The 57,671-nt window shown below is 65.8% G+C and carries 50 protein-coding genes and 1 tRNA gene (1 of these 51 cut by a window edge); 32 read left to right on the top strand and 19 right to left on the bottom strand.

All coding sequences use genetic code 11. The features are described 5' to 3' along the window. The 5 genes from VG561_RS07870 to VG561_RS07850 form a co-directional block, all read left to right on the top strand. Positions 1-298 carry the 3' portion of a GNAT family N-acetyltransferase gene (locus VG561_RS07870; RefSeq protein ID WP_049440418.1) on the top strand. The gene continues 305 nt to the left of window position 1, outside the view, so the window shows 298 of its 603 coding nt (coding positions 306-603); the start codon falls outside the window, past its left edge; the stop codon is at positions 296-298. Between the two features lie 182 nt (positions 299-480). Next, complete coding sequence (locus tag VG561_RS07865) at positions 481-1,989, top strand: alanine/glycine:cation symporter family protein (RefSeq protein WP_262093310.1); 1,509 nt, start codon at positions 481-483, stop codon at positions 1,987-1,989. Next, complete coding sequence (locus tag VG561_RS07860) at positions 1,990-2,823, top strand: TrmH family RNA methyltransferase (protein WP_046432259.1); 834 nt, start codon at positions 1,990-1,992, stop codon at positions 2,821-2,823. It begins immediately after the preceding gene. A gap of 166 nt (positions 2,824-2,989) precedes the next feature. After that, complete coding sequence (locus VG561_RS07855; protein ID WP_262093309.1) at positions 2,990-3,976, top strand: hypothetical protein; 987 nt, start codon at positions 2,990-2,992, stop codon at positions 3,974-3,976. A gap of 10 nt (positions 3,977-3,986) precedes the next feature. Next, a complete protein-coding gene (locus VG561_RS07850) occupies positions 3,987-5,438 on the top strand; it encodes an alanine/glycine:cation symporter family protein (RefSeq protein ID WP_069116431.1) in 1,452 nt (483 codons plus the stop codon). A 60-nt stretch (positions 5,439-5,498) separates the two neighbouring features. Here VG561_RS07850 and VG561_RS07845 read toward each other — a convergent pair whose 3' ends face one another. From VG561_RS07845 to VG561_RS07830, 4 genes are all read right to left on the bottom strand, one after another. Then, positions 5,499-6,920, bottom strand: coding sequence for a M28 family peptidase (locus tag VG561_RS07845; RefSeq protein ID WP_032957185.1), 1,422 nt, complete (start codon positions 6,918-6,920; stop codon positions 5,499-5,501). A gap of 245 nt (positions 6,921-7,165) precedes the next feature. Beyond that, complete coding sequence (mscL, locus tag VG561_RS07840) at positions 7,166-7,570, bottom strand: large-conductance mechanosensitive channel protein MscL (RefSeq protein ID WP_005418809.1); 405 nt, start codon at positions 7,568-7,570, stop codon at positions 7,166-7,168. Between the two features lie 54 nt (positions 7,571-7,624). Then, complete coding sequence (locus VG561_RS07835; RefSeq protein ID WP_262093308.1) at positions 7,625-8,341, bottom strand: fumarylacetoacetate hydrolase family protein; 717 nt, start codon at positions 8,339-8,341, stop codon at positions 7,625-7,627. Positions 8,342-8,416: 75 nt separating this feature from the next. Next, the gene (locus tag VG561_RS07830; RefSeq protein ID WP_005410817.1) at positions 8,417-8,698 is read right to left on the bottom strand and encodes a hypothetical protein; all 282 of its coding nucleotides are present in this window, start codon (positions 8,696-8,698) and stop codon (positions 8,417-8,419) included. A 178-nt stretch (positions 8,699-8,876) separates the two neighbouring features. Between VG561_RS07830 and VG561_RS07825 the strand changes: the two genes are divergently transcribed. Further along, on the top strand, positions 8,877-9,212 hold the full coding sequence (locus VG561_RS07825) for a Rieske (2Fe-2S) protein (protein ID WP_049440406.1): 336 nt from the start codon (positions 8,877-8,879) through the stop codon (positions 9,210-9,212). 303 nt (positions 9,213-9,515) lie between these two features. Here the strand turns inward: VG561_RS07825 and VG561_RS07820 are convergent, their stop codons facing one another. From VG561_RS07820 to thiS, 4 genes are all read right to left on the bottom strand, one after another. Then, complete coding sequence (locus VG561_RS07820; RefSeq protein ID WP_032957191.1) at positions 9,516-11,363, bottom strand: SLC13 family permease; 1,848 nt, start codon at positions 11,361-11,363, stop codon at positions 9,516-9,518. A 27-nt stretch (positions 11,364-11,390) separates the two neighbouring features. After that, on the bottom strand, positions 11,391-12,125 hold the full coding sequence (gene trmB, locus VG561_RS07815; RefSeq protein ID WP_005410814.1) for a tRNA (guanosine(46)-N7)-methyltransferase TrmB: 735 nt from the start codon (positions 12,123-12,125) through the stop codon (positions 11,391-11,393). Continuing rightward, positions 12,125-12,919, bottom strand: a complete 795-nt coding sequence (locus VG561_RS07810) for a thiazole synthase (protein WP_005418798.1) — start codon at positions 12,917-12,919, stop codon at positions 12,125-12,127. Before VG561_RS07810 ends, trmB begins: the two co-directional genes overlap by 1 nt. A gap of 118 nt (positions 12,920-13,037) precedes the next feature. Beyond that, positions 13,038-13,238, bottom strand: a complete 201-nt coding sequence (thiS, locus tag VG561_RS07805) for a sulfur carrier protein ThiS (protein ID WP_005418796.1) — start codon at positions 13,236-13,238, stop codon at positions 13,038-13,040. A gap of 207 nt (positions 13,239-13,445) precedes the next feature. Here thiS and VG561_RS07800 point away from each other — a divergent pair, with 207 nt between their 5' ends. From VG561_RS07800 to VG561_RS07745, 12 genes are all read left to right on the top strand, one after another. Beyond that, positions 13,446-15,299 (top strand): autotransporter outer membrane beta-barrel domain-containing protein, encoded by a 1,854-nt coding sequence (locus VG561_RS07800; protein ID WP_423179520.1) that lies wholly within the window; start codon positions 13,446-13,448, stop codon positions 15,297-15,299. 160 nt (positions 15,300-15,459) lie between these two features. Beyond that, a tRNA-Gly gene (locus VG561_RS07795) sits at positions 15,460-15,533 on the top strand. Between the two features lie 123 nt (positions 15,534-15,656). Continuing rightward, the gene (locus VG561_RS07790; RefSeq protein ID WP_032957205.1) at positions 15,657-15,875 is read left to right on the top strand and encodes a hypothetical protein; all 219 of its coding nucleotides are present in this window, start codon (positions 15,657-15,659) and stop codon (positions 15,873-15,875) included. 177 nt (positions 15,876-16,052) lie between these two features. Next, complete coding sequence (rimK, locus tag VG561_RS07785) at positions 16,053-16,931, top strand: 30S ribosomal protein S6--L-glutamate ligase (RefSeq protein ID WP_005418651.1); 879 nt, start codon at positions 16,053-16,055, stop codon at positions 16,929-16,931. 258 nt (positions 16,932-17,189) lie between these two features. Beyond that, a complete protein-coding gene (locus tag VG561_RS07780) occupies positions 17,190-17,669 on the top strand; it encodes a hypothetical protein (RefSeq protein ID WP_032957208.1) in 480 nt (159 codons plus the stop codon). Positions 17,670-17,764: 95 nt separating this feature from the next. Beyond that, a complete protein-coding gene (locus VG561_RS07775; RefSeq protein ID WP_014648207.1) occupies positions 17,765-18,235 on the top strand; it encodes a hypothetical protein in 471 nt (156 codons plus the stop codon). Positions 18,236-18,350: 115 nt separating this feature from the next. Then, positions 18,351-18,812, top strand: coding sequence for a hypothetical protein (locus tag VG561_RS07770; protein ID WP_014648206.1), 462 nt, complete (start codon positions 18,351-18,353; stop codon positions 18,810-18,812). 162 nt (positions 18,813-18,974) lie between these two features. Further along, on the top strand, positions 18,975-19,652 hold the full coding sequence (locus tag VG561_RS07765; RefSeq protein ID WP_005410804.1) for a response regulator transcription factor: 678 nt from the start codon (positions 18,975-18,977) through the stop codon (positions 19,650-19,652). Continuing rightward, positions 19,615-20,985 (top strand): sensor histidine kinase, encoded by a 1,371-nt coding sequence (locus VG561_RS07760; protein WP_075676409.1) that lies wholly within the window; start codon positions 19,615-19,617, stop codon positions 20,983-20,985. Before VG561_RS07765 ends, VG561_RS07760 begins: the two co-directional genes overlap by 38 nt. 539 nt (positions 20,986-21,524) lie before the next feature. Continuing rightward, positions 21,525-21,911 carry a hypothetical protein gene (locus VG561_RS07755; protein WP_014648204.1) on the top strand — a complete coding sequence of 129 codons (387 nt, stop codon included), beginning with the start codon at positions 21,525-21,527 and terminating at the stop codon, positions 21,909-21,911. 735 nt (positions 21,912-22,646) lie between these two features. Continuing rightward, complete coding sequence (locus tag VG561_RS07750) at positions 22,647-23,015, top strand: hypothetical protein (protein WP_126411299.1); 369 nt, start codon at positions 22,647-22,649, stop codon at positions 23,013-23,015. A 1,020-nt stretch (positions 23,016-24,035) separates the two neighbouring features. Further along, positions 24,036-24,680, top strand: a complete 645-nt coding sequence (locus tag VG561_RS07745) for a hypothetical protein (RefSeq protein ID WP_262093305.1) — start codon at positions 24,036-24,038, stop codon at positions 24,678-24,680. 1,854 nt (positions 24,681-26,534) lie between these two features. On the opposite strand, the gene coaE is transcribed toward VG561_RS07745, so the two are convergent. From coaE to VG561_RS07730, 3 genes are read right to left on the bottom strand one after another with little or no spacing between them, the layout of a single operon-like run. Beyond that, a complete protein-coding gene (gene coaE, locus VG561_RS07740) occupies positions 26,535-27,146 on the bottom strand; it encodes a dephospho-CoA kinase (RefSeq protein ID WP_423179519.1) in 612 nt (203 codons plus the stop codon). Positions 27,147-27,157: 11 nt separating this feature from the next. After that, positions 27,158-28,021: a prepilin peptidase gene (locus tag VG561_RS07735; protein ID WP_005418626.1), complete on the bottom strand. Its 864-nt coding sequence runs from the start codon at positions 28,019-28,021 to the stop codon at positions 27,158-27,160. Between the two features lie 8 nt (positions 28,022-28,029). After that, positions 28,030-29,289, bottom strand: coding sequence for a type II secretion system F family protein (locus VG561_RS07730; RefSeq protein WP_053495121.1), 1,260 nt, complete (start codon positions 29,287-29,289; stop codon positions 28,030-28,032). A 353-nt stretch (positions 29,290-29,642) separates the two neighbouring features. Here VG561_RS07730 and VG561_RS07725 point away from each other — a divergent pair, with 353 nt between their 5' ends. From VG561_RS07725 to pilB, 3 genes are all read left to right on the top strand, one after another. Next, the gene (locus tag VG561_RS07725) at positions 29,643-30,071 is read left to right on the top strand and encodes a pilin (protein ID WP_053495122.1); all 429 of its coding nucleotides are present in this window, start codon (positions 29,643-29,645) and stop codon (positions 30,069-30,071) included. 92 nt (positions 30,072-30,163) lie between these two features. Beyond that, positions 30,164-30,571 (top strand): pilin, encoded by a 408-nt coding sequence (locus tag VG561_RS07720; RefSeq protein WP_053495123.1) that lies wholly within the window; start codon positions 30,164-30,166, stop codon positions 30,569-30,571. A gap of 224 nt (positions 30,572-30,795) precedes the next feature. Next, positions 30,796-32,526 (top strand): type IV-A pilus assembly ATPase PilB, encoded by a 1,731-nt coding sequence (pilB, locus tag VG561_RS07715; RefSeq protein ID WP_329890351.1) that lies wholly within the window; start codon positions 30,796-30,798, stop codon positions 32,524-32,526. 114 nt (positions 32,527-32,640) lie between these two features. On the opposite strand, the gene VG561_RS07710 is transcribed toward pilB, so the two are convergent. Both VG561_RS07710 and VG561_RS07705 read right to left on the bottom strand, forming a co-directional pair. Beyond that, positions 32,641-34,014, bottom strand: a complete 1,374-nt coding sequence (locus VG561_RS07710) for a sigma-54-dependent transcriptional regulator (protein ID WP_423179518.1) — start codon at positions 34,012-34,014, stop codon at positions 32,641-32,643. A 60-nt stretch (positions 34,015-34,074) separates the two neighbouring features. Continuing rightward, entirely contained in the window at positions 34,075-35,688 is a 1,614-nt protein-coding gene (locus VG561_RS07705; protein ID WP_014648198.1) for a sensor histidine kinase, read from the bottom strand. A 405-nt stretch (positions 35,689-36,093) separates the two neighbouring features. Here VG561_RS07705 and sucC point away from each other — a divergent pair, with 405 nt between their 5' ends. From sucC to VG561_RS07690, 3 genes are all read left to right on the top strand, one after another. Further along, a complete protein-coding gene (sucC, locus tag VG561_RS07700) occupies positions 36,094-37,263 on the top strand; it encodes an ADP-forming succinate--CoA ligase subunit beta (protein WP_004154430.1) in 1,170 nt (389 codons plus the stop codon). A gap of 20 nt (positions 37,264-37,283) precedes the next feature. Then, the gene (sucD, locus tag VG561_RS07695; protein ID WP_005410793.1) at positions 37,284-38,159 is read left to right on the top strand and encodes a succinate--CoA ligase subunit alpha; all 876 of its coding nucleotides are present in this window, start codon (positions 37,284-37,286) and stop codon (positions 38,157-38,159) included. Between the two features lie 181 nt (positions 38,160-38,340). Further along, positions 38,341-39,975 (top strand): NAD+ synthase, encoded by a 1,635-nt coding sequence (locus VG561_RS07690; protein ID WP_014648197.1) that lies wholly within the window; start codon positions 38,341-38,343, stop codon positions 39,973-39,975. A gap of 142 nt (positions 39,976-40,117) precedes the next feature. Here the strand turns inward: VG561_RS07690 and VG561_RS07685 are convergent, their stop codons facing one another. Both VG561_RS07685 and VG561_RS07680 read right to left on the bottom strand, forming a co-directional pair. Further along, positions 40,118-41,320 (bottom strand): lipase family protein, encoded by a 1,203-nt coding sequence (locus tag VG561_RS07685; protein WP_423179517.1) that lies wholly within the window; start codon positions 41,318-41,320, stop codon positions 40,118-40,120. A gap of 191 nt (positions 41,321-41,511) precedes the next feature. Continuing rightward, positions 41,512-42,399 (bottom strand): outer membrane protein assembly factor BamD, encoded by an 888-nt coding sequence (locus tag VG561_RS07680; protein WP_423179516.1) that lies wholly within the window; start codon positions 42,397-42,399, stop codon positions 41,512-41,514. A gap of 113 nt (positions 42,400-42,512) precedes the next feature. Here VG561_RS07680 and rluD point away from each other — a divergent pair, with 113 nt between their 5' ends. Genes rluD through VG561_RS07660 form a run of 4 tightly spaced genes read left to right on the top strand, consistent with a single transcriptional unit; the run spans position 42,513 to position 45,211 of the window. Continuing rightward, the gene (gene rluD, locus VG561_RS07675) at positions 42,513-43,502 is read left to right on the top strand and encodes a 23S rRNA pseudouridine(1911/1915/1917) synthase RluD (RefSeq protein WP_014038257.1); all 990 of its coding nucleotides are present in this window, start codon (positions 42,513-42,515) and stop codon (positions 43,500-43,502) included. Continuing rightward, positions 43,502-44,272 carry a peptidoglycan editing factor PgeF gene (gene pgeF, locus VG561_RS07670; RefSeq protein ID WP_164077439.1) on the top strand — a complete coding sequence of 257 codons (771 nt, stop codon included), beginning with the start codon at positions 43,502-43,504 and terminating at the stop codon, positions 44,270-44,272. The genes rluD and pgeF overlap by 1 nt, the downstream gene beginning before the upstream one ends. A 20-nt stretch (positions 44,273-44,292) precedes the next feature. Continuing rightward, complete coding sequence (locus VG561_RS07665) at positions 44,293-44,799, top strand: DUF4166 domain-containing protein (RefSeq protein WP_423179515.1); 507 nt, start codon at positions 44,293-44,295, stop codon at positions 44,797-44,799. Next, positions 44,774-45,211 (top strand): thiol-disulfide oxidoreductase DCC family protein, encoded by a 438-nt coding sequence (locus VG561_RS07660; RefSeq protein ID WP_423179514.1) that lies wholly within the window; start codon positions 44,774-44,776, stop codon positions 45,209-45,211. Before VG561_RS07665 ends, VG561_RS07660 begins: the two co-directional genes overlap by 26 nt. A 70-nt stretch (positions 45,212-45,281) precedes the next feature. On the opposite strand, the gene otsA is transcribed toward VG561_RS07660, so the two are convergent. The 4 genes from otsA to VG561_RS07640 all read right to left on the bottom strand — a co-directional run bounded on the left by otsA (position 45,282) and on the right by VG561_RS07640 (position 51,895). Further along, positions 45,282-46,646, bottom strand: a complete 1,365-nt coding sequence (otsA, locus tag VG561_RS07655; RefSeq protein WP_014648191.1) for an alpha,alpha-trehalose-phosphate synthase (UDP-forming) — start codon at positions 46,644-46,646, stop codon at positions 45,282-45,284. Continuing rightward, positions 46,643-48,424 (bottom strand): glycoside hydrolase family 15 protein, encoded by a 1,782-nt coding sequence (locus VG561_RS07650; protein WP_032960733.1) that lies wholly within the window; start codon positions 48,422-48,424, stop codon positions 46,643-46,645. Before VG561_RS07650 ends, otsA begins: the two co-directional genes overlap by 4 nt. A 41-nt stretch (positions 48,425-48,465) precedes the next feature. Continuing rightward, entirely contained in the window at positions 48,466-49,224 is a 759-nt protein-coding gene (otsB, locus tag VG561_RS07645; RefSeq protein WP_014648189.1) for a trehalose-phosphatase, read from the bottom strand. 235 nt (positions 49,225-49,459) lie between these two features. After that, complete coding sequence (locus tag VG561_RS07640; protein ID WP_423179513.1) at positions 49,460-51,895, bottom strand: TonB-dependent receptor plug domain-containing protein; 2,436 nt, start codon at positions 51,893-51,895, stop codon at positions 49,460-49,462. Positions 51,896-52,109: 214 nt separating this feature from the next. On the opposite strand from VG561_RS07640, the gene VG561_RS07635 reads away from it, so the two are divergent. The 4 genes from VG561_RS07635 (at position 52,110) to VG561_RS07620 (ending at position 57,558) form a co-directional block, all read left to right on the top strand. After that, on the top strand, positions 52,110-52,592 hold the full coding sequence (locus VG561_RS07635) for a DUF3574 domain-containing protein (RefSeq protein WP_423179512.1): 483 nt from the start codon (positions 52,110-52,112) through the stop codon (positions 52,590-52,592). A gap of 36 nt (positions 52,593-52,628) precedes the next feature. Continuing rightward, positions 52,629-53,486: an SH3 domain-containing protein gene (locus VG561_RS07630; RefSeq protein WP_164077435.1), complete on the top strand. Its 858-nt coding sequence runs from the start codon at positions 52,629-52,631 to the stop codon at positions 53,484-53,486. Between the two features lie 108 nt (positions 53,487-53,594). After that, positions 53,595-55,313 (top strand): thiamine pyrophosphate-dependent enzyme, encoded by a 1,719-nt coding sequence (locus VG561_RS07625; RefSeq protein ID WP_423179511.1) that lies wholly within the window; start codon positions 53,595-53,597, stop codon positions 55,311-55,313. A gap of 634 nt (positions 55,314-55,947) precedes the next feature. Next, positions 55,948-57,558, top strand: coding sequence for a hypothetical protein (locus tag VG561_RS07620; RefSeq protein ID WP_423179510.1), 1,611 nt, complete (start codon positions 55,948-55,950; stop codon positions 57,556-57,558). Positions 57,559-57,671: the final 113 nt, after the last annotated feature.

Raw genomic sequence — 57,671 nt, 5'->3', positions numbered from 1 at the left:
TGCCCAGCAGGGCATGGCCGAGCGTGGGCACACCGCCGAACTGGGCTACTGGCTGGGCCAGGCCTATTGGGGGCACGGCGTGATGACCCGTGTGGTCGGGCTGTTCGCACCGTGGGTGATGGACGAGCTGCGCCTGTTCAGGCTGCAGGCCACGGTCGTCGACTTCAACCTCGGCTCGGCGCGGGTGCTGGAGAAGAACGGCTTCCAGGAGGAGGGCGTGGAGCGCTGCGCGGTCTACAAGCGCGGCGTGCTGCACGACCTTCGCCGTTTCGCCCGGGTACGCACCCAGCTGCCGTGAACACGCGGGCTGGCTGTTGTAGAGCCGAGCCCATGCTCGGCTGCCTCCTCGGGGGGCCAAGCCGAGCATGGGCTCGGCTCTACAAAACAGCGCTACCGCAGCGGCCTGCGATCAGGGAGAATCGACCGGTCCCTTCCAGCCGACGGGACGTCCTTACAACCCGCCGACTGGAGAGAGCGCGCGTGGAAGCAACCGTACACTTCATCAACAGCATCATCTGGAGCAAGGCACTGATCTTCGTGTGCCTGGGCGCCGGCCTGTTCTTCAGCCTGCGCACGCGCTTCATGCAGATCCGTGGCTTCTTCGAGATGTGCCGCCTCACCGTCAAGGGTGAGAAATCCGACGCCGGCGTGTCCTCGTTCCAGGCCCTGGCCATGTCGATGGCCGGCCGCATGGGCATCGGCAACATCGCCGGCGTGGCTACGGCCATCGCCTTCGGCGGCCCCGGTGCGATCTTCTGGATGTGGGTGATGGGCTTCCTCGGCGCGTCCACGTCGTATGTGGAATGCACCCTGGCGCAGATCTACAAGACCAAGGACGCCGAAGGCCGCTACCGCGGTGGCCCGGCGTACTACATCGAAAAGGCCATGGGCCTGAAGTGGTACGCGCTGGCCTTCGCCATCGCCACGATCATCGCCGCCGGCTTCCTGATGCCGGGCGTACAGGCCAACGCCATTGCCGACAGCATCATCAACGCCTGCCGTGGCACCGTGCTGTGCGGTCCGCTCGATGGCCAGGCCTTCGGCATGGAATCGGTGCAGGCGCTGAAGCTGGGCATCGGCATCGTGGTGGCGCTGCTGCTGGGCGTGGTGATCTTCGGTGGCGTCAAGCGCATCGCCAACTTCGCCGAAGTGGTGGTGCCGTTCATGGCCGCCGGTTTCATCCTGATGGCCATCATCATCATGATCATCAACTACGACCGCGTGCCGGAAATGTTCGGCATCATCTTCAAGAGTGCCTTCGGCACGCATGCCGCATTCGGCGCGATGATGGGCCTGGCGGTGGAGTGGGGCATCAAGCGCGGCATCTATGCCAACGAAGCCGGCCAGGGCTCGGGCCCGCATGCAGCGGCCGCCTCGGAAGTCTCGCACCCGGCCAAGCAGGGCTACGTGCAGGCCTTCGCGATCTACTTCGACACCATGATGGTGTGCACCGCCACCGCGTTCCTGATCCTGGCCAGTGGTACCTACAACGTGTACTCGCCGGTGGAGGGCGCCGCGCCGATCTTCCAGGGCCTGGCCGGCATTCCCGAAGGTGCGGGCTACGCCCAGGCCGGCGTGGAAGCGGTGCTGCCGGGCTGGGGTTCGGCGTTCGTGTCGATCGCCATCTTCTTCTTCGCCTTCACCACCATCATGGCGTACTACTACATGGCCGAGACCAACCTCAGCTATGTGAACCACAACAGGAAGCGCCCGCTGACCGTGCTGGTGCTGCGCCTGGGCATCATCGGCATGGTGGTGTTCGGCGCGTTCCATAATGCGACCCTGGCCTGGGCGCTGGGTGACATCGGCGTCGGCCTGATGGCCTGGCTGAACATCATTGCCATCCTCATCATCCAGAAGCCGGCGATGCTGGCCCTGCGTGACTACGAACGACAGAAGAAGCTGGGCCTGGATCCGGTGTTCGACCCTGATGCCCTGGGCATCAAGAACGCCGATTTCTGGCGCCAGCGCAAGCAGGAGAGTGTGTAAGTGAACAACCCCTGGAACAACCGCCGCCCGTCCGCCCGTCCGCCGCGCGCAACGCCGTTGCCGCGCCCGGAGGTGCCGGCCACGGGCGGTGGTGGGCGCGGTGGCAGCGACGAGCTGCGCCTGTACGGCCTGAATGCCGTGCTGGCCGCGTTCGAAGCGCGGCCACAGGCGCTGCGCAAGCTGTACCTGCTGGAGGCGCGCATTCCGCGCCTCCAGCCGCTGCTGAAGTGGTGCGTGGCCAACCGCGTGGGGTATCGCGTGGTTGAAGACGGCGATCTGAACAAGCTTGCCGGCACCACCCACCACGAAGGCGTGGTGGCCGATGTGCTGCGCGCACCGGCGCTGCCGCTGGCGCAGTGGCTGGAGCAGGTCGGCGACGGCCCGGCGCTGGCGCTGTGGCTTGATGGCGTGGGCAACCCGCACAACCTCGGTGCGATCCTGCGCTCGGCCGCACACTTCGGCGCCAAGGCGCTGCTGCTGCCGGCCGGCAGCACGCTGGCGCTGTCCGGTGCCGCCGCGCGCGTGGCCGAGGGCGGTGCAGAAGCGGTGCCGCTGGTGCAGCTGCCGGAGACCGCCCAGGCGATGACGCAGCTGCGTGCGGCCGGCTTCGGCCTGGCGGCGACCCTGGTGGAGGGCGGTGACGACGTGTTCCGCACCTCGCTGCCGGCCCGCCTGGTGTATGTGATGGGCGCCGAAGGCGAGGGCATGGACCGCAGCCTGGCGGGAGCGTGCGACCAGCAGGTCTCGATTCCCGGCAGCGGCGCGGTGGAGAGCCTGAACGTGGCCTCGGCCACGGCGGTACTGCTGGCGCAGTGGGCGAGCCGCCGCGGCTGATCCGGTATCCCGGGTCGGATCCCTCGCCGCAGGCGAGGGCTCTGACCCCTTCCAGGGTCCGTAATTGCGTCAAGCGCGCATGATGTTTTGAAAGTTTCCTTATTGGTCAGCCGCTTCCGGCAACGCAGGGTGGAACTCCATCCCACGTTGTCCAGAAGAGGCTGCCATGCATCACCCACGCTGTATCCTCATCGCATTGCTGGTCCTGACCAGCGTCCTTGCCAACGGCCGTGCCGCAGCCAGCGAACGCAGCCTGGACGGCGTCAGCTTCACCGGGCCGCTGATCACCCCCAACCCGGCTGGCCTGCCGCAGGGCAACTGGTACATCGAACCCTATCTGGTGCGGATCGACAGCCGCGATCATTACGACGATGGCGGCCATCGCCGCCGCAGTGGGCAACGCAGCGGCGCATGGGCAACGGTGGTACCGATCATCTACGGCTTCAGCGACCGGGTGATGGGGCAGGTCAATCTCAGTGCATCGCGTGCCGAACAGGGCGGCGCGCGCAGCAGTGGTTTCCGTGCCGGTGACACCACCGCGCGCCTGCAGTACCTGTTGCAGGCGCCCAATGCCGATGGCACGCGTCCGGCCGTCTCGGTTGCGCTGGTGCAGCGCTTCAGCACCGGCAGCCATGACCGCATCACCGGCAATCCGCTCGATGCGCAGGGCGACGGTGTGCAGCGCACCACTGCCGCATTGGGCGTGCAGCAGGTGGTCTGGCTGGGTAACGACCGCCCGCTGCGCTGGCGTGCCCAGCTCAGCGCCGGGCCTGCGCCGTCGCGGACGGCGATCTCCGGGGCCAGCGTCTACGGCACCGACGACAGCTTCCAGGGGCACATCTCCCGGGGGTCGGTGCTGGGCCTGTCGGTCGGCGCCGAGTACAGCTTCAATCCGCGCTGGGTGGGCGTGATGGAAGTGGCCGCCAGCCGTGAGACCGGCCAGCGCCTGAGGGGTTTCGCGCGCAACCCCAGCGGTGGTTTCGAACGCATCGACGAGCATCGCCCGGCCAGCCGCAGCGTCACCCTGGCGCCGGCCGTGGAGTACCACTTCAGCCCGTCACTGGGCCTGATCGCCGGCGTCGAGTTCAGCGTGGCCGGCCGCAACACCGGCCGCATCATCAGCCCCCAGGTCGCCCTGGGCATGTTCTTCTGAGGGGCCGCCGATGAACATCGAATCCATCGTCAACGCGATCCTCGGCGTCGTCTGGAGCCCCTACCTGGTGGTGCTGTGCCTGCTCACCGGCCTGTACTTCAGCGTACGCACGCGCTTCATCCAGCTGCGTGCATTGCCGGACATGCTGCGCCTGATGTTCCGCCATGAGCGCTCCGATGCCGGCGTGTCGCCGTTCCAGGCGTTGTCCCTTTCGCTGTCCAGCCGCGTGGGCGTGGGCAACATCGCCGGCGTCGCCATGGCCATCGCCTTCGGCGGGCCCGGCGCGATCTTCTGGATGTGGATCGTCGCCTTCCTCGGCGCATCCAGTGCCTTCATCGAATCCACGCTCGCACAGATCTACAAGGAGCGCGACGGCAAGGGGCAGTACCGGGGTGGCCCGGCGTACTACATCGAAAAAGGCCTCGGCCAACGTTGGTATGCAGTGCTGTTCGCATTGGTGACGGTGCTGGCGGGCGCGATGCTGGCCGGCACGCAGTCCAATGCGATCACCAGTGCGGTGAACGAAGCCTGGGACGTGCCGGTGATGACCACCACGGCGGTTCTGCTGGTGGTGCTGGGTGCCATCCTCATCGGCGGTGTGCGGCGCATTGCGCGCGTGGCCGAATGGGTGGTGCCGCTGATGGCCGTGGCCTACCTGCTGGTCGCGGCGCTGGTGATGGTGCTCAACGCGGACAGGGTGCCGGAGGTGATCATGCTGGTGCTGCGCAGTGCATTCGGCGTGGATGCGGCGTTCGGCGCGATGATCGGCACCGCCATCCAGTGGGGCGTGCGCCGGGGCGTGCTGTCCAACGAGGCCGGCATGGGCAGTGGTGCGCATCCGGCCGCCGCCGCGGAAGTCTCGCATCCGGTCAAGCAGGGCCTGGTGCAGTCGTTCTCGGTCTACATCGACACAATGGTGGTGTGCAGTGCGACCGCCTTCCTGATCCTGTCCACCGGCCTGTACAACGTCTACGACCCGGCGGTGAACGGCATTCCGGATGAGGCGCGCCTGCTGCTGGGCAATCTGCCGGGTGTCGAAGCCGGCCCACGCTTCGTGCAGCACGCGGTGGAATCGACGCTGCCGGGCTTCGGCCGTTCGTTCGTGGCGCTGGCGATCCTGCCGTTTGCGTTCACCACCATCCTGGCGCTGTATTACATGGCCGAGACCAACGTCAGCTATCTGTGCCGCGATCGGCCGGCGGCGTGGCTGATGGGCGTCTTCCAGTTGCTGTTCCTGGCAGCGACCGGCTACTCGGCGGTGAACAGTGCCACAGTGGCCTGGTCGCTGGGCGACATCGGCGTCGGCCTGATGAGCTGGCTGAACATCATCGCCATCCTGCTGTTGCAAAGGCCTGCCCTGGCCGCACTGCGCGATTACGAGGCGCAGAAGCGCAAGCAGCGTGATCCGCTGTTCAAGCCGCAGACGATCGGGGTAAGCAACACCCGGGTCTGGGAGAGCTAATACGATCAGGGGTCAGATCCCTCGCCAAGGGCGAGGGCTCTGACCCCCTGTGTCACCGCATCACTCGTTCGGCGGCGTGGTCGCCTTGGCCTCGCTGCCGAAGCTGCCGTCGGCTTCCGCCGCCAGGTAGGCGAACACCGTATACGCGGCCACGTTCTGCGCCAGTGCCTTCGGGTCGATCTTGTCCAGCGTGTCGTCGGCGGTGTGGTGCAGGTGGAAGTAGTCCGAGCCGTCCTGCGCCAGCCACGCCCACGCACCGCCCTTGGCGGCCAGCGGGCCGACGTCCGGGCCCGGGCCACCCTTGTCGGCCTGGTACTCGATGCCCAGCGGCTTCATTACTTCGGCAATCTGCTTCGTCGCTTCACGCGAGCCTTCCGGATTCGGTGAACCGGTATTGAAGGCGTAGATGCGGCCTGCGCCGAAGTCGCTCTCGGCGGCCAGCTGGTGCAGGGCCACGTCCTTCGCGTGCGCTTCGGCATAGGCCTTGCCGCCGTAGAGGCCCTGTTCCTCGTTGGCGAAGGCGATCACGCGGATGGTGCGCTTCGGTGCCTGCTTGAGCTGGCCGATCAGGTGGCCGGCGGCCATCGTGATGCCCACGCCCGCGCCGTCATCCACGGCGCCTGTGCCCAGGTCCCACGAATCCAGGTGACCACCGATCACCACCACTTCCTTCGGCAGGCTGCGGCCGGTGATCTCGCCGATCACGTTGTACGAGGTGGCGGTGCCGTCCCAGCCGCAATCCAGTGCCACCTTCACCGTGGTGCTGCCACGCGCCAGCAGGCGGGCCAGCTGGTCGGCATCAGGCACCGACAGCGCGGCCGACGGCACCGGGGTCAGGCCGTCATCGAAACGGGTGATGCCGGTGTGCGGCACGCGGTGCGAGTCGGTACCGGCCGAGCGCATCAGGAAGCCGACCGCGCCCTTGCGGATGGCTTCGGATGGGCCCTTGCTGCGGATCGCACCGCCGCGGCCGTAATCGCGGCCATCGCGGAAGGGCAGCATCTGGTAATCGACGAAGGCGATCTTGCCCTTCAGCGAACCTGCCGGTGCGGCCTGCAGCGCGGCCAGATCGGCGAAGCGCACCACCTCGGCTTCCACGGTGCCACCCGGGCTGCCGCCCAGTGCGGTGATCTGCAGCGGCTGCGGGTTCCTGCCGGTCACGGCGGCGTGTTCGCTGCGGCGCTCCCATTTCGGGAACGTCACCGGCTCCTTCCAGACCTTGTCGAAGCCCAGGGCCTTGAACTTGGCTTCGGCCCAGGCAACGGCGCGGGCATCGGCTTCGCTGCCGGCGATGCGCGGACCAATCTCGGTGGTGAGCGACTCGACCACCTTCCAGCCGGTGTCATCGGCCAGCGCCTGGTCGCGCAGCTGCGCGGCGGTCGCCAGCGAGGCGGGGGGCAGGGTGGTGGTGCGCGGTGCCGCGAAGGCCGGGGCGGCCAACAGGGCGAGGGAGGATGCGATGGCAAGGACGCGGCGACGCATGGACAACTCCGGGAAGGGACCTAAGCCTTGGAGCTTAACAGTCGTTCAGCCCGGCGCATGGGCGGGAGGTCATGGCTGGCGCGGATGCTGTTTTCCGCCAGATGCAGCAAAGCGAAAGCCCCGCCGGAGCGGGGCTTTCGCCTGCTTCTGTAGAGCCGAGCCCATGCTCGGCTGCCTTTTGCAGATCAGCCGAGCGTGGGCTCGGCTCTACAGGTGGGAGGGGCGCCCATAGGCGCCCGGTACCCTTACTTCTTCAGGCTGTCGCGGATCTCGCGCAGCAGCACCACTTCTTCGGCCGGCGCCGCCGGTGCCGCTTCCTTCTTGCGCGACAGGCGGTTGATCGCCTTGACCACGATGAAGATCGCGAAAGCCACGATCACGAACTGGATGACGGTGTTGATGAAGTCGCCGTAGCCAACCACCACCGCCGGGATCTCCTTGCCATCCGGTCCGAGCCGGGCTGGCGACAACGTCCAGGCCAGGCTGGAGAAGTCCACGCGGCCGATCAGGTAGCCCAGCGGTGGCATGATGATCTTCTCGACCAGTGCGGTCACGATCTTGCCGAAGGCCGCGCCGATCACCACGCCGACGGCGAGGTCGATGACGTTGCCGCGCATCGCGAATTCCTTGAACTCGGTGAGCATTCCCATTGTTGTTTTTCTCCGGTGGGGAAGTGGACAGCGCGCAGGGTAGCGCAGGTGATGTCAGCCGGCGATCACGCCGTGGCGTTCGGCCACGTTTTCCAGGCGCGCGCTGAAGCGGTCGCCGGGCTTGAGCGCGGCCACGCCAGACGGCGTGCCCATGAACACCAGGTCGCCGGCACGCAGCTGCCACAGCTTGGACAGCTCATGCAGGATCTCCGGCACGTTCCAGATCATCTGGTCGAGCAGTGCCTGCTGGCGCACCTCGCCGTTGACCTCCAGCGACAGGTTCAGCGCGGCCAGGTCGCCGACTTCCTCGGCGTGGACGATTTCGCTGATCGGCGCGGAGGCGTCGAAGCCCTTGGCCGCGTCCCACGGGTGGCCCTTGTCCTTGGCCGCGGCCTGCAGGTCGCGGCGGGTCAGGTCCAGGCCGACGGCATAGCCGTAGACCAGTGCGTCGGCGTCGGCCACGGCCAGCTCGCCGGCGGGCGCATCGCGGCCGATCGCCACCACCAGCTCCACTTCGTGGTGCAGGTTGGTGGTCGCTGGCGGGTAGGGGATTGCATCGTCGTGGCCGACCACGATCGCATCGGCCGGCTTGCTGAAGAACATCGGGCGGCCACGGTCATCGGCCGCCGGCACCGCCGCACCCATTTCGCGGGCGTGGTCGGCGAAATTGCGGCCGACGCAGTAGATACGGTGCACGGGGAAACTGCCACCACCGGCTACCGGCACACGCGGCAGGGCTACGGCAGGGATCACATCGGAGACATCGGACATGCGGGCATCCAGGAAGAGCGTGCCCGCAGTCTAGAACGCATGGCGCCCGCCGTCAGCGGGCGCGCAGGAGGTGGATCAGCGCGAGGCCGGCAACACCGGCTTGCGTACCACGCGGTACTCGCCTTCGACCACGGTCGGGTCGACCGGGCGGGCAACACCCGGCTTGCGCGAGGCCAGCAGCTTCCACGCCAGGCCGACCAGGATCATCGCCGCACCGACGAACACACCGATGAACACCATCGCGGCCAGGATCGCCAGGCCAAGCAGGCCCACGGCAACGCGCACCAGCGGGTGGCGCGGCTTGCGCGGCGCGAACAGGGTGCGGAACTGGTTGAAGGCGGATGCGCGATTGAACATGGCGGCTCGATAGGCTGGGATCAGCGAAACCAGAGTATCGGGACGCGCCACTGTCATTGAGTGAAAAACTCGTTAAATATAGCCTGTGCTTATTACGGATCAATGACTTGTGTTCATGTCGCAGCCAGTCACCTGAGTGGGCATGCGACAATGCGGGTTTACCGTACGAGCCTTCGCCATGACTGCCGCTGCTGCCCTGATCGCCCTGGATGCCATTGCCGATGGCGCGTTTGCCGAGGTCGAAGCGGTGGTCGATGGAGATGCTGAATCGCTGGTGCTGTACCGCGACGGCGCGCAGGTGCGCGCATTCCTGAACATCTGCCCGCATGCCGGCCGCCGCCTGGACTGGGCGCCGGGGCAGTTCCTGAAGAGCCGCGAGGGCCACCTGGTGTGCGCCGCGCATGGCGCGTCGTTCGCGCTGGACAGTGGCGACTGCATCGCCGGCCCGTGCAAGGGCGACCGCCTGCGCGCGGTGCCGATGGACGTGCGCGACGGGCAGGTCTACCTGGCCTGAGGCCAGAAGCAGTCGAGCACGGCTCGACGCTACAAAAGCCGTGTCGACCAAGGTCGACAGCTACCAGAGCGAGATCCGTGCCGACCAACGGTCGGCACCCACCACCCGCCGCGTGAAACTGTCGAAGGCGGCGCACTGTGGGTTTGCGGGGTGTGAGCGGCATGGATGCCGCGGCCAAGCCCCCATGGATGGGTTTACGGCGTCCCCGCAAACCCACAGTGCCCCGCCATCCCACGGAATGCCCGCTGTTGCTGTTGCTTCGGCTTCTGCAGGTGCAGGGCGCAGCCCTGCCGATCAAGTCCCTCAGAACATCAGGTTGATCATCAGCACCACCACGCAGGTGTAGATCAGCGACAACGGGCCGCCGACCCGCCACATCTCGCGCGGGGTGTAGTTGGCCGGGCCGGTGATCATCGAGATCACCGGGTTGGAGGCCGTCATCAGGTTGTTGGACGCCGACAGCGCCACGATCAGCGCGAACGCGGTCGGGTTGCCACCCGCCGCCAGTGCCAGGTTCACCGCAATGGGGACCATCACGATGGTCGCGCCCACATGGCTGATCACCAGCGAGAACGCCGTGGTCAGCAGCGCCAGCGCCACCTCCAGCACCCACACCGGAATGCCGGTCGGCAGCTTGTCGATGGTATGGCCGGCCACCCACGCGGCCGCACCGCTGGAGTCCATCGCCCAGCCGAGCGGAATCAGCCCGGCCATCATGAACACCGTCTTCCAGTTGATCGAGGCATAGGCCTCGTCCATGCGCAGCACGCCGGTCAGCAGCATGCCGGCCACGCCGGTCATCAGCGTCAGCGCCACCGGCAGCTTGCTGGTCAGCGCGATCAGGATGGTCAACGCGAAGATCGCCATCGCGATCTTGAACTTGTGCGGGCGCTGCTCGCCGGTCGGGTAGTCGGTCACCACCACGAAGTCGCGGCTCTTGGCAGCCTGCGCCAGGTCGGTCCAGATGCTGTGGAACACCAGCATGTCACCGGCGCGCAGCTGCACGTCACGCACGTCCTCGCGGATCACCTGCTTGTCGCGGTTGATCGCCAGCAGGCTGATGCCGCGCTCCTTGCGCAGGCGCAGGTCGGCCGCACTCTTGCCGATCACGTTCGAGGTCGGCGGCACCACCGCCTCGGAAATGCCGGCGCGGCTGGGGTTGAACAGGTCGCCCAGGTGCTTCAGGCGCGAGGACATGCGCAGGAACTGGTTCTGCGCGAAGTCGCTGATCTGCTGGCGCGGGCCCATCGCACCGAGCACGCTGCCGACCCAGATGCGCATCTCCGCCGGCGGCGCCAGGCGGGTGTCATTGCCGGTCTTCAGGGCCAGCAGCAGTGGCGCATCGTGCAGGGTCTCGGCCTCGCCCAGGGTCATGCCGACCAGCGGGCTTTCGGCGCTGACCACCAGCTCGAACACATCGCCTTCGATGCCGTAGGTCTTGGCAAAGTAGCTCTCGGTTCGCGCCGGGGTGACCCCGTCGTTGACCAGGTTTTCTTCCTCGATCAGCTTGCGGTCGCCGTAGTAGCGGAAGTACAGCAGCGAGGCGACCAGCAGTGCCACGCCGATCGGCAGCGGCGCGAACATGCGCAGCGGCTCGATGGTGGCCAGGCCGGAGGGCAGGTTGTTGTTGGCCGAGGCCAGCAGATCGTTCAGCAGGATCAGCGGCGAATTGCCGACCATGGTCAGCGCGCCGCCCATCACGATCGCCGCCGAGATCGGCAGCAGCAGGCGCTGCATCGTCAGCCCGGTGCGCGCTGCCAGTCGCGAGGCGACCGGCAGGTACAACGCCATCACCGACGGGTTCTGCATGAAGGATGAGTTCAGGCCGGCGATGGCCGTGGTCATCATCAGCAGCCGCTGCTCGACACCGTGGCCGCGCCGCAGCAGCCAGGCGGCCAGCCGGTTCAGCGCCCCGGTGCGGTCCAGACCCGCACCGAGGATGGTGGTGGCGATGATGCTCATCACCGCGTTACCGGAGAAACCGCCGAAGATTTCCTCCGGCGCGATCAGTCCGGTGACACCGAGCACCACCAGCACCACCAGCGCGACCACGTCGGCGCGGATGCGCTCGAACAGGAACATCGCCATCGTGAAGCCGACCAGCCCGAGCACGAGCTTCATGTCGTTGGTCAGCGTCAGCGCGGTATCCATGTGGGGCGCGGCGTCCTCAGGCGATCGTCAGGTGCGGTCGTACAGCAGGTCCCAGACGCCATGGCCGAGCTTCTGGCCGCGGGTCTCGAAGTGGGTCTGCGGGCGCCAGTCCGGGCGCGGCACGCTGCCACGCGGGCCGGCACGGTTGACCAGGCCGGCGGTGGCATCGAGCACATCCCACATCTGCTCGGCGTAGTCCTCCCAGTCGGTGGCACAGTGCAGGCGGCCGCCCGGGCGCAGCTTGCGCACCAGCAGTTCGGCGAACGCCGGCTGCAGCAGGCGGCGCTTGTTGTGGCGCTTCTTGTGCCACGGGTCCGGGAAGTAGATGCGCACTTCATCGAGCGCGCCATCGGCGATCTCGTTCTGCAGCACTTCCACCGCGTCGTGGTGGTACAGGCGCACGTGGTCGGCGTTGTCGTCGGCCAGCGCGTTCAGCAGACGGCCCACGCCCGGGGCGTGCACCTCGATGCCGATGTAGTCGCGCGACGGGTCGTGCTGGGCGGCGAAGCGCAGCGCGGCACCGTTGCCGAAGCCGATTTCCAGCACCTTGTGTGCCGGGCGGCCGAAGGTGGCGTCCAGGTCACGCGGTTGGCCGGTGTAGTCGAGGCCGAAGCGCGGCCAGCGTTCGTCGAACGCGCGCTGCTGGGCAGGGGTGAAGCGGCCCTGGCGCAACACGAAGCTGCGCACCTCGCGGCGGCCCTCGCTCACGGTGAAGGGCTTGGGCGGGGCCTTGGAACCGGCGCTGTCAAAAGGATTGGTCATCAGCCGATCAGCCCATCCACCGGCGAGGAGGCGCTGGCGTAGCGCTTGCGCGGGATGCGCCCGGCAAGGAAGGCCTCGCGACCGGCCTCGACCGCCTTGCGCATCGCACTGGCCATCAGCACCGGGCTGCGCGCACCGGCAATGGCGGTGTTCATCAGCACGCCGTCGCAGCCCAGCTCCATCGCGATCGCCGCGTCCGACGCGGTACCGACGCCGGCGTCGACGATGATCGGCACCTTGGCGTCTTCGATGATCTGCAGCAGGTTGTACTTGTTCTGGATGCCCAGGCCCGAGCCGATCGGCGCGGCCAGCGGCATCACCGCAGCGCAGCCGATCTCTTCCAGGCGCTTGGCCAGGATCGGGTCGTCGGAGGTATAGACCATCACCTCGAAACCGTCCTTGACCAGCTGCTCGGCGGCCTTCAGGGTCTGCATCACGTCCGGGTAAAGGGTCTTCTGGTCGCCCAGCACTTCCAGCTTGGTCAGGTTGTGGCCGTCCAGCAGCTCACGGGCCAGCCGGCAGGTACGCACGGCGTCCTCGGCGGTGTAGCAGCCGGCGGTGTTGGGCAGGATGGTGAAGCGCTCCGGCGGCAGCACGTCCAGCAGGTTCGGCTCGCCCGGGTTCTGCCCGATGTTGGTGCGGCGGATGGCCACGGTGACGATCTGGGCGCCAGCGGCCTCGGTGGCCAGGCGGGTTTCTTCCAGGTCCTTGAACTTGCCGGTGCCGGTCAGCAGCCGCGAGCCATAGGTCTTGCCGGCGATCACCAGCGAATCGGGGGAGACATGAACGTTCATGGCGCGATTATCGCTTATCCGCCTGAAGATGGGGTCACGCAGAGGGCGGGGTCGAGCGTGGGGTCAGATCCCTTTGCCATCGGCAAAGGGATCTGACCCCTGAACACCCGCGCAGGCCTCAGCCCCCGCCCAGCGCGTGCACGATCTCCACCACGTCGCCTTCGGCCAGGACGTGCTCGCCATGGCGGCTGCGGCTGACGATCTCGCCGTTGACCTCCACCGCCACCCGGCGCTGCAGCAGCTGCTCGGCCTGCAGCAGGTCGTGGAGGGTCGCCGAAGCGGGCAGGGTACGGGGTTCGCCGTTGAGCTGGATGTTCATCGCCGCATTGTCGCCGATGGCCTGCGCGGATCGGAACCCTTGCAAATTTCGTTGATCGCCAGCCCCGGCACAGCGTGGTCCAGCGCCCTCAGGCGACAATCCATGCGGCGGCGCAGCGTGAGCAAAACGCGGCGCAGTGGAACCATTCACCGTGCGCCGGCGTACGTCCGCCGGGTCCTCAACGATATCCCCACAGGAGTTTTTTACATGCTGCTCAGCAAACGCCCGATCCGCTCCCTGATGGCGGCCGCGATCGCGCTGGCCGCGCTTCCGGCCATGGCAGGCGAATCCCCCTATTCCAAGGCCGTGTTCTTCGGTGACAGCCTGACCGACGCTGGCTATTTCCGCCCGCTGCTGCCGGCCGATGTGCGTCCGGTGACCGGCCAGTTCACCACCAACCCGGGTTGGGTGTGGGCGCAGCAGGTCGCCAACTACTACGGCCTCAACGGCACGCCCAACGGCAATGGCCAGAACGGTGACAACTACGCCGTCGGCGGCGCCCGTGTATCGGCCGACGAAGCGGGTGGCCTCGGAGCCATTCCGTCGCTGAAGTCGCAGGCGACCCGTTACCTTGCTGCGAATGGTGGCAAGGCTGACGCCAATGCCCTGTACACCGTATGGGGCGGTGCCAATGATCTGTTCGCGGCCACGCGCGCAGCGGCCGGTGGTGCCTCGCAGGCCCAGGTGCAGGGCATCATCGGCGCCGCGGTCACCGACCAGATCGCGCTGGTGGGCGCCCTGAAGCAGGCCGGTGCCCAGTACGTGCTCGTGCCGAATCTGCCGGACGTGGGCATCACTCCGCAGTTCCGTGGCCCCAACGCCGCCGCCGCCACTGCACTGTCGGCCGGTTACAACAAGGCCCTGTACGGTGGTCTGAAGCAGGCGGGCATCGAGTTCATTCCGCTCGACACCTTCAGCATCCTGCGTGAAGTGACCGCCAACCCGGGCATGTACGGCTTCACCAACGTCACCAGCACCGCCTGCAAGATCGATCCGGCCAACTCGACGCAGAGCATCCTGACCTGCAACCCGACCAGCTACGTCAGCCCGGATGCGGCCAACACCTACCTGTTCGCCGATGGCGTGCACCCGACCACTGCCGGTCATCAGCTGCTGGGCCAGTACGCGGTCTCGGTGCTGGAAGGCCCGCGCCTGCAGCAGGTGCTGAGCCACTCGGCACAGACCATCGGCCGCTCGCGTGCCGACCAGGTCAGCATGCACCTGGGTGGTCGGCCGGCTGACGGCCTGTCCTGGTGGGGGGGCGTGCGTGGCGACCTGCAGCGCTACGACCACGCCGACCTGTACGACGGCCTGGCCCCGGCCGGCCTGTTCGGTATCGACTGGGCCCGCGACGGCATGGTGTTCGGCGGTTTCGCCGGCTTCGGCCGCCTCAGCGCCGACTTCGGCAACAGCCGTGGCGACTTCACCCAGAAGGACACCACCGCAGGTCTGTTCGCCGGCTGGTACGGCGATCGCATCTGGGTGAACGGCCAGGTCAGCTACACCTGGCTGTCCTATGACGTTAACCGCAAGGTCCAGCTGGGCCCGGCCACCCGTGAGCATGGTGGTGCGCCGGACGGCAGCAACCTGACCGCCGCCCTGAACGCCGGTTACGAGTTCGGCACCGAAGGCGGCTTCCGCCACGGCCCGATCGCCTCGGTGATCTGGCAGAAGGTGAAGATCGACGGCTACACCGAAAGCGCCGCGGCCGGCACCCTGGCCACCGCACTGGGCTACGACCGCCAGAACGTCGATTCGACCGTCGGCCGCCTCGGCTGGCAGGCCCGCTTCGATGGCGGCGCCGTCAAGCCGTACGCGCAGGTGACCTACGATCACGAGTTCGAGGACACCAAGCAGGCCAGCGCCTGGTTGCAGACCCTGCCGGAACTGGGCAGCTACCGCGTGCCGGGCCTGAAGTTCGACAAGAACTACGCCACCGTCGTGCTGGGCGCCCGCACCGAGCTGTTTGGCCTGCAGAGCAACTTCGGCCTGAGCGCTTCGACCGGCCAGAAGCGCGCGCAGGACGCTACCCTGTTCGCCAACTTCAGCGGCACGTTCTAAGCAGCACCCGCCGGGGTCGGATCCCTTTCCGAAAGGAAAGGGCTCTGACCTGTTGCGCCGGGGGTCGGATCCGTTTCCGCCAGGAAACGGCTCTGACCCCATTGCGGCATGCTGCCATTGCGCAACACTGGCCCAACCGCATAGACTTTCACCGCGCACTGCGGGCGTAGCTCAATGGTAGAGCTGTAGCTTCCCAAGCTACTGACGTGGGTTCGATTCCCATCGCCCGCTCCAATCGCGCCACGCGCGTAGACAGAAGGCCGCTCATCAGCGGCCTTCTTCATTTCTGATTAGTTTCATATCCACGCCCATACGCGCCCGGTTAGCGTTGCCGCATTTCCTACACGGAAGCAGCGCATGGAAACGAAGGACGACGTCGTCGGCAGCCTTCATGAGATCTACAGGAACTCCGGTGCCGGCACCTCCCGCCAGCTGGCCGCAGTGCGCGCACTGGGTCGCGCCGGTGGGCCGAAGGCCGCGCAGCTTCTGTGGCAGATCTATGAGGGGACCTCGGCCGGATCGGTCACGCAGATGGCCTGCATCGCAGCGCTGGGTGAATCCGCGCGCGGGTTCTGAAGCGGAACCAGCCCGCATGGTGATGCGGGCCTGTGGTGTATCCGGCGACGGTTACTCTTTCGCCGGAATCGTCGCCGCAGGAGCCGGCCACTACCGGCGCAGGCGGCACGGGCCAGGCATCATCCACCCGCCACACGCCCGCGCTATGCTTCGCGCCTGCCGACCGATCCCACCGCGATGAAGCTCGCCATCCTGTCCCGCAACAGCTCCCTGTATTCCACCCGTCGGCTGGTCGAGGCGGCGCGCGCGCGCGGCCACACCGTGCGCATCCTGGACCCGTTGCGCTGCTACATGCGCATCGCCGCCGATGGCTTTTCCATGCACTACAAGGGCCGGCCAATGACCGGCGTGGACATGGTCATTCCGCGCATCGGTGCCTCGATCACCCGCTACGGCACCGCAGTGCTGCGCCAGTTCGAGCTGATGGGCGCGCGCACGCCCAATCCGTCCGACGCCATCCTGCGTTCGCGCGACAAGCTGCGCGCGCACCAGCTGCTGGCGGCCAAGGGCATCGACATGCCGGTCACCGTGTTCGGCGACAACCCCGACGACACCGTCGACCTGCTGTCCATGCTGGGCCCGCCGCCGCACGTGGTGAAGCTCAATGAAGGCACCCAGGGGCGCGGCGTGATCCTGACCGAGAAGGCCAGTGCCTCGCGCGGCATCGTCGAAGCGCTGCGCGGCCTGTACGCCAACTTCCTGATGCAGGAATTCATCGGCGAGGCCAAGGGGGCCGACCTGCGCTGCTTCGTGGTGGGCGACCAGGTGGTGGCGTCGATGCAGCGGCAGGCACCGGAGGGCGACTTCCGCTCCAACCTGCACGCCGGGGGTACCGCCGTGGCGGCCAAGGCCAGCCGTGCCGAGCAGCAGGTGGCGGTGCGTTCGGCCAAGGCGCTGGGCCTGTCGGTCTGCGGCGTGGACCTGATCCGTTCCGCGCGCGGCCCGCTGGTGCTGGAGGTCAACTCCACGCCCGGGCTGGAAGGCATCGAAGCGGCCTGCGGGGTCGACGTGGCGACACGCATCATCGAGCACGTAGAGAAGATCAAAAAACCCTGATTATCCATGGGGTTATGATTCTCACCGGCAAATGATCCGGGCCTTTAACGAGGCTTTAATCGGATCGGGCGTAGGCTTCAGCGAACCGCAGCTCTGCCTCTCAGCAGGATCGGTATCGGGATACGACTTCAGGCCCAGGCGGGTGCACCGTCTGGGCCTTTTTTATGCCTGTCGGCCCCATGCCCAAAGTCTCTTGTGGAGGCCGCGTGACGGTCGTAGAGTTGGCCCTTCGTTCCGGGATGGATCGGGAGGTTGGCGATGTACCGCATCATGATGATCGCGTTGCTGCTGGGCCTGTCTGGCGCTGTTGCCGCCAAGCCGGAGAAAGTGGCTGTACAGATGGACCGGCAGGGCTCGGTCGCCGAGCAGATGCGCCAGGTGGAAACCGCCCTGGCCGCCCCCGACTATGCCGAACTGTCCGCCGAGGATCGCGGCCAGGTGCAGCAGTCGCTGTCGCGTATCCGCCAGCACATGGGCGAACGCCAGACCGTGCAGGAGCTGCCGCCGCAGCTGCAGGCCGAGGTCTTCAACGAGCAGGAACGCATCAACACCCTGTTGGCGCGTGGCCATGAAGACAGCCGGCAGATCTGCAGGTACGAACGCACCACCGGCAGCAACATGCCCAAGAGCCGCTGCCTGACCGTGGCCGAACGGCGCCGGATCGAAGAGAAAGGCAAGGCGCTGATCAACGACCAGCGCAGCTACAACACGCTCAGCCCACCGCCCGCCGGGCGTTGACCGCACCGCCCTTCGGCCCATCGAGCGTGCTGTGACGGCGCATCGGTGGCACCGCAGGATCGATGTTCCACTCATGGAAGAACCTGGAGGTAACGATGCAGCGCATGACCCCCTTCGCCCTGATGCTGGGCCTGGCCCTGGCCACCACCGCCCACGCCAAGCCCGAGAAAGGGCAGGTGAAGTTCGACGCCAACGCACCGGTGGCCGAACAGATCCGCAACGTTGAGACGGCGATCAACAGCGAGGACTACAGCGAGATCGGGCTGGAAGACAAAAGCCGCGTGCAGCAGGCGCTGGGCCGCATCAAGATCAAGATGGGCGACCACGAACGCGTGGAGCAGGTCAGTCCGCAGGACCGCACCGAGATCTTCAACGACCAGGAAGTGATCAACACGATCATGACCCGCGCCCACGCCGACAGCCGCATGGTCTGCCGTCGTGAACGCACCACCGGCAGCAACATGCCGCAGAGTGTCTGCCTGACCGTGGCCCAGCGCCGCAAGGCGCAGGAAGACAGCCGCAAGGCGCTCAACGACAACCAGCGCTTCAACAACTACAAGCCCTGATCGCTGCCGGACCGATCGCATGCCGCCATCGGTCACCCTGCCGTGCGTCCCTTGTGGGCGCATCGGCGGAATCGTAAAGTCGAGACCCTATTCATGGACGAACATGGAGCTCGTCATGTACCGCAACACGACACTTGCCCTGATGCTGTCGCTCGGCCTGGTAGCCACCGTGCAGGCCAAGGCGCAGAAGGACACCGTGCAGATGGATGCCTTCACCCCGGTGTCCGAGCAGATCCGCCGCGTTGAAACGGCCATGGGCAGCGAGGACTACAGCGAGATCGGGCTGGAGGACAAGAGTCGCGTGCAGCAGGCTCTGAACCGGATCCGGATCAAGATGAATGGCCGGGAGAAGGTGGATGAGCTGGCCCCGCAGGAGCGCAACGACCTGTTCAACGAGCAGGAGATCGTCAACACCATCATGACCCGCGCCCAGGCCGACAGCCGCATGATCTGCCGCCGCGAGCGCCTTACCGGCAGCAACATGCCGACCAGCGTCTGCCTGACCGTGGCCCAGCGTCGCAAGGCCCAGGAAGACAGCCGCCGGGCGCTGACCGACCAGCAGCGCATCAGCCGCTGACCGCTCGCCGAGGGGGCTTTTGTCGGTGTCGGCCCTTCGGTACGAAATGTTAAGAATGGAACCTGTATCGTTCAGCAGGTAGACGTCGCGTCCACCCACGCAGGGGCATCCTGAGCGGGTGGGCCTGGCCCCCCGACGACCCTTCAAGAACCAGAGGTCCCAGTGCGCATTCTCGTAATCGAAGACAACAGCGACATCGCCGCCAACCTTGGCGACTACCTTGAGGATCGTGGCCACACCGTGGACTTCGCCGCCGACGGCGTGACCGGCCTGCACCTGGCCGTGGTCCACGAGTTCGACGCCATCGTTCTGGACCTGAACCTGCCGGGCATGGATGGCATCGAAGTGTGCCGCAAGCTGCGCAACGAAGCGCGCAAGCAGACCCCGGTGCTGATGCTGACCGCCCGCGACTCGCTGGACAACAAGCTGGCCGGTTTCGATTCCGGCGCCGATGACTACCTGATCAAGCCGTTCGCGCTGCAGGAAGTGGAAGTGCGCTTGAACGCGCTGTCGCGCCGCGGCAAGGGCGTGCAGACCCGCGTGCTGGAAACCGGCGACCTGGAATACAACCTGGACACGCTGGAAGTGCGCCGCCAGGGCAAGCTGCTGCAACTCAACCCGACCGCGCTGAAGATCCTGCAGGCCCTGATGGAGGCCGCGCCGGCCGTGGTCACCCGCCAGGAGCTGGAAACCCGCGTGTGGGGCGAGGAGCTGCCCGACTCGGATTCGCTGCGTGTCCACATCCACGGCCTGCGTGCGGTGGTCGACAAGCCGTTTGAAGTGCCGCTGATCCAGACCCGCCATGGCATCGGATACCGCATCGCCACCCCGGAAGCCTGATTCCGTGGCAACCAAGGGGGAGCGCCGGCGTTCGCCGTATCGCCGGCGCCTGCGCAGCCGCATCATCGTCTCGTTCGTGTTGTTGGGCTTCTGCCTGACGACACTGTTCGCGTTTGCCACCAACTGGGCCCGCATGCGCGTGGAAAACCAGCTGGTGGAAGACGTGATGAACCGCAACATCAACGAGTACGTGCGGCGGTTCTACGAGAGCCCGGATCGCAACCCCGACCTGCCCGTGCAGCAGATGCGTGCGCGCCTCGTCAAGCCCGACAAGTTCGATGCGCTGCGTGAGGAAGAACCTGATTGGGCAGCGTTGCCCGACGGCAACCACAATATCTCGGGCACCGACGAACGTGGGCAGCCTTACGCCTACAAGCTGGCCGTGCGCAAGACGCCGGACGCCTGGGCGTTCCTGGCCTATGACATGACCGACAGCGTGCGCGGTGGGCAGCAGCTCAACCGCGCGCTGGTGCTGTCGGTGCTGGTGTTCAGCCTGTTGTCGCTGGTGCTGGGCTGGTGGTCGGCATCGAAGGTGATGAAGCCGGTCTCGGACCTGGCCGCGCGGCTGCGCGCCTATCGCGGCGGCACCAGTGATCCCGAGCCGCTGGCGCCGCGTTTCCCCGATGACGAAGTGGGGCAGCTGGCGCAGGCGCTGGATGATTATTCGTCGCGGCTGACCGAAGTGGTGCAGCGCGACCGTGAGTTCAATGCCGACGTCAGCCACGAGCTGCGCACGCCGCTGGCGGTGATCCGTGGTGCTACCGAGCTGCTGCTGACCCGGCCCGGCCTGGATGAGAAGGTGTTGCAGCGCCTGCAGCGCATCCAGCGTGCCGAACAGCAGTGCAGCGACCTGATCGGCGCGCTGCTGCTGCTGTCGCGCAACGAACGCGGGCAGGGCACCAGCAACGTCGCGCGCGTGGCCGAACAGCTGCTGGACGCCCACCGCGCCCAGCTGGGTGGCAAGCCGCTGGAGCTGGCGCTGGAAGGCGAGCGCAACCTGGTGATCGATGCGCCGGAGGCGGCCTTGTCGGTGGCGCTGGGCAACCTGATCGGCAACGCGGTGAAGTACTCGCAGGATGGCGAAGTGCGCGTCTTTGTCGGCAGCAATTCAGTGTCGGTGACTGACAGCGGCCCGGGCCTGAGCGAAGAAGACGCCGCCAAGCTGTTCCAGCGCGGCTATCGCGGCACCCATGCCGGCCATTCGCAGGGCGGTGGCATCGGCCTGTCGATCGTCAGCCGCCTGTGCGATCTGTACGGCTGGCAGGTCAGCGTGCGCCCCGGTGGCGAGCGCGGCGTGATCGCCACGCTGACGTTCTCGCCGAAGCCGTTGTAAGGGCCCCTGCTTGGGTGGGTGCTCCACTTGTAGAGCCGAGCCTGCGCTCGGCTGCCGTGGCTTCCCGAAGCCGAGCATAGGCTCGGCTCCACAGCGGGTTCGTGTCGCGCCCTCTGTCGCTTGTGCCACCGAATTCCCCTCGCAGGAAGGATGGGCCAGAAGCCCAACACGACATCACCGTGACCGTTGCCACGTAGCGCGCGTGTCCGCATGCACGCATTCGTACACCCAACAGCGGCTTGAGAATTTCCTTACAGATCACAGTGCTGCGTGATGGCCAGATGGGGCGGCCGGGGCAGGTGCCCTGGCCGGGATTGGCGTCCTGAAAAAAACCTTCAACTCAAGCGCTCCGGGTGGGCTGCGGCTCATCATGGAAAATGCATCGCCTGCCTCGTTTCGGCGGATGGTGCGTGGGGATTCATCAGAATCCGCTGGAGTCTTTTTCCTCGCGCTTGAGTTGTTGGGTCTCCGGTACGCCAACCCGCACCGTCCGCCACCTCGCATCCGCAGGTGGCTCGTCGTCTGCGAGGAGATTCACCATGTCCGCACGCCCCGTGTTCCCCCAACTGTACGCACTGATCGGCGAAGCCGCTGACCTGCTGCCGGCCGACGTGGCCGAGCGTGTCGAAACCCTGCTCGATGATCCCAAGGATCTGCTGCCCGCGCTGCTGGCCCGCATGGACGGTCGCGATGCCGCCGACGGCCGGCGACTGGAAGCGCAGGGCCTCAGCCCTGCCCAGGCGGCCACCATGGCCGGTCTCAGCCGCACCCTGGCCGGCTTGAATGCACTCATGCAGGTGCTGCACGCCGCCGAAGCCGCCCGCGAACAGGGCGGTGCCCACCAGCAGCTGAGCCCGGATGTCGTCGACGGCCTGCTGCTCGGCGCACGAGAACTGGCCCGTTATGCCCGCCTGCAGCTGGAGTAGGTCCACGCAATGCGTGGATGCGCGAGCTGCTGCCGCAACTGCCTTGGGTCGCGCGTACGCTTTCTGTGGTCCGCTTGTGGCGCGCTTCGCGCGCTGCTTGGGGGGGGGGCACAAACTGCTGTTATGTCGTGCTACCCCCAACGATGGGCAGATGCGATGAACTCGCTTGCCACGATGAGGCGGGAGGGGATTGCAGGTCAATTGCCACAATCCGATACTCCGTGCCTGGACGCGCCACGAAGGTTTCACAGGAAGCTTCTCCTGTGTAGAGTCAGAAGGAAGCTGTGTACAGGCCTTCGGAAGGCTAATGCTTGGACTTGCGCGCGCTCTTACAGCGTTGCTTTCTTTCGCTTTTTTCCACAGGGAGGTGGTTGTGGCTGTTCTGTGTTTAGATACGGCCGGATGCGCGCTAGCCGCAACGACGCGAGACCACCGCGGGCGCCTCATTGAAAGATCGGGTTGCGCATCTGTGCCGGACTGCAACGGCTTTCGGATTTCCTGACTTGATCCGGATGCTAGGTGGGATCTTCTCACTCAATGCAAACGCTCAGGAGCGGGTAACGAAAGACTGCTACGAAAGGCATTTCTCAAGACTTTATGAGGCGGATGCCGAGCTTCGGCGGGGGCTCTCCCATTCAGCTATGAAAATTGGTGCGGTCTCGTCAGTGGGAATCGTTGGCCAAAGGCGGTGGAATGCCACGGCGAGTTACGTCATTGCGCAAAGCAGTCTCTTGGGTGCTGGTGTCAGATGGAGTAGCTGCGAATGCCCTTAGAATCCATATTCGAATTGCTTTGTGTATTGGCAGCCGTGATGCTAATGATCGCGATCGCTTCAAGGCTTATTCTTGTTTGGGAGTTAAAAAGAAATTCCCCGGAGCTGTGGATCTCACTTGGGAGGCCTGCGATTCTGGAGCGGGATCACTTGATGCGGAAGTATCCATTTTGTGGCTGGCGGCAGGTGTTCTGGGTGGCTTCTGGTGCCCGAAGGATGCTTCTTGCGATATTCTGGTTGTCATTCTCTACCTATCTCGTCGTGTTGATTCCGTTGGTCTGGATTTGGGTCATTCGGTGAGGGGGCTTGTCTCTAGCTGGAGTTTGAATTGAATCTTGATTCAGGCCCGAGCTGTTGAACGCCGAGCTAAAGGCCAACATCGACCAAGGGTTCATGTGAATCGGCACCTTGCGCACGTTACGGCCGGTAACCGTGGCTTGCTGGGCGCCTGGGAAGACCCCGTTGGCTATGCTGACCCGTAGTGGGCGGTGAAGTGCGCAACCATATTGCGGCGAGTGAATGCTCCGTCGTTGAATCCTGGGCTGGAGATTGCCTGAAATGCTGGCAGGTGGATCCGAAAGCGCGGTAGGGCGCTCTCCAGGTGCGCGCCCGGTAGTTGGAGCTCTTTATGCCAATGGCGGAATCTTTGACGCGAATTAAGGAATGAAGATGCTCGCCTTGCGTATTTTCGGATGTCTCGTGGGTGTACTGATGGTCGTGTATGGCGTTGCAGTCATGGACGATGCATTGATTGGGACGGGTCCTTGCCGAGCGAACTGTGGTCTGTATAGCGCCTTGATTCGTTTATTCGGACAGTCGGCCTATAACAGATTGATGGGCTTTTCCTGGGTTGTTGCGGGAGTGATGTTCATTTTTGTTTCTGTTGTGGTTTGGCACGGAAAGGGCTCCGCGGAAAGGCGTAGGCAAAAAAAGGGACGCCGACGTCGATAGGGATGAGCGGATGAAATATCTCAGAAGATCCAAGTCATGCGTAAAAGCGCTTCCGCGCATTGCGAGCACCTCAGTCCCTAGCGAGCCTCGGATGGCGTCCATGTAGAGGTTCGAGCTGCGCCTGCAGGCCTTCCCATTGGACATCGTTGATCACCGCATCGTCGGCCGATGCCGAGCGCCGCACGCGACTGACCTGGGCGAAAGTGATCTAATAGGCGTAGAGCTGGGAGAGTGCATCTGAAGGCGCGAGAATTTCGTTGCTTGCAAGGAGGCCGTCGCTATATGAAGTTGAACTGGTAAAGGTGCGTTGATTGCAATGCGCGCATGCCCGATTGCATCATTCTGGTGTTCGTATAATCCGCTGCTCTATTCGTGGAAGTTGCCAATCATCGGTGGAAGTGATGCATCCTGAGATTGAAGTGAAATTGACGGCTTCGGTAGCTGGCTGTGCCAGCTGTGACTTGATGGCGCAGCTGTCGCTCGAAGTGAATGAGCTGGATGCTGCGGATGTTCTGATCAGGAAAGTCATTGATTGTCGCGGGGCGGCAAGCCTGTCCGAGTCGACCCATCAGACTCTTGAGGTCGATGTGCGAGTTCGGGCAGGCGAGGGAGATAGGGCGTGTCTGAATCTCTCTTCCGCAACCCTTGAAAAGATGGCATCTATATCTGCTTCATTGAATTTTGATCCCGAGTTGACTGGAGACGGAGGCGCAGATGGATTGGAATTGGGGGGGGACAGTGCTCCATCGACGCGCCCTGAGCTGGTTGTCGTTCTCGTTGGTGACTCTCCTGTGAGTGGTGAAGAAGTCATCCTTTCCAGAGTCGAGCGCCAGCAATACAGAACTGGCGACATCCAGGAGGGAGTTCATGAAGCGTTGCAGCGCGGCCTTGAGAAGGTGGGAGGAGAGGCGAAGGTGTGGGCGCTGGAGGTGGGAGTACGCCTATCGAGTCAGCGCGGGGTGTGGCCGGGTTTCAATCTTTCTTGTGACGTGATCAGACTGATGGCGTCTAGTGGAGTCTCATTGGATTTCGATCCGTATGTCTAGCTCGGTCCTGTTGGTGGCCAGCAGTTGGAAATCCGAATCGACCATCCCGTATGGCGCTATCCGAAGGCATGCTTGAGCTCGAAGCCCGCTCTGATCTCGTCGACATTCATGGACTTCCCTGAGTGCTTCCTATGAACTACCCGGATGGGGAAAAGGTACTGCTTGGCGACACCGTTGATCTAGGTGGCGGAAGGCGCGGGATCGTGGTTGCCGTGATCGATGATGAGTCCTATGCAGTTGGCTTTTCCGCGGAAGAGTGGCGGTACCTCGGACGAGGTGCGTTGTTGCGAGCGCCTGGATTCGGTCTACTGCATTGTCCAGATACAGGGCACGACTTCACTTTGATCGAGCGCGGTCGATCAGGAAGTCCTGCGTCGTAGAGCTGGGGGGCTTGATTCAATTGTATGGCTTGATAAGCAACGTCCTTTGCAGGTGGGAAGTACATGATCAAGTTGATCCCGTGCAAATGGTTGGTGCATGATCGTTTGCAGATGAGTGTCGATCATGTCCGGTGTCATGTGGGGGCTTATCGAGGGCGTTGGTCTGCCTTATTGGTGATGATTCATGGATAGAAGTGCGTATCTGGAAATGATGGAATTCCCGACCAAGTGGTGGGAGTACGACTTGTTGCCAGCGGAGTTGATCGATCAGCTCATGGCTACATATCAGCCTGGGATGGAGAACGCCTCAGAACATGATAGGAACAGTGTCTTCCATTGGTGGTTGAGAAAGTCGCCAAGTAAGGATCTGCTGATGAAGTTGGTTGAGCTTTCTTTCTTGGACCCTGATCATGCAATGGCGGGTGATGTCAGAACGTACATCGCCTAAAGCGTCTTCTTTGATCGAGACGTGGCTCTGTTTATTCGTGGCGGCCGCTGATTTCCTGATTGATTAGTGATGTGGGTCAGAGCTGCAATGACCCACTGGATCAGCTGAAATTTGTAGGTACATCCGAGCCACGGCCAATAGTGTTGAGCGCATTTCCCCGTGGCTTATTGGAGGCTGAGTTGGTGGTTCGAAATCCATTGGAGGCGACGGGACTTCATGACTCGTCTCTCGATTCAGTGCAGGTGTCGATCCTGGATAGATCCTGCCTGATACGGACTGTTGGCGTATGTGGTGACCTTGCGGAAGGAGCATTGGCTGACATTGGTTGCCATAACCTAGAATCGTTCTTCCTGCTGTCCGACAGTCAGGAGCTGTCGGACAACGCTTGGCCCGGGAACATTCAGGATGGCCATTTTGATGGGTTAGGCTGCACTGGCGTGCTTCGGCTTTATCTGGCCGGAGGCATGCTGGAGGCGGGGGGCAGTCTACTCAGGTCGGAGCTCCCTGCGCTGTCTGGACATTCTCCACGACCCAGCGTGTCCGCGGCCTCTGGAACACGACTCGATGGAGTTGCTGCCGGGCGGCTGAGTTTCGCTGTCTTGACGGGGTTGAGCCATTCCGTAGGCAGCAAGCAGTTCTCAGCTCAGCTGTTGGTGCTGAGGGATACAGATGTCATCTGCTTGCCAGACGTGCCTGAGCGCATTCCCGTGTCTGTCTGCTTCGAGGGCGTCAAGTCGTGCGCGGTGAGGTTTGATGAAACCGCAATGGAGTGGAGCGAACGTCTTGGAAATGTTGCGAGCTGCATCGTCGACGAAAAGCGAGGAGTCTGCTGGTTATACCTGCGAAACGGGATAGTCATGATCGAGGCCCGCGCCGCAGTGATGATGTCCGATTAGATTGAGTCGAAGAAAACGCAAGAAAGTTCGGCTGCGATCATCAAGCCGAGCATAGGCTCGGCTCTACAGTGGATCCACGCCATGGGGCGATGCGCTTCGGTAGTGCCGGCCGCTGGCCGGCAACCAAGCCTCAACCCCCAGCCAGCCCCAGATACCGCTCATGCAGCGCTTCCACCTGCGCCTGCAGCTCTTCCGGGTGACCATCGTTGACCACTACATCATCGGCCAGTGCCAACCGCTGCGCGCGGCTGGCCTGGGCGGCGATCATCTTGTCGGCCAGCGCGGCGTCGATGCCGTCGCGCTGCATCAGCCGGGCGTGCTGCACGGCTTCGGGCGCATCCACCAGCAATACCCGGTCCAACCACGGGTAGGCCTGCCGCCCACCGACCTCAGTCAGCAACGGAATGGCGGCAATCGCATAGGGGCTGGCGGCCTGCTCGCACTGCTGTTGCATCAGCAGACGGATGGCCGGGTGGGTGATCGCTTCCAGCGCCGCCCGTTCGGTCGGGTCGGCGAACACGTGGGCCCGCAGGCGTGCCCGATCCAGGCTGCCGTCCGCCTGCAGCATGCCGGCGCCGAAGCGCTCGGCGATACGGTCCAGGGCCGGGCTGCCGGCGGCAACCACCGCGCGGGCGGCCAGATCGGCGTCGGCCACCACGATGCCCAGCGCCTCGAAGCGCCGGGTCACCTCGCTCTTGCCGGCGGCAATGCCGCCGGTCAGGCCAACCACATAGCGGCTCATGGGGATTCCCCTCAGCGCAGTCCGCTCAACACCAGGTACTGCTCCACCACGGGCGCGCCCCACATGAAGTACAGCCAGCCCGCGATGGCCAGGTAGGGGCCGAACGGGATCGGCGTGGCGCGGTCACGGCCCCTGGTGTACAGCCAGATCGAGCCGATGATGGCGCCCAGCACCGACGACAGCAGGATGATCGGCAGGATGCCCTTCAGCCCGCACCAGGCGCCGAGCGCGGCCAACAGCTTGAAATCGCCGTGGCCCATGCCTTCCTTGCCGGTCAGCTGCTTGAACAGCCACCAGACCATCCACAGCGACAGATAGCCCACCGCCGCGCCGACCAAGGCAGGCTTGGCCGGCATGTACAGGTTGTCGATGTTGCCTATCAGGCCCAGCCACATCAGTGGCAGGGTCAACTGGTCAGGCAGCAGCTGGGTGCGCAGGTCGATGCCGGACAAGGCGATCAGGAAGCAGGTCAGCACGATGGCGCCGAAGCCCTGCCAGCCGAAGCCGAACTGCCAGACGCAGGCCAGCACCAATACCGAGGTCAGGGCCTCGACCAGCGGGTACTGCAGCGAGATCGGCGCCTTGCAGTGGCGGCACTTGCCGCCCTGGATGATCCAGCTGAACAGCGGGATGTTCTCGTACCAGCTCAGCTTGTGCTTGCAGTGCGGGCAGTGCGAAGGCTCGACCACGATCCCCGGTGGCGGGGGTTCGTAGAAGTCCGGTTCTTCCAGGACCTCGCGCGCATCGCGCTTCCACTGCCACTCCAGCCGCTTGGGCAGGCGCAGGATGACGACGTTGAGGAAACTGCCCAGCAGCAGCCCCAGGGCGGCCGCGGCGGGGTAGCCGAGGCCGGGATGCTGGTCGAGAAATGCCATTGATACCTTTAGCCGACGACGGCGCCAAGTTTGAAGATGGGCAGGTACATGCCGACAACAATACCGCCGACGATGGTGCCAATGAATACCATGATCATCGGTTCCAGCAGGCTGCTCAAGGCATCGACCGCATTGCTGACCTCCTGTTCATAATACTCCGCAACCTTGAACAGCATCGCGTCCAGGGCACCGGCCTCTTCACCGATACCGGTCATCTGGATGACCATGTGCGGGAACAGCGCGGTCTGTTTCATGGCCATGTTGACTGGATAGCCTACTGAGACATCGTCGCGCATACGGAGCACGGATTCCTCATAGACCTTGTTACCTGTGGCACCTGCAACGATTCCAAGCGCTTCGACCAAGGGCACACCAGCTTTGAATGTCACTGCGGTCGTCCGGGCGAAGCGCGCAATGGAGCTGTTATGCATGATCTGGCCGATCACTGGCACCTTGAGGATGAGCCTATCCATGGTGTGCCGCATGTTAGGCGAGCGTTTGTAGGCAGCGATGAAGCCAGCAACCGCGCCCGCCAGCACCAGTAACATCAACCACCACCAGGACACCATGAACCGCGACAGGTTCACGATCATCTGGGTGAACGCCGGTAGTTCTGCACCGAACCCTTTGAAAACGTCCTCGAACTGTGGGACCACCCAGACCAGCAGGATGCCACTGACGACGAGTGCCACCGCCATTACCATGACTGGGTAGAACAAGGCCTTCTTGATCTTGCCCTTAAGGGACTCGATGTTCTCTTTATAGGTTGCGACAGTGTCCAGCACTGTTTCCAGCACGCCAGCGCCTTCGCCAGCGCGGACCAAGTTCCGGTAGAGGTCATCGAACTGCACAGGATGTTTGCTGACCGCTTCATATAGAGAAGAGCCGCCCTCAATGTCCGTACGGACCGAATCCACCATCTTCTTCATGCGTGGGTTCTTGTGGCCGCTGGCGATGATGTCCAACGCACCCACGATAGGTACGCCCGACTTCATCATGGTGGCCATCTGCCGACTGAAGAAGGCAATATCCTTTGATGAAATCTTGCTGCCGGCATTGCCGAACAGAGGTTTGGGCTTGGGCTTCACTGTGCCAGGATTGATGCCCTGACGTCGCAGTTCGGCCCTCAGCAGATTGGCATTCTTTGCCGCCTGCTCCCCTTTCATCTTTACGCCCCGCTTGTCGGTCCCCTCCCAGACAAACGGCTGCAGCTCCGTAGTGCCACGCGCCACGGGCTGCTTCTTGATCGTACTGCGACTGACAGACATATCGGCTCCCCAAGACCCACCATCCCCAGGCGGGCGTCTAGCGGCTGATGGTAGCGGGTTCACGCCCGTCTGGGCAGTTGGTAAGGGGGGCGGAATGCAATTTCGTGCCCGGCGCCGGCCAAAGGTGACGCACTGCGTCACATTGCCGCGTCCATCGCAGATTCGCATCCGGGGGGTTCCCATCCGTGAAATAGCTGCCATCATGGGCGCGGGGAAATCCAGGGGGAGGCGTGCCGGGTTGGCACGCAACCTGCGTTGATCCACCCGCAGGGGGCAGGACCCGCTCAGCTGGCCGCCGGCCAGACCGATCCTGCGCTCTGAAATCAACCACCACTATCTTGGGGATGTACCAAATGAAGAACCAGAAGGGCTTCACCCTTATCGAACTGATGATCGTCGTTGCGATCATTGCAATCCTGGCTGCCATCGCCCTGCCGCAGTACCAGAACTACGTAGCCAAGTCGCAGTTCACGGCAGGCCTCGCCGAAGTTTCGGCCGGCAAGACTGCCTACGAAACCAAGGTGAATGACGGTGTCACTGACGGCACGCAGTACACCACTGTATCGAACCTGGGCCTGAAGGATAGCGATCGTTGCGCGCTCACCGCGACCGCTCCGGATAACACCGGCGCTGGTTCGATTGTGTGCACCTTGAAGGGTAACCCGAAGGTTGCCACCAAGAAGATCACCTTGGAGCGTGACGCCAACGGCAACTGGAGCTGCAAGTCCGATCTGGCTGCTGCCGACAAGCCGAAGTATGCTCCGGCTACCTGCCAGGGCTGATACTTAGCAGTGATCGAAGGAGGGCCCCGCGTTGTCGGGGCCTTCTTCGTTTGGAGGCTATCCAACTAATTCGAGCCTGATGGGGAGGCGCGATGTTAAGGCATGCCGGTTTTACTCTGATTGAGCTCATGATCGCGGTCGCGATCATCGCGATCCTATCGGCGATCGCGATTCCTGTGTACCAAACTTTTGTCGCGAGATCGCAATTGACCGCTGCGTTGGCGGATATCAGGCCCGGCAAGACTACGGTTGAGTCTGTAGCCCAAGACAGCCGCAACGCGAGTCTGGTGAATGCGGAGTTCGTCGGTCTTTATCCGACGTCTCGTTGCACTGCTGTATCCGCTGTCTTGGATGAAGCCGGGGTGGGCAGTATCAGCTGCGTAGTCGATGGGGCACCGTCGATAAAGGGTAAAATCCTGTACCTAAAGCGCGCAGCCGACGGCACCTGGACCTGCGACGGCAGCGCCTTCGAAGCGCGCTATCGCCCAACCGGCTGTTGATCACACTTCGGCCTGCCAATGGGATGTTGGCGGGCCGTTGACGGGGCTATCATCCCCGGGGGAGTCAGGATCGTGCCTGCCGGGCTGGGAGTGCCGGGCGAGGCAGTCATGCTGAAGGATTGGCGTCGTCGTCGGCCATCGGGTCGCGGCAGGTTCTGCTGCCCTGTGCGGTGCCTCTGGAAGGCGCGCCGCACTGCCTGACCCATGATGAGCCAAGGATCCATATGAACGCCGTAACCACCGCCAATCTCGTCGGCATCACCGGCCTGGCCCGTCGCCTGGTCCAGGATGGTGCGCTGGACGAGGCTTCCGCCCGCGACGCCATGGCCAAGGCCGCTGCGGCCCGGCAGCCGCTGCCGACCTGGTTCGCGCAGAACAAGGTGGTCGGGGCGGCCCAGTTGGCGGCGGCCAACGCGGTCGAGTTCGGCATGCCGCTGTTCGACGTGTCCACGTTCGACGCCAGCCAGAACGCGATGAGCCTGGTCAGCGAGGAGCTGCTGCGCAAGCACAACGTGCTGCCGCTGTTCAAGCGCGGCGGCAAGCTGTTCGTGGGTACCAGCAATCCGACCCATTCGCTGGACGAGATCAAGTTCCACACCAATCTGGTGGTGGAGCCGATCCTGGTCGATGAAGACCAGATCCGCCGCACGCTCGAGCAGTGGCATGCCAGCCATGACACGCTGGGCGACGCGCTGGGCGGTGACGACGATGGCATGGGCAACCTGGATGTTGCGGCCGGAGACGAGGATCTCGGCGCCGGTGGCGACTCCGGCATCGATGCCAAGGGTGATGACACCCCGGTGGTGAAGTTCGTCAACAAGGTGCTGGTGGACGCGATCCGCAAGGGCGCCTCGGACATCCACTTCGAGCCCTATGAAGACGACTATCGCGTGCGCCTGCGCATCGATGGCCTGCTGAAGATGGTCGCGCGCGCGCCGGTGAAGCTGAACCAGCGCATCGCCGCGCGCCTGAAGGTGATGGCGCAGCTGGACATCGCCGAGAAGCGCGTGCCGCAGGACGGACGCATCAAGCTCAACCTGTCCAAGACCAAGCAGATCGACTTCCGCGTCAGCACGCTGCCGACCCTGTTCGGCGAGAAGGTGGTGCTGCGTATCCTGGACGGCAGCGCGGCCAAGCTGGGCATCGACAAGCTGGGTTACGAGCCGGACCAGCAGAAGCTGTTCCTGGAGGCCATCCACAAGCCCTACGGCATGGTGCTGGTGACCGGCCCGACCGGTTCGGGCAAGACGGTGTCGCTGTATACCGCGCTGGGCATCCTCAACGACGAGACGCGCAACATCTCCACCGCCGAAGACCCGGTGGAAATCCGCCTGCCCGGCGTCAACCAGGTGCAGCAGAACAACAAGCGCGGCATGACCTTCGCCGCGGCACTGCGCTCGTTCCTGCGACAGGATCCGGACATCATCATGGTCGGCGAAATCCGCGACCTGGAGACGGCCGAGATCGCGATCAAGGCGGCGCAGACCGGCCACATGGTGCTGTCCACGCTGCACACCAACGATGCACCGCAGACCATCGCGCGCCTGATGAACATGGGCATCGCGCCGTACAACATCACCAGCTCGGTGACGCTGGTGATCGCCCAGCGCCTGGCGCGCCGGTTGTGCAACAACTGCAAGCGCCCGGCCAACCTGCCAGAGCACGCGCTGCTGGCTGAAGGCTTTACCCAGGCGCAGCTGGATGCGGGTATCGAGCTGTACGAGGCGGTCGGCTGTGACGAGTGCACCGAGGGGTACAAGGGCCGCACCGGTATCTACCAGGTGATGCCGATGACCGACGAGATCGCCACGATCGTGCTGGCCGGTGGCAATGCGTTGCAGATTGCCGAGGCCGCACAGCAGATCGGGGTGAACGATCTGCGCCAGTCGGCGTTGAAGAAGGCGGCTGCGGGTGTCACCAGCCTGGCCGAGATCAACCGCGTTACCAAGGATTGAGGTAGAGCCGAGCCTATGCTCGGCTGATGGTTCGAAGAGCAGCCGAGCGTGGGCTCGGCTCTACAGTAGATCTGCGTCGTGCGTGGATGGGGTGGCCCGCGTCGGGCCCTGTCCTTACTCCATCCCCAGCTTTTTCAGCTTGTAGCGCAGCGCGCGGAAGGTGATGCCCAGCTGCGCGGCGGTGCGGGTCTTGTTCCAGCGGTTCTCTTCCAGCGCGCGCTGGATGGCGCTGCGCTCGAGCTGTTCGATGTACGAGGGCAGGGGGGCGCTGCCGGGCTGCAGGTCCACCACGGCCTCGGCGTGTGCTGCGCTGCCGGGCGTGCGCGGGGCATGCTGCGGCAGGCGCAGGTCGTCGGCGCCGATGCGGTCTTCTTCGGCCAGGGCCAGCGCGCGTTCCAGGATGTTCTCCAATTCGCGCACGTTGCCAGGGAAGGCGTACTGGGCCAGTGCGTCCAGCGCCGACGGCGCCAGCAACGGCGTCGGGCGGCCATGGCTGCGGGCCAGCCGTGCCAGTACCGATGCGGCCAGTTCCGGCAGGTCCTGGCGACGCTCGCGCAGCGGCGGCACCCTCAGTTCGATCACGTTGATGCGGTAGTAGAGGTCGTGGCGGAAGCGCCCGTCCTCGACCAGCTCGGCCAGGTCCTTGTGGGTGGCCGAGAGGATGCGCACGTCAACCGGCTCCTCGGCAGCCGCGCCCACCGCGCGCACCGACTTCTCCTGGATCGCGCGCAGCAGCTTCACCTGCATCTGCAGCGGCAGCTCGGCCACTTCGTCGAGGAACAGGGTGCCGCCATGCGCGGCCTGGAACAGCCCGGGCTTGTCGGCGTGGGCGCCGCTGAAGCTGCCTTTGCGGTGGCCGAAGAATTCGCTTTCCATCAGCTCGCCGGGAATGGCGCCGCAGTTGACCGGCACGAACGGGCCGGCCGCGCGGGCGCCCTGGGCGTGGATGGTGCGTGCGACCAGCTCCTTGCCCACGCCGGATTCGCCGAGGATGTAGACCGGCGCCTGGCTGCGCGCGACCTTGCCGATGGTGGTACGCAGCACGTCCATGGCCGGCGAATCACCAAGCAGGCGTGCGCCCTGTTCGGCGGCGGGGCCGGGCGCGGGGCGCTCGGTGTTGTTGAGTTCCAGCGCGTGCTTGACCAGGCCGCGCAGCACGGCGATGTCCACCGGCTTGCTGACGAAGTCGAAGGCACCGGCCTTCAGCGCTTCCACGGCCAGGTCCATGCTGCCGAAGGCGGTGATCATCGCCACCGGCGTGCGTGGGTAGTGCTGGGCGATCTCACTGACCAGCTCGATGCCGTTGCCGTCCGGCAGGCGCATGTCGGTGATGCACAGGTCGTACGGATTGCTGGCCAGCAGTTCGCGCGCTTCGGCAAGGTTGGCTGCCGTACTGATGCGCAGCCCCATGCGGCCGAGCGTCAGTACCAGCAGTTCGCGGATGTCGCGTTCGTCGTCGACGACGAGGGCGCTGCGGGTTTCGTTCATGGGCGTGAAAGATAAACGAGGGGGCTGGAAGCGACAAATGTTTGACGCACAGAATCGAGATCAGGTGGGCAACAGCGTATGCGGGCCGGGCAGCACCAGGCGGAAGCAGGAGCCTCCAGCGGGAACCGGGATGTAGTCCAGCCGCGCCTGGTTGGCCCGGCACAGCTCGCGGGCGATATACAGGCCCAGCCCGGTGCCATGCTCGGACGTGGTGAAGAACGGCCGGAACAACTGTGCGGCCACACTCTCGGGAATACCGGGGCCACGGTCCATCACGTCGATGACCGCACTGCGCTCGTGCTGCGCCACGCGCAGGCGCACCCGCGCCGGCTGCTGGCCGATGCGCCCGTACTTGAGCGCGTTGTGCACCAGCACGGTCAGCACCTGGTAGAGGTGCTTGGTGTCGACCTGGGCCAGCACCGAGGTGTCGTTGATGATCGGCTCGATGCTGTCGGTCTCCAGCGTCTGGCCCTGCTTGTACTCCAGCACGAAGCGGCGCACGAAGGCGGCCAGGTCGACGTTCTCCGGCGTGGCGCGCTCGCGCCGGGCCAAGCCCAGCACGCTTTCGACGATGCCGTTGGTGCGCTGGCACTGCTGGCGGATGATCTGCAGCAGGCGGCGGTCGCTTTCGTTGAAGCCGGTGCCTTCTTCCAGCAGCTGCACCGCGTAGTTGATCGCGGCCAGTGGGTTGCGGATCTCGTGGGCGAGGCTGGCCGAGAAGCGGCCCATCGCCGACAGGGTGAGCGATTCGGCGCGGCGCGAGACCACGCTGGAGTCGTCCAGGAACACCAGGGCCAGGTCGCTGCCGGCCAGCAGGCGGGCAAAGCGCGGCTGCACTTCGGGCTGGTCGGGGTTGAGCTGCAGCGGTAGTTCGTCCTGCGCCCAGCCATTGCGCCAGCGCTGCAGGCGACGGGCGAGTTCCGGGGCGGCGCTGGCCAGGTCCAGGCGGCCGCTTTCGCCGCTGCCATCACTGTCACCGAGCAGCATCGAGGCCGCCTCGTTGGCCAGGGTGACGCGGTTGTCGGCGTCGACCACCAGCACGCCGGTACGCATGCGGCGGATGATCAGCTCGTTGATCTGGAACAGGTTGGCCACTTCGTCGCCGCGCTGGTTGGCCAGCTGCTGGTTGCGGCGCGCGCGGCTGCCGACCTGGTAACTGATGAAGGCCAGTGCCAGGTAGCTGGTGGCGAACATGGCCAGTTCGGCCAGGGTACGGGTGGGGTCGCCGCCTTCCAGCAGCTTCCAGGTGTACTCCACGCCGGTGGCGAGGCTGGCGGCCAGGGCCAGGCCCAGCCCCAGGCTGAGCGGCAGCAGGGTGGCGGCGGCGGCGATGTTGAACAGCAGCGACATCGAGATGCCGGCGCTGGCACCGGGCAGGGCATGCGACAACAGGGTGGCGGCGACGATATCCACCAGCACGCCGCTGACCACGATCGGGCGCAGCCAGCGTTCGTTGCGGCCGATCACCAGGGCCAGCAGGGACAGCACCAGGTAGATGGCGGCGACGGTGTCGGCCAGCCGCGGGTGGTGGGCTTCGCCGACCATGGCCGACAGCGGGCTGTAGAGCAGCGCGGCGATGACCGAGGCGATCAGCACCCGGTACAGCGCGAAGAAATACAGCTCACGCCGCGGAATCGATTCGATGCGGTCGATCAATGAAGCACTGGGTGACACGCCGGAACTCCCCTTCTGGCTGCCTGGGTCTGGACGCTGCGGCGGGCCTGCCCGGCGTCCCCTGAGGCCGGGCGGGCACGTCGCTTCGATGTAGCCTGCGGTGGAAGCAGCAGGGCAAGCCCGACTCTACACACCTTGGTCGGCCAGTATAGGGCCCCAGGCAGGGCGCCGCCGGAGCCGCCCGGATCGCGCATTTGGCCCGGGATGGATACCGGTGGCCAGTGGGCCGCCGGGCGCAACTGCCTGAATGACGGCGGAAATCTGGCCGGGTCTGGCGTTTTGTACAGACTTCTTTGCGCCCCGGCGCCGGCTCGGCCACAATAGTGGGCCCGCCGCGGTCCATGCCGGCGCCCCGCCGGGGCCCTGAGGAATTGCGTGCGGTCGTTCCTATTCCCACGGTGACGCATGAATTTCCACGAATACCAGTCAAAACAACTGCTTGCCGAGTACGGCATCCCGGTCCCGGCCGGCAAGGTCGCTGCGACCCCGGACGAAGCGGTTGCCGCTGCCAACTCCCTGGGCCAGGGCCCCTGGATGGTCAAGGCGCAGATCCACGCTGGCGGCCGCGGCAAGGCTGGCGGCGTCAAGTTCTGCAAGACCACCGACGACGTGAAGGCCGCTGCGGCCAAGATGCTCGGCACCAAGATGGCCACCTACCAGACCGCAGGCGTTGAACTGCCGGTCAACCTGGTGCTGGTGACCACCGCCGGCGAGATCGTCAAGGAACTGTACCTGTCGGTGCTGGTCGACCGTGGCACCAAGACCATCACCTACATCGCCTCTTCGGAAGGCGGCGTGGAAATCGAGCAGGTTGCTGCTGAAACCCCGGAGCTGATCCACTCGCTGAACGTCGATTTCGTCGAAGGCGTGCAGGGTTACCACGGCCGTGATTTCGGCTTCAAGCTGGGCCTGACTGCCAAGCAGGCCGGCCAGTTCGCCAGCATCATGGTGAACCTGTACCGCCTGTTCAACGAAAAGGACCTGGCCCTGGTTGAAATCAACCCGCTGGCCATCCTGGACGACGGCAACCTGTACGCGCTGGACGGCAAGTTCGACAGCGACGACAACGCCGCGTTCCGCCAGAAGGCCCTGGTCGCCATGCGCGACAAGACCCAGGAAGATCCGACCGAAGTGATCGCTTCGGAGCTGGACATCAACTACGTCACCATGGACGGCAACATCGGCTGCATGGTGAACGGCGCCGGCCTGGCCATGGCCACCATGGACGTCATCAAGCTCAACGGCGGCGAGCCGGCGAACTTCCTGGACGTGGGCGGCGGTGCCAACAAGCAGCGCGTCATCGAAGCGTTCAAGCTGATCCTGTCCTCGGACAAGGTTGAAGGCATCTTCGTCAACATCTTCGGCGGCATCGTCCGCTGCGACATGATTGCCGAAGGCATCATCGCCGCCGTGAAGGAAGTGGGCGTCAAGGTTCCGGTCGTGGTGCGCCTGGAAGGCACCAACGTGGAAGAAGGCAAGCAGCTGCTGCGCGACAGCGGCATGGCCATCATCCCGGCTGACAACATCAACGATGGCGCCAAGAAGATCGTTGAAGCTGTCAAGAACGCTGCCTGATTCGACACCAAGGAATTCCCATGTCTGTTTTGATTAACAAGAACACCAAGGTGATCGTGCAGGGCTTCACCGGCCAGCAGGGCACCTTCCACGCCACTCAGATGATCGAGTACGGCACCCAGGTTGTTGGCGGCGTGACCCCGGGCAAGGGGGGCACCACCCACATCGATCTGCCGGTCTTCAACACCGTTGCCGATGCCGTGCAGAGCACCGGCGCCAACGCTTCGGTCATCTACGTGCCGCCGCCGTACGCGGCCGACGCGATCCTGGAAGCCGCAGCTGCCGGCATCAAGGTCATCGTCTGCATCACCGAAGGCATCCCGGTGCTGGACATGCTGCGCGTCAAGAACGTGCTGACCCGTTCGCATCCGGACACCGTGCTGATCGGGCCGAACTGCCCGGGCGTCATCACCCCGGGCGAGTGCAAGATCGGCATCATGCCGGGCCACATCCACCAGCCGGGCAAGATCGGCATCGTGTCGCGTTCGGGCACCCTGACCTATGAAGCGGTCAAGCAGACCACCGAAGTCGGCCTGGGCCAGTCCACCTGCATCGGCATCGGTGGTGACCCGATCAACGGCCTGAACTTCGTCGACTGCCTGAAGCTGTTCAACGAAGACCCGCAGACCGAAGGCATCATCATGGTTGGCGAAATCGGCGGCGACGCCGAGGAAGCCGGCGCCGAGTACATCAAGAACCACGTGAAGAAGCCGGTCGTCGGTTTCATCGCCGGTGCGTCGGCTCCGGCCGGCAAGCGCATGGGCCACGCCGGTGCGATCGCCTCGGGCGGCAAGGGCACTGCCGAAGGCAAGTTCGCCGCCATGGAAGCTGCCGGTGTTGTCACCGTCCGCTCGCCGGGCGACCTGGGCGCTGCCATCGCCAAGCTGGTGAAATAAGATCGACTGCCTCCGGCAGACGATGCTGTAGAGCCGGCCGCTGGCCGGCTGCTTGAACACAGAAAGGCCGCCTCCGGGCGGCCTTTCTGCGTCTGGTGTGGGGCCAGATCCCTTTTGCTGCGCAAAACGGATCTGACCCCGGCGTTACAATGGCGGCATTGCAACCACAGGCTGGAATCCCATGGCTTCGATCCGCATCGCGATGGCGCAGTTCGACTTCCCGGTCGGCGATGTCGCCGGCAACACCGAGCGCATCATCGAGATGATCGGCCAGGCGCGCGACGAGTACGGCGCCGAGCTGGTGATGTTCCCCGAGCTGGCGGTGAGCGGCTACCCGCCGGAAGACCTGCTGCTGCGCCCGGGCTTCCTGTACGAGTGCGAGCAGGCGATGGCCCGCATCGCTGCCGCCTGCCGCGGCATCACCGCCGTGGTCGGCTGGCCGCAGGCGGCTGGCGCGGTGGTCTACAACGCCGCCAGCGTGCTGCGTGACGGCCTGGTCGAGCAGACCTACCGCAAGCGTGAGCTGCCCAACTACGCCGTGTTCGACGAGCGCCGCTACTTCGATGTCGATCCGGATGGCGGCAGCTGCGTGTTCGAGGTCAACGGTATTCCGGTTGGCCTGCTGATCTGCGAGGACCTGTGGTTTGCCGAGCCGCTGGCCGACACCATGCGCGCCGGTGCGCAGCTGGTGGTGGTGCCGAATGCTTCGCCGTACGAGCGTGGCAAGCATGCCCAGCGCGACGCCGTGCTGGCTGCACGTACCCGCGAGAGCGGGGCGGCGATCGCCTATCTCAACGTGGTTGGCGGCCAGGACGCGCTGGTGTTCGATGGCGCCTCGGTGGTGGCCGACGGTGATGGCACGGTGCACCCGGCCGCTGCTGCCTTCGTCGACCAGTGGCTGGTGGTGGAGTACGACGGCGCCAGCCGCCGCTTCATGCCGCACGTGTGGATGGACGACGGCGACGAGAGCATGGACGCGCTGGCCTGGCGCGCGGTGACCCGTGGCATCCAGGACTACTGCCGCAAGAACGGCTTCAAGAAAGTGTGGCTGGGCCTGTCCGGCGGCATCGACTCGGCGATCGTGCTGGCCATGGCGGTCGACGCGATGGGCGCGGAGAACGTAACCGCCGTGCGCCTGCCGTCGCGCTACACCGCGGGCCTGTCCAACGACCTGGCGGCCGAGCAGTGCCAGGCGCTGGGCGTGAAGCTGGAGGCGGTGTCGATCGAGCCGGCGTTCAAGGGCCTGATGGAAGCGTTGGCGCCGATGTTCGAGGGCACCGCGCCGGACGTGACCGAAGAGAACCTGCAGTCGCGCAGCCGCGGGGTGATCCTGATGGCGCTGGCCAACAAGTTCGGCGGCTTGCTGCTGACCACCGGCAACAAGAGCGAGTACGCGGTCGGCTACGCCACCATCTACGGCGACATGTGCGGTGGCTATGCGCCGCTGAAGGACCTGTACAAGACCGAAGTGTTCGGCCTGTCCAAGTGGCGCAATACCGTGGGCGGCGCACCGGTGATCCCGCCGGCGGTGATCAGCCGCCCGCCGTCGGCCGAGCTGCGCGAGAACCAGCTGGACCAGGATTCGTTGCCGGCCTATGACGTGCTGGACGGCATCCTGTACCGCTACATCGACCAGGAGCAGTCGCGCACGGAGATCGTGGCGGCCGGCTATGACGCGGCCGTGGTCGACCGCGTGCTGCGGCTGGTGCGCATCAGCGAGTGGAAGCGGCACCAGGCCGCACCGGGGCCGAAGGTCTCGCGCCGGGCGTTCGGCCGCGAGCGTCGTTACCCGATCAGCAACGGCTACAAGGGCTGAGGCAGCGGTTGGCAGGTAATGCCGGCCGCTGGCCGGCAACGTCCTATAGCGCGTATCCACGCATGGCGTGGATCTACTGCATTCGGTAGTGCCGGCCGCTGGCCGGCAACTTCCTGGATCGCGTATCCGGCATGGCGTGGATCTACCGGGCTTCGTCGAGCCGTTGTTCGAGGCCTGCGATCTCCGCAGCGTCGTTGAAGTGGTCGCCCTCCAGTCGTGCACGCACGAACGCCAGGGCATCCGCCGCCGCCGCATCCAGCGTGCCGCGATGATCGACCGGGTAGCGCCGGAACGCGACCGGCTCACCTCGCACGGCCAGGCTTGCGGCGTACAGCAGGGTGGTCAGATAGGGCACGTCGCGGTCCTCGCTGCCATGGGCCAGCATCAGCGGCTGGCTGAAGCCGCGGCGCGGTACACCCAGATAGTCGTACAGCACCGCCCAGATGCCCGGCACGCTGGTCAGTGGTGCAGTAAACATGCTGCCGGTATCGGCGCCGTCCAGCGTGGCGGTCAGTTCGCTCAGGCACTGCTCGCGGGCCACTGCCACACGGGCACGGCCTGCGTCGCTGAGGACGCGGTCGATCTGAGGCGCGGCCTGCAGCAGGCCGTCGAGCAGATACGCGTGATATGCGTTGGGTGCGCCAGGATTGGCGGTGCGGTTGCCGGGATTCATCACCAGCGCGGTCAGTTCGACTGCGGTGGGCGTTCCGGCGGTGAAACTGCCGCGGTACTGCAGGGATGGGCCGCCATGGGAGGCGGCCAGATGGCCTGCTGTCAATGCGGCCGCGCCCCCCTGCGAATATCCGACCGAGACCCAGCGCGGCGACAATGTTGCCGTACCCAGGTACTGGCGGCTGGCCTTGACCATGTCGATGGCGTTGCGCGCCGCGGTACGCACGTGCAGGTAGGCATGATTGCCTGGGCTGCCCAGGCCCTGGTAGTCGGCGGCGGCGACGGCATAGCCCTGGGCCAGGAACACGTCCAGGAAGCGTCCGTCGCGTTCGGCATGGGTGGGGCCGGAGACCGAGGGCGCACAGCGATCCGCAATGCCCTGAGTGCCATGTGCCCAGGACACCACCGGCCACCCGCCCGCAGGCGCTGCGCCGGCGGGCAGGTACAGCAGGCCAGTGCCTTCGGCCAACTGGCCGCGGTGGTCCGGGGTGCGATAGTGCAGCTTGTACGCCTGGGCGGCCTTGGACGGCACCCAGGGCGCGCGATAGGGGGCGGCAGACAGCAGATCGCCCGGTGCGTCCCGCGCGGCGGCCGCGGGCGCCAGGGTCAGCGCCAGCAGGGCGCTGGCGAGAAGGCAGAACAGGAAACGGAAACTACAGGGCCGTGTCGGCATGGGGCGCTCCGTGATGGCCGGTGTGGCCGCAGCGCCGCAGTGTGGACACCCCCCGCCCAGGCGGGGTGCGACCGCCGTCGCAACTGCCAGGGATTCGTAGCATTCCGAGTGTCGTGGTCGATTGGTGCACGAACCATCCACGCATGGCGTGGATCTACCGACAAAGAAAAGGCCCCTTTCGGGGCCCTCTCTTACTTCTTCTCCAGTCGCGCGTTGCGCTGGCCGGTGCTGGCGGACTTCTCGCCGGCGAACGGGTTCAGCTTGCGGATCATCCACGGGTACTTCGGCCACTTGCCTTCCAGCCACGGGTGATTCGGCTGGTTCAGCTGCAGGACGCGACGGGCGTCGTCGGCCAGGGTCTTGTTGCCCAGGTGGGTGTAGGAATCGGCCAGCACGGCCACGGCGTCGTACTGGAAGGCGCTCTGCGGGTAGGTTTCCAGCAGGTAGTTGGCGCGGCCCACGGCCGAGACCCAGGCGCCGCGGCGCATGTAGTACAGGGCGTTGTCCAGCTCGTGCTGGGCGAACACGTCACGCAGCTCCAGCATGCGCTGACGCGCATCGGCGGCGTAGCGGCTGTTCGGGTAACGATCAACCACGATGTTGAAGTCCGAGTACGCCTGGTGCGGCGTGGACAGGTCGCGGCGGCTGGCATCCAGCGACCATACGCGGCGCAGGAAAACCGTACTGCGGTTGGAATTGGCCAGGCCGCGCAGGTAGTACAGGTAGGCGATGTTGCGGTGCGTCGGGTAGGTGCGGATGAAGCGGTCGATGCTGGAGACGGCGTCATCGTGCTTGCCGGCCTTGTACTGGGCGTAGGCGGTTTCGATCATCGCCTGCTCGGTGTACGGGCCGTACGGATACTGGGCCACCAGGCGGCGGAAGCTGGCTTCGGCGCCGCTCCAGTTGCCGCCCTGCATCAGCTTGTGGCTTTTCTCGTACAGCTGTTCGACCGGCACGCCTTCGTCGGGGCGATCACCCTTCTTGGCGCCGCGGTGGCAGCCGGTTGCGGCGATGACCAGCACCAGCAGCAGGGCGGTGAGGCGGACGGGCGCGGAGAGCATGGCGGAGCGTCGGATCATGGGGTCGAGGCGGGACGCGGCTGGAATACGAAGGGTCGATGATAGCCTAGTGTCCTGTCCAGCGACTGAAACCGGCCGCCGGGACCCCAAAATTTCAAAGAATGCCCCCTGCCATGTCTGAACAACCCTCTGAATCGGCCCGCCAGGCCATCGTCCCCGACACCGCTGCCGGCCGTCGTTTCGATGCCGTCGTGGCCGAACTGTTCCCCGAATATTCGCGTTCGCGCCTGACCGAGTGGATCAAGTCCGGTGACGTCCTGCTGGACGGCGCCCAGGTGCGCCCGCGCGATCCGCTGCGCGGCGGCGAGGTGGTGACCCTCCATGTGGTGCTGGAAACCCAGACCGACGCCCAGCCGGAGGACATCCCGCTGGACGTGCTGTTCGAGGACGAGCATGTGCTGGTGATCAACAAGCCGGTCGGCCTGGTGGTCCACCCCGGCGCCGGCAACCACAGCGGCACCCTGGTCAACGCGCTGCTGTTCCGCGACCCGTCGGTGGCGGTGCTGCCGCGCGCGGGCATCGTGCACCGCCTGGACAAGGACACCAGCGGCGTGATGGTGGTGGCCAAGACCCTGGAAGCGCAGACTGCATTGGTCGAGCAACTGGCGGCCCGTGACGTGCACCGCCAGTACCTGGCCATCGTGATGGGCGCGCTGGTGGCAGGCGGTACCGCCGATGCCCCGATCGACCGTCACCCGCGCGACCGGCTGAAGATGGCGGTGCGCGAAGACGGCAAGGAAGCGGTGACCCACTACCGCCTGCGCGAGCGCTTCCGTGCGCACACCGCGCTGGAGTGCCGCCTGGAAACCGGCCGTACCCACCAGATCCGCGTGCACATGGCACACGTGCGCCATCCGATCATCGGCGACCCGCTGTACGGCGGTGCGCTGAAGCTGCCCAAGGGTGCCAGCGACGAGCTGGTGGCCGCGCTGCGCGGCTTCAAGCGCCAGGCCTTGCACGCCGAGACCCTGGAGTTCATGCATCCGATCACCGGTGAGCCGGTGCGCAATACCGCGCCGGTGCCGGAGGACATGCTGCACCTGATGAAGGTGCTGCGCGAAGACAGCGAAGCCTTCGCCGCCCGCGAGCGGGATCGCTGGTGATGGCCGCCGCGCTGCCGTTGCTGCAGGCGGACTGGCCGGCGCCGGCAGGCGTCCATGCGCTGACCACGCGCCGGCATGGCGCGGGCATCTCGCCGGCGCCGTTCGCGCAGTTCAACCTCGGCAACCGGCACGCGGCCGATGGTGATACCCCGGCCAACGTGGAGCACAACCGCCAGCTGCTGCAGCAGGGGCTGGCGCTGCCGTCGGCACCGCACTGGCTGCGCCAGGTGCACAGCAGCACCGTGCTGCGCTTCACCGCGCCGCCGGTGGCTGGCGCCAGCGAACCGGTGGCCGACGCCGCGGTGACTTCGGTGCCGGGCGTGGTGCTGGCGATCCTGACCGCCGACTGCCTGCCGGTGGTGTTTGCCGCGGCCGATGGCAGCGAGGTGGGCGCGGCCCATGCCGGCTGGCGTGGACTGGCTGACGGCATGCTGGAGGCCACGGTGGCCGCCCTGCAGACGCCGCCGGCGCAGCTGCGGGCCTGGCTGGGCCCGGCCGCCGGGCCGTCCGACTATGAGATCGGCGAGGAGGTCTATCACGCCTTCGTCGGCCATGATCCGGCCGCCGAAGCGGCGTTCGTGGCGACCCGGCCGGGCCACTGGAAGGTGGACCTGTTCGCGCTGGCGCGGCAGCGGTTGCAGGCGGCGGGGATGGACCCGGCGCAGGTGTATGGCGGCACGGTGTCGACCATGGCCGATCCTGACCTGTATTCGCACCGGCGCGACCGTCGTACCGGGCGCATGGCGACCCTGGCCTGGATCGCGCCCTGACCACGCCGCTGTTCGCGCGCATGCTGGGGCCGGCCTTCGCCACCCTGGCAGCGCCGGTGCAGGCGCTGCATGGCGCGCCGTTGCCCTGCCGCTACGTGGGGCAGGCGCGCATCGTGCGGGGGCGGCACTGGCTGGTGCCGCTGCTGGCCACGTTGGCGCGGTTGCCGAAGGACGGCGACGCGCTGCCCACCGAAGTGGCGTTCAGTGCACGCGGGCAGGGCGAGCAGTGGGCGCGGCGGTTTGGCCGCTGGCCGATGGTGTCGCGGCTGTGGGCGCACGAAGGGCTTCTGCGCGAGCAGTTGGGCGCGGTGCGCTTCGAGTTCGCGTTGCAGGCCCGCGAGGGTGGCATCGACTGGTCGGTGCGGCGGGTCTGGGCGTTCGGGCTGCTGCCGCTGCCGACGCGTTGGTTTGTCGGTGTGCGCTGCCGTGAAGCCTGGCGCGGCGAGCGTTACACTTTCCTGGTCGATGTGACGCTGCCCTGGGCCGGAGCCCTGATCCGCTATGAAGGCTGGCTCGAACCACAGTGACGGCGCCGCCGGGACTGGCAGCGCGGTGATCGTGTTCGACGGCGTGTGCGCACTGTGCAACCGCTGGGTGCGCTTTCTGCTGCGTTTCGACCGCAAGGGGCGCTACCGTTTTGCGGCGATGCAGGGCGAGCGGGGGAGTGCGCTGCTGCGTTCGCACGGGTTGGACCCGCAGGACCCCGCGTCGTTCCTGCTGCTGGACGCGCAGGGCGCCTGGATCGATACCGATGCCATCCTGCGCGTACTGGCCGGGCTGGACGGCGCCTGGCGCCTGACCGGCGTGCTGCGGATGGTGCCGCGCGGCTGGCGTGATGCCGCGTATCGCGCGCTGGCGCGCAACCGCTACCGATGGTTCGGGCGGAACGACGCCTGTCATCTGCCCGCACCGGAGCAGGCAGCGCGATTCCTGGATTGAAGAAAAAGGGGACGGAGGGGATTAAGTCGTTTGTGCACAAACGACTTAATCCCCTCCGTCCCCTTTTTTCTCAGCCTTCCAGTGCGTCCAGGTAGCTGCGCCGCCAGTGGTTGATGTCGTAGGTGCGCAGGTGCTCCATCATGGCGTGCCAGCGCTCCTTGCGCTTGCGCAGCGACATCGTCGCCGCGGTGGCGATGGCGTCGGCAACGCCATCCAGGTCGTGCGGGTTCACCAGCAGTGCCTGCTTGAGTTCGTCGGCGGCGCCGGCCAGCAGCGACAGCACCAGCACGCCCGGGTCCTCCGGGTCCTGCGAGGCCACGTATTCCTTGGCCACCAGGTTCATGCCATCACGCAGCGGCGTGACCAGCCCCACCGCCGCTGCACGGTAGAAACCGGTGAGGGTGGCATGGGTGAAGTTCTGGTTGACGTAGCGCAGCGGCGTCCAGTCCGGCTCGGCGTGGCCGCCGTTGATGTGGCCGGCGATCTGCTCCAGCTGGCTGCGCAGCTGCCGGTACTCGGTGACATCACCGCGCGAGACGGGGGCGATCTGCAGGTAGGTCAGCGACCCGCGCTGGTCGGGATGGCGCTCAAGATACCGTTCAAAGCCGAGGAAGCGCTCGGGCAGGCCCTTGGAATAATCCAGGCGATCAACGCCGATCGCCAGTTGGCGATCACGCAGGCTCGCGCGCAGGTTCTTTACGGCGGCCTTGGTGGCGGCGGTACCGGCCTGGCGCGCGATCAGCTCGGTGTCGATGCCGATCGGGAACGCCGCCGCGCGGAAACGACGCCCGCCCGGTGCCTCCAGCTCGCCGTTGGCGAGTACCCGACCGCCGCCGAACAGGCGCAGGTAGGTCTGGAAGCGATCGGCATCGCGCTGGGTCTGGAAGCCCACCAGGTCATACGCGTAGAGCGCGGAGAACAGCCGCAGGTGGTCGGGCATCGCCTGCAGCAGGTCGGCCGAGGGCATCGGGATGTGCAGGAAGAAGCCGATGCGGCAGCCGATGCCACGCTCGCGCAGCAGTGCGCCAAGCGGGATCAGGTGATAGTCGTGGATCCAGACGATGTCATCCTCGCGAAGCAAGGGCGCGAGCTTGTCGGCGAACAGTGCGTTGACCTTGTGGTAGGTCTCGCGGGTGGCACGGTCGTAGTCGACCAGATCCAGGCGGAAGTGCAGCAGCGGCCACAGCGTGCGGTTGGCAAAGCCGTTGTAGTAGCCGTCCACCTCGCGCTTGCTCAGGTCCATGGTGACGTAGTCGATGTCACCGTCTTTCTGCCGGTGCAGCGTGCCGCTGCCGTCCTTTACCGTCTTGCCGCTCCAGCCGAACCACAGGCCGCCGCGTTCCTTCAGGGCGGCCAGCAGGCCGACCGCCAGGCCGCCGGCGCGGTTCTCGCCGGGTACGGCCACACGATTTGAAACCACCACCAGACGACTCACGATGCCTCCTGCCAGGACCGCGACAGGCGCATCGCGGCAGTGATCAGGCCGACGTGCGAATAGGTCTGCGGGAAATTGCCCCAGGCCTCGCCGCTGTCGAAGGCCAGATCCTCCGACAGCAGGCCCAGGTGGTTGCGCTGCTTCAGCAGCAGCTCGAACATCTCGCGCGCCTCGTCCATGCGCCCGATCGCCGCCAGCGCATCGATGTACCAGAACGTGCAGATGGTGAAGCTGGTCTCCGGCTCGCCGAAGTCATCCGGCGCGACATAGCGGTACAGCGAATTGCCATGCTTGAGGTCGCGGCCGATCGCATCGACGGTGGCGATGAAGCGGGCATCCATCGCATCGATGAAGCCGATGTCGGCCAGCAGCAGGAGCGAAGCGTCCAGGCGATGGCCGCCGAAGGTATCGGTGAAGTGGCCCAGTTCCTCATTCCAGGACTCGGCCATGATGCGCGCATGGATGGTGTCGGCGCGCTCGCGCCAGTAGTGTGCACGGTCATCGCGCTTCAGGCGCACGGCGATCTTGCACAGGCGGTCGCAGGCGGCCCAGCACATCGCGCTGGTGTAGGTGTGTACCTCGGTGCGGCCACGGAACTCCCACAGGCCCGCATCGGGCACGTCATGCAGGGCGAAGGCCTGTTCGCCCAGCGGTTCGAGGCGGGCGAATGTGTGCGCGTCGCCGGGATCCTGCAGGCGGCGGTCGAAGAACAGCTGCGTGGAGGCCAGCACCACGCTGCCGTAGACATCGTGCTGGCGCTGCACCCAGGCCAGGTTGCCGCGGCGTACCGGGCCCATGCCGCGGTAGCCGGACAGGCTGGGCACTTCGTCTTCGTCCAGCTTGGCTTCAAAGCCGATGCCATACAGCGGCTGCAGCGTGCCGTCGGTGGTGGCCAGGTTGAAGATGTAGCCGAGGAACTGTTCCATCGTGCGCGTTGCGCCGAGACGGTTCAGCGCCCGCACCACGAAAGCTGCGTCACGCAGCCAGCAGTAGCGGTAGTCCCAGTTGCGCACGCTGCCGGGTGCTTCTGGAATGGAAGTGGTCATTGCCGCGATGATCGCGCCGCTGTCCTCGTACTGGCACAGCTTCAACGTGATCGCACTGCGGATGACCGCGTCCTGCCACTCCAGTGGAATGGACAGGTAGCGCACCCATTCGCGCCAGTAGTCGCGGGTGCGCTGGAAGGCTTCCTGCACGTAGCCGCTGATCGACCGGTTGAGTGACTCATCCACGCCCAGGATCAGGTGGATGGGATGGTTGAGCACGAACGGCAGGCCGTCGCGCACGAAGCGCACCGGCACATCGGTGGTCAGCCGCAGCACGTGCTCCGGCAGGATCCAGCGCACATGGTTGCTGCCCCAGGTCGACTCTGGCACGCGTGCGCCCCAGTCGGCCAGCGGGCGCGCACGCACGGTGATGCGCGGGCTGCCAGCCAGCGGACGCACCTGGCGGATCAGGCTGACCGGCCGGTAGAAGCGGTCGTTCTGCCGCCAGCGGGGGGCGAAATCCAGGATTTCCAGTTCGCCGCCGTGCGCGTCGCGGAGCACCGTGCGCAGGATCGCCGTGTTGGTGAGGTATTCCTGCTCGCTGCTGGCGAAGTCTTCCAGCTCGATGGCGAAGTCGCCACCGGTCTGCTGGTTGGGGCCGAGCAGCGCACAGAAGGTAGGGTCGCCGTCGAAGGTGGGCAGGCAGCTCCAGACAACGCGGGCACGTTTGTCGACCAGGGCGCCGAAGCTGCCGTTGCCGACCACGCCCAGATCAAGATCGGGTTGGGTCATCACGCGGTACATCTCGGTTGCGGCCGTGGGGGGTGGCCGGGTCAATAGGCATTCTCACGCAGCCAGGCGTGCACGCTGCGTATGTCGGGCAGCGCGAACACCGCCGCGCTGGGTTCACGTTCACCCACCAGCACGCTCCAGCCATGCTGGCTGTTGGCGGCATCGAAGCCGAATTCATCGGTGAGGTCGTCACCGAGAAACACCGGCAGGCGGCCGCGGAAGGGCAGGTACTGCATCATCCGGCGCACGGCACGGCCCTTGTCGGTGCCGACGGGCACGAACTCGACCACATGGTCGCCGGGTTGCAGGCGGTAACTGGCGCGGCCCCGCACGTGGCGATCGGCGAAGGCGCGCACATCACTTGCCGCGTGCGGCGCACCGCGCCAATGCAGGGCCAGGCCGACGCCCTTGTCTTCCACCAGCACGCCGGGATGGCCGTGGGCAAAGCGCATCGCCTGCTGGTGCAGCGCGTGCAGCCACTCGGCGGTGTCGTCGTCGTGTTCGTCGCGCAGCACACGACCATCCTCGCCGCGCAGTTCGTGCCCATGCAGGCCGGCGGCAGGCAGCTGGAGGGGAGCGAACAGCTGGTCCAGCTGTTCAAGCGGTCGGCCACTGACCAGTGCCACGGCGCCTTCCAGGCGGTCACTGATGCGGCCGATGGCTTCGCGCACATCCGGCAGGAGCTGCACGGCATCCGGTCGTGCCGCGAATTCGATGAGGGTGCCATCGACATCGAGGAACAACGCACAGGCGTCGTCCAGCAATGGCGGTGGCGGACGCAGGGGGAGCGGTTCAGCCATGACGACCAGCCTGCCAGCCTGGGCGTGTACGTGGGGTCGAGGGCAGGCTGCGGATCAGCTTCGGTGGGTGCCGACCGTTGGTCGGCACGGCAGGTCAGCCTGCATCCAGCCCAAACAGCGCGGACCAACGGTCCGCACCCACCCAAAGCAGATCCGCACCCGGATCACGAAGTTGCCGGCCAGCGGCCGGCACTACCGTGTCGTGCGGACCACGGTCCGCACCCACCCAATGCGATCAGAACGTATAGCGGACGCGGCCGTAGTAGTACGCGCCGTTGCTGCCGATCGGCGACAGCACGTCGTACGGCAGGTTGCCGAAGTAGTGGATATCGCTGTTGGATCGATCCGGGTAGTTGTCGGTCAGGTTCTGGCCGCCGATGGCCACGCTCCATTGCGGGGTAATGCGGTACTCGACTTCGGCATCCAGCTGCCATTCGGCCTGGTAGGTCTGGCGCGGGATGTAGCCATCACCGAAGTTGAACACCCGGGTGGCGCTGCCGTAACGGTTCACGCGGGTGCTCAGCGACCAGTGGTCGTTGCTCCAGGCGGCCGAGAAGCTGCCACGCGTGCGCGGGGTGGCATCGGTCAGGGTGTTGGTCTCCTCGATGCCGAACAGTACGTAGTCCGGGTTCAGCGCGCGCAGCTGCGCCGGCGTGGCCAGCACATTCTTCAGCGTGGTCTTGGTGTAGGCGTAGGTGCCGGTCAGCAGCAGCTGGCCATCGCCCAGCGACTGCCGCCAGTTGCTTACCAGCTCGGCGCCACGGGTGCGGGTATCGGCGGCATTGACGAAGAAGCTGGCGCTCTGCAGGCCACTGACGCCGTAGCTGGCGGCCACGTAATCGGTCAGCGCATCGCCGGTGATGCTCTCCGACAGCGCGATGCGGTCGTCGATATCGATCTGGAAGAAGTCCAGCGACAGGTCGAAATGCTCGCCGATGCGGCTGGTGAAGCCCAGCGAGGTGTTGATCGACTTCTCCGGCTTCAGGTTCTGCGCACCCAGGCCACGCGCGATCGGATTGTTGACCGACAGCAGCCGGCCCTGCACCAGCTGGCCGCCGGCGTTGTAGCCGGTGGAGGTGGATTCGTAGCCGATCTGCGCCAGCGACGGAGCGCGGAAATTGTTGGAGATGGCACCGCGCAGTGCGAACGCCGGGGTGAATTCGTAGCGCAGGCCGAGCTTGCCGGTCAGTTCGCCGCCAAAGTCGTCGTTGTGCTCGTAGCGCGCGGCCAGGTCGGTGGAGAACTTCTCGCCGAACTGGCTGGACAGGCTGGCATAGGCGCTGGCCACGTCGCGCGACAGGGTGGCGGCGTCCTGTGGGGTCAGGCCGCCACCGGCCTGCGAGCCGGTCGGGCGGTCGGTGTACGGGCCCGCCGCATAGCTGGCCGGGTCGCCGGGGCGGGTCTGGTAGCGCTCATGGCGCGCTTCCACGCCCAGGCCCAGCGTGTGGCTGATGCTGTCGCTCTGGGTGAACACGCGGCTCAGATCGAGGTTGCCCACGGCCTGCGCGTACTCGTAGTCGGCGGTCTTGAAGCGGGTCGGGCTGGTCGGGCCCAGCGATGCGTTGAGCGAATCACGCAGGCGGTAGGTGAAGTCGTTCTGGCCGTAATCCAGGCTGCTGTCGTAGCTCCACTCGCCCCACTGGCCGCGCACGCCGGCCACGGCCTGTACGTCGCGGTTCTCGCCTTCGGAGATCGGTCGGTAGCCGTTCGGATAGACCTGCTTCCAGTTGGCATCGCCATCGGGATAGCGGAAGTAGTTGGCGCCTTCGGTATCGCGCTGGTTGAAGGTGCCGAACGCGTAGAACGTCGAGGTCTGGCCCACCGGAATCTCGGTGTTCAGCCACAGGTTGATGTCCTTGCTCTTGCCATCGCCCAGCACGTAGTTGCGCTTGCCCTGCAGCGCCAGGTTGTCCGGCGTCTGGTCCCACGGCGGAATCTGGTCGAAGCCGGCGCGGTTGGTGCCGTTGCGGTGCTTGTATTCCAGGCCGACGCGCAGGAAGCCGCCGTCCTCGCCCAGCGAAGTACCGACCTTGGCGCTGATGTTGCCGGTCTGGCCGTCGGTGAGGGTGCGGCCGATCGGCTTGAGGTCGGTGTGGTTGGCACCGTAGCTGGCCTCGATCTCGCCACCGTCGCCGCCGTTGTCGAGGATCACGTTGATCACGCCGGCCACGGCGTCCGATCCGTAAAGCGCACCGGCACCATCGCGCAGCACTTCGATGCGCTTGATCGCGCTGACCGGGATCGCATTGAAATCGACCGGGGTGGTGCCCTTGCCGATCTTGCTGTCGGTGTTGACCAGTGCGGTGTGGTGGCGGCGCTTGCCGTTGACCAGCACCAGCACCTGGTCGGGGGACAGGCCACGCAACTGTGCGGCGCGCACGTGGTCGGCGCCACCGGAGTTGGATTGGCGCGGGAAGTTGAACGACGGCAGCAGCGCCTGCAGCGCGCTGCCCAGTTCACCGTTGACCACGCCGGCCTTGCGGATGTCCTCGGCGGTGAGCACATCCACCGGCGAGGTGGATTCGAGCACGGTGCGGTCGGCGGCGCGGGTGCCGGTGACGATCACGGTGTCCAGGTTGGTGGCGTCCTGGGCCAGGACCGGGACGGCAGCGGAGGAAAGCACGAGGGCGATGGCGAGGCCGAGCGGCGACGCGGGCAGGCGGGCGGACATGGGGGCTCCAGCAACAACGACGACGGGGAAGGGGGAGATAGTTTCACTTACATCCATCCGGATGAAGCGATATATTATCTTCGCGTGATGGCCGGTGCCGATGCAAGTCCCTGCCGGTCCGGCATGAGCTGATGCCCGGTTGGCATCAGCACGCCGGGCCAGTGGCGCTGTACGCTGCCGGCTCGCCCTGTTCCCCTTCCCCGGAGCTGTACCGATGAAACACCTTGGCCTCGTCTTCGCCGTGCTGCTGGCCACCAGTGGCTGCGCCAGCCTCTCTTCGCAGGCGCCCAGCGCCTATGCCACGGCCACCACCGCCGAACTGAAGGGCGATGCCGCGCGTCCGTCCGCCGGCCACGGCTGGGTGCGCAGCGAGCTGTACTTCGGCGTAGGCGAAGAGCAGGGCGCCGGCAACCGCCCGCAGGCCGATACCATCAGCGACGCGCAGTGGCGCGCCTTCCTTGACAAGGAAGTAACGCCGCGCTTCCCGGACGGCCTGACCGTGTTTGATGCCTACGGCCAGTGGCTGTTCCGCGGCGATGCCGCGCCCAACCGCCTGCGCACCAAGGTGCTGGTGGTGCTGCACGAGGACACCCCGCAGCGCCGCGCCGACATCGAGGCGATCCGCCTGGCGTGGAAGCAGCAGACCAAACATCAATCGGTGCTGTGGTCGCGGCAGCCGGTCGAGGTATCGTTCTGAGTTGAAGGTGCCGCCGCGGTGCTGCAGGGAGCAATGATGAACTACAGGGAATGCCTGCTGGGCCTGGCATTGGCAGGCGTACTGGCACCGACGGCGCAGGCGGGTGGGGACGACGGCGAAACGCTGCGCTTCCAAGTGGCCGCGCACGTGCAGGCGCACGCCGATCCCCAGCAGGACGGCAGCATCGCGGTGCAGCTGTCACCGTCAGGCAAGCGCCAGACGCTTGAGGGCGCGGCCGATGCCGACGGCAATTCGCGATGGTCGCTCGAGGATGTCGATTTCGATGGCTACCCGGAACTGGTCGCGCGCGCCTCGGTGGGCATGGTCAACGAAGCGGTGACGGTGTACCGCTTCGATCCGGCCAGTGCCGGGTTCCGCGCGCTGCAGGCCGATACCCACGGCAAGGACAGTTGCGGTGACCTGATGGGGCTGACGGTCGACCGTCCGAGCCGCACGCTGACCAGCAGCTGCCGCAGCGGCCCGATGTGGTACACCGACCAGTACCGGTTTGCAGGCGCGAAGCTCTATCTGTACCGCGCCGAGAGCGTGCTGATGCTGGGCGATACGTTGAACGCCGCGCTGCAGTGGGAACAGACCGGCGAGCAGGGCCCGCTTGCCGTCTGGCGCACCTATGATGCCGCCGGCCGGGTGCTGGAAAGTGCCATCGCCGATGGCCTGGGTGCACCGCCGGATGGACCGTTGCGTGGCCAGCAGGCCACCGTGGTACCCGCGCGGCTGTTCCTGTTCGATCGACCCGGCGCATCCAGCACCAGGCGTTACCTGGTGCAGGGAGACCGCGTGGAGATGCTGGATGAACAGGATGGCTGGGTGAAGCTGCGCTACCGCAACCCGAAGGAGGGCGCGGTGGAGGGCTGGATCAACGTCAACGATTGACTCGATCTCCGCCGGTAGTTTGCCTATCGAGGTGATGTGCGCCTTGCCCACGGAGGCATCACTTCTTCGGGTCTAGCCTCGGATGCTCTCCCCTCGAGGATGTATCCGATGAGCAAGCGCGTTGCCGAGATCGTTGTCGATACCCTGCAGCAGGCGGGCGTCCGCCGCTGTTACGGCATCGTTGGCGATACCTTGAATCACGTCACCGATGCCCTGCACCGCAGTGAAATCGACTGGGTACATGTACGCCACGAAGAAGTGGCCGCCTTCGCTGCCGGCGCCGATTCGCTGGTGAGCGGCGAGTTGACCGCCTGTGCGGGTTCTTGCGGTCCCGGTGGCCTGCACTTCATCAACGGCGTCTTCGAGAGCAATCGCAACCGTGCACCGATGGTACTGATCGCCAGCCAGGTGGTGACCAGTGAGCTGGGCATGGAATTTCCGCAGGAAGTGGACTTCAAGGCGGTGTATGCCAGTTGTTCGGTGTTCTGCGAGCAGGTGCACAGCCCGGAGCAGGCGCGGCGCGTCGTGGCCCTGGCCTGCCAGGCCGCGATCAGCCGCCGTGGCGTGGCGGTGGTGATCCTGCCGGCCGACATCAGCCAGGCCGAGGTGAAGCACGATGTGCCGTTCTCGGTTCACTACACCCAGCCGGTGCTGCGCCCGTCCGATGCCGAGCTGCAGCGCATCACCGAACTGCTGGGGCAGGGCAAGCGCATCGGCATCTATGCCGGTGCCGGTTGCCAGGGCGCACACGCGCAGCTGCTGGAGCTGGCCCGGCGCCTGCAGGCGCCCATCGCGCATACCTCGCGCGCCAAGGATTTCGTCGAGCCGGACAACCCGTACAACATGGGCATGACCGGCATCTTCGGCATCGAATCCGGCTTCCACACGCTGATGGAGTGCGACACGCTGCTGCTGCTCGGCGCCGATTTCGCCTGGGGCCAGTTCTACCCGGACAAGGCCACGATCATCCAGGTCGACCGCGATGGCAGTCACCTCGGCCGCCGCCACCCGGTGAGCCTTGGCGTGGTCGGTGACATCGCACCGACGCTGGACGCGCTGCTGCCGATGCTGCCGCCGCGCCAGGACAGCAGTTTCCTGGACGAGTGCATCGGGCGTCGCGACAAGGCGCTGAAGAAGCGCGAACAGGAAGAACAGCCGGGCGAGGGTGAATTGATCCACCCGCAGCATCTGACGGCATTGCTGTCGAGGCATGCCAGCGACGATGCGCTGTTCACCGCCGACGGGGGTTCGCCGATGGTGTGGGTGCTGCGCCATATCCGCGTCAACGGCCGCCGCCGCACGCTGACCAGCCTGCTGCACGGCACGATGGCCAACGCGATGCCGCAGGCGCTGGGCCTGCAGAAGGCCTTCCCCGGCCGGCAGGTGATCTCGCTGTCCGGTGATGGTGGCCTGGCGATGCTGCTGGGTGACCTGCTCACGGCAGTGCAGGAGAACCTGCCGATCAAGGTGGTGGTGTTCAACAATGGTTCGCTGAACTTCGTCGAGCTGGAGCAGAAGGTGGAGGGCCTGCTGGACAACTACACCGACCTGAAGAACCCGGACTTCGGCCGCCTGGCCGAGGTCATCGGCTTCCACGGCCGCACGGTGACCCGCAGCGAGGATCTGGAAGAGGCGGTGCTGGATTTGCTGTCCCAGCGCGGCCCGGCGCTGCTGGACGTGCATACCAGCCGCGCGGAGCTGGTGATGCCGCCGCAGATCGAGGCCAAGCAGGTGGCCGGTACGGCGTTGTACGCGGCCAAGGCAGTGTTGAACGGCCGCTTCGACGACGTGAAGCATCTGCTGGTGGACAACTTCCTGAAGAAGTAGAGGGTTGGTCGATGCAGGGCTGCGCCCTGCACCCGCGGTAGTGCCGGCCGCTGGCCGGCCACTCAGAAGCAACGGCGGCCATCCGTGTGGTAGGTGTCGACCTTGGTCGACACGGTAGATCCACGCCATGCGTGGATGAACGAACGAATGATCGAAATAATCTTCTGTAGAGCCGAGCCATGCTCGGCTCAGAGCCTTCGCGTACAGCGGGCGAGCATGGGCTCGGCACTGCAGCGAGAGCCTGCCTTGGCTTTGGATCTTTTGATCTTCTTCCGTGGCTGCCGCGCGCAGGAAACTGTCAGGGGTCGGTCGGGTGGGCTGCGCAGGACCGTTGGCGCCATGGATGGCGCCATCGAGCCCCCGTGGGTGAGGGCGCTTTGCTTGCGAAGCACTGCTTCGCAAGGCCCGAACGCACAGCCGCCAGCGGCTGGGCCGGTCTGGGGATTTACGGCGTGTCCTGCGCAGCCCCCCCGACCGGCCGAACTCGCAATGCCAGTCGACTAACAGTCGACTCTACCCGCGACCAGCCACGAGGGGCCCCGCCGTTGGCTGGAACCCATCATTCCACGACGGAATTGGCGCGCCGGCCTCGCTGGGCCTACCATCGGCGCTCCCCACCCCCACCGCCCCTTCCATGTCCGCTCCCGCTTCCGCCGTACCGCGTCGCTGGTTCGTCGCCGGCGACTTCAACGGCTTCTTCGGCCTGGTCGTCGACAACCTCTCCATCCTCGGCTTCATCGCCATGGCCCTGGTCGGGATCTTCCAGTTCCCCGCCGACGTGGTGTTCGGCCGAATGTTCCCCGGCACCGCCTTTGGCGTGCTGGTCGGCAACCTGCTGTACACCCTGATGGCGCGCCGGCTGGCGGCACGTACCGGCCGCGACGATGTCACCGCCATGCCGCTCGGCCTGGATGCCCCCACCAGCATCGGCATGGCCCTGCTGGTGCTCGGCCCGGCCTTCCTCGCGTTCAAGCAGCAGGGCATGGACCCGCACGCTGCGGGCATCGCCACCTGGCAGCTGGGCATGGCCGCGCTGGTCATCATGGGCGTGCTCAAGTTCGTGCTGTCGTTCTTCGGTGAAGCGGTCACCCGCGCACTGCCGCGAGCTGCGCTGCTGGGTTCCATCGCCGGCATCGCGCTGGTGCTGATGGGCCTGCTGCCGCTGCTGGAAACGCTGCGCTCGCCGCTGGTCGGCTTCACCACGCTGGGCCTGCTGCTGTATGTGCTGATCGCCAAGGGCAAGCTGCCGGTGCGTGGCCCGGGCGTGCTGCTGGCCTTCGTGTTCGGCACCGTGCTGTATTACGGCCTTGGACTGGCCGGGCTGGGCGCGCCCGGCTTCCATGTGCCGGAATGGGGGCCGCCGCAGGTGGTGCTGCCGCTGCCGACGCTGGGCTTCCTTGAGGGCCTGCCCACGGCGATGACCTACCTGCCGCTGCTGCTGCCGTTCGGCCTGCTGATGGTGGTCGGCGGCATCAATGTGTCTGAGAGCGCACGCGCGGCTGGCGATGACTACCGCACTCGCGACATCCTGCTGGTGGAAGCGGTGGCCACGCTGGTGGCGGGTGTCTGTGGCGGTGTCGCGCAGACCACGCCCTACATCGGCCAGCCTGCCTACAAGCACATGGGCGCGCGCAGCGGCTACACGCTGCTGACCGGCCTGTTCGTCGGCATCGGCGGCATGCTCGGCATCATCTCCGGGTTGGTGCAATGGCTGCCGCTGGCGGTGCTGGCACCGATCATCGTGTACGTGGCCATCGACATCACCACCCAGGCCTTCCAGGCCACGCCGCGCCACCATACCGGCGCGATGGTGTTCGGTTTCCTGCCGTCGGTGGCTTACCTGCTGGCGATCAAGGCGCCGGGCTGGATCGCACCGGACCAGCTGCCGCAGCTGCTGACCAAGCTCGACGGCCACGGCCTGCCCGAGCTGGCGGTGATTTTCACCCTCGGCAACGGCTTCATCATCACCTCGATGCTGTGGATCTCGGCCGTGGCGGCGATGGTCGATGGCCGCCTGCGCCGTGCCTGTGGCGTCCTGCTGGTGGCCGCCGGGCTGACCCTGTTCGGCCTGATCCACTCGGTGGAACCGCGCGGTGGCATCTACCTGCCGTGGGACCTGGAAGGATTGGCGCGCATCATCAGTTTGCAGTTTGCCGGCGCCTACGTGGCCCTGGCGGTGCTGCTGGGCCTGCTTTCGCTGCAGAAGCAGCCGGTGCAACCGCTGGGTGATCGCACCGATCATTGACCGGTGACGCCGGGCATGGCCCGGCGTTACCGCTCCTTCCACTTCTGGTGCTCTGTAGAGCCGAGCCTGCGCTCGGCTGCTCTGAGCCGAGCATGGCTCGGCTCTACAGGGGC

It is taken from the genome of Stenotrophomonas sp. CASM110, assembly GCF_049384345.1.
Taxonomy (GTDB): domain Bacteria; phylum Pseudomonadota; class Gammaproteobacteria; order Xanthomonadales; family Xanthomonadaceae; genus Stenotrophomonas; species Stenotrophomonas muris.
Note: the sequence above shows the minus strand (reverse complement) of the source record. Positions and strands in the feature narration are given on the sequence as shown.

Coding starts and splice junctions, on each gene's coding strand:
- VG561_RS07855 (WP_262093309.1), top strand. CDS start 2,990: ATGCATCACCCACGCTGTATCCTCATCGCATTGCTGGTCCTGACCAGC.
- VG561_RS07850 (WP_069116431.1), top strand. CDS start 3,987: ATGAACATCGAATCCATCGTCAACGCGATCCTCGGCGTCGTCTGGAGC.
- VG561_RS07845 (WP_032957185.1), bottom strand. CDS start 6,920: ATGCGTCGCCGCGTCCTTGCCATCGCATCCTCCCTCGCCCTGTTGGCC.
- mscL (WP_005418809.1), bottom strand. CDS start 7,570: ATGGGAATGCTCACCGAGTTCAAGGAATTCGCGATGCGCGGCAACGTC.
- VG561_RS07835 (WP_262093308.1), bottom strand. CDS start 8,341: ATGTCCGATGTCTCCGATGTGATCCCTGCCGTAGCCCTGCCGCGTGTG.
- VG561_RS07830 (WP_005410817.1), bottom strand. CDS start 8,698: ATGTTCAATCGCGCATCCGCCTTCAACCAGTTCCGCACCCTGTTCGCG.
- VG561_RS07825 (WP_049440406.1), top strand. CDS start 8,877: ATGACTGCCGCTGCTGCCCTGATCGCCCTGGATGCCATTGCCGATGGC.
- VG561_RS07820 (WP_032957191.1), bottom strand. CDS start 11,363: ATGGATACCGCGCTGACGCTGACCAACGACATGAAGCTCGTGCTCGGG.
- trmB (WP_005410814.1), bottom strand. CDS start 12,125: ATGACCAATCCTTTTGACAGCGCCGGTTCCAAGGCCCCGCCCAAGCCC.
- VG561_RS07810 (WP_005418798.1), bottom strand. CDS start 12,919: ATGAACGTTCATGTCTCCCCCGATTCGCTGGTGATCGCCGGCAAGACC.
- thiS (WP_005418796.1), bottom strand. CDS start 13,238: ATGAACATCCAGCTCAACGGCGAACCCCGTACCCTGCCCGCTTCGGCG.
- VG561_RS07800 (WP_423179520.1), top strand. CDS start 13,446: ATGCTGCTCAGCAAACGCCCGATCCGCTCCCTGATGGCGGCCGCGATC.
- VG561_RS07790 (WP_032957205.1), top strand. CDS start 15,657: ATGGAAACGAAGGACGACGTCGTCGGCAGCCTTCATGAGATCTACAGG.
- rimK (WP_005418651.1), top strand. CDS start 16,053: ATGAAGCTCGCCATCCTGTCCCGCAACAGCTCCCTGTATTCCACCCGT.
- VG561_RS07780 (WP_032957208.1), top strand. CDS start 17,190: ATGTACCGCATCATGATGATCGCGTTGCTGCTGGGCCTGTCTGGCGCT.
- VG561_RS07775 (WP_014648207.1), top strand. CDS start 17,765: ATGCAGCGCATGACCCCCTTCGCCCTGATGCTGGGCCTGGCCCTGGCC.
- VG561_RS07770 (WP_014648206.1), top strand. CDS start 18,351: ATGTACCGCAACACGACACTTGCCCTGATGCTGTCGCTCGGCCTGGTA.
- VG561_RS07760 (WP_075676409.1), top strand. CDS start 19,615: ATGGCATCGGATACCGCATCGCCACCCCGGAAGCCTGATTCCGTGGCA.
- VG561_RS07755 (WP_014648204.1), top strand. CDS start 21,525: ATGTCCGCACGCCCCGTGTTCCCCCAACTGTACGCACTGATCGGCGAA.
- VG561_RS07745 (WP_262093305.1), top strand. CDS start 24,036: ATGCATCCTGAGATTGAAGTGAAATTGACGGCTTCGGTAGCTGGCTGT.
- coaE (WP_423179519.1), bottom strand. CDS start 27,146: ATGAGCCGCTATGTGGTTGGCCTGACCGGCGGCATTGCCGCCGGCAAG.
- VG561_RS07735 (WP_005418626.1), bottom strand. CDS start 28,021: ATGGCATTTCTCGACCAGCATCCCGGCCTCGGCTACCCCGCCGCGGCC.
- VG561_RS07730 (WP_053495121.1), bottom strand. CDS start 29,289: ATGTCTGTCAGTCGCAGTACGATCAAGAAGCAGCCCGTGGCGCGTGGC.
- VG561_RS07725 (WP_053495122.1), top strand. CDS start 29,643: ATGAAGAACCAGAAGGGCTTCACCCTTATCGAACTGATGATCGTCGTT.
- VG561_RS07720 (WP_053495123.1), top strand. CDS start 30,164: ATGTTAAGGCATGCCGGTTTTACTCTGATTGAGCTCATGATCGCGGTC.
- pilB (WP_329890351.1), top strand. CDS start 30,796: ATGAACGCCGTAACCACCGCCAATCTCGTCGGCATCACCGGCCTGGCC.
- VG561_RS07710 (WP_423179518.1), bottom strand. CDS start 34,014: ATGAACGAAACCCGCAGCGCCCTCGTCGTCGACGACGAACGCGACATC.
- sucC (WP_004154430.1), top strand. CDS start 36,094: ATGAATTTCCACGAATACCAGTCAAAACAACTGCTTGCCGAGTACGGC.
- sucD (WP_005410793.1), top strand. CDS start 37,284: ATGTCTGTTTTGATTAACAAGAACACCAAGGTGATCGTGCAGGGCTTC.
- VG561_RS07690 (WP_014648197.1), top strand. CDS start 38,341: ATGGCTTCGATCCGCATCGCGATGGCGCAGTTCGACTTCCCGGTCGGC.
- VG561_RS07685 (WP_423179517.1), bottom strand. CDS start 41,320: ATGCCGACACGGCCCTGTAGTTTCCGTTTCCTGTTCTGCCTTCTCGCC.
- VG561_RS07680 (WP_423179516.1), bottom strand. CDS start 42,399: ATGATCCGACGCTCCGCCATGCTCTCCGCGCCCGTCCGCCTCACCGCC.
- rluD (WP_014038257.1), top strand. CDS start 42,513: ATGTCTGAACAACCCTCTGAATCGGCCCGCCAGGCCATCGTCCCCGAC.
- pgeF (WP_164077439.1), top strand. CDS start 43,502: ATGGCCGCCGCGCTGCCGTTGCTGCAGGCGGACTGGCCGGCGCCGGCA.
- VG561_RS07665 (WP_423179515.1), top strand. CDS start 44,293: ATGCTGGGGCCGGCCTTCGCCACCCTGGCAGCGCCGGTGCAGGCGCTG.
- VG561_RS07660 (WP_423179514.1), top strand. CDS start 44,774: ATGAAGGCTGGCTCGAACCACAGTGACGGCGCCGCCGGGACTGGCAGC.
- VG561_RS07650 (WP_032960733.1), bottom strand. CDS start 48,424: ATGACCCAACCCGATCTTGATCTGGGCGTGGTCGGCAACGGCAGCTTC.
- otsB (WP_014648189.1), bottom strand. CDS start 49,224: ATGGCTGAACCGCTCCCCCTGCGTCCGCCACCGCCATTGCTGGACGAC.
- VG561_RS07640 (WP_423179513.1), bottom strand. CDS start 51,895: ATGTCCGCCCGCCTGCCCGCGTCGCCGCTCGGCCTCGCCATCGCCCTC.
- VG561_RS07635 (WP_423179512.1), top strand. CDS start 52,110: ATGAAACACCTTGGCCTCGTCTTCGCCGTGCTGCTGGCCACCAGTGGC.
- VG561_RS07630 (WP_164077435.1), top strand. CDS start 52,629: ATGAACTACAGGGAATGCCTGCTGGGCCTGGCATTGGCAGGCGTACTG.
- VG561_RS07625 (WP_423179511.1), top strand. CDS start 53,595: ATGAGCAAGCGCGTTGCCGAGATCGTTGTCGATACCCTGCAGCAGGCG.
- VG561_RS07620 (WP_423179510.1), top strand. CDS start 55,948: ATGTCCGCTCCCGCTTCCGCCGTACCGCGTCGCTGGTTCGTCGCCGGC.